This is a genomic window from Streptomyces sp. NPDC005761 (genome assembly GCF_040630635.1).
Classification (GTDB): domain Bacteria; phylum Actinomycetota; class Actinomycetes; order Streptomycetales; family Streptomycetaceae; genus Streptomyces.
The window spans coordinates 1-57,671 of sequence record NZ_JBEXXX010000025.1 but is presented as its reverse complement, the minus strand read 5'-3'; the positions used below and the strand labels follow the sequence as shown (position 1 = coordinate 57,671).

The following is a 57,671-nucleotide window of genomic DNA, read 5'->3' as shown; positions in this document are numbered from 1 at the left end:
GCGCGTCCCGAGGAACGAGCAGGGATCCGAGAGCGAGCAGCAGGCCCACGAGGCCGTTCGTCATGCCCGGTGAGAAGGGGAAGCGGAGCACCACGAAGGCCATCAGCCCCACCACGGAAGTGGTGGCAAGGGCCAGCGCAGCACCGCCCACCAGCCATCGGAGCCAGTCGAAACCGGGCGTCAGCCCCCACAGAAGGGCGAGCGGCAGCAACGTGCCGGGGAGGGACACGAGAGCCTGGACCGTCATGCCCGCCAGACGGCCGAGCACCACGGGAACAATGCCGTAAGGGGCTGCCAGGGCCGGGGTGAGGGTACGCCACTGTTTTTCGCCCAGCAGGCTCACCACCACCAGCACGATCAGGGCGTCGAGGTAGCCGATGCCGGCGATGCCCACGGCGAATGCCGGGTCGACGGCCGCGGAACGATAACTGTGAAGGATGACAGCGAAGACCAGGGGCATGATGAGCCCCGCCAGCAGGGCGACCGGGCTGCTCGCCTGCATGCGTATCTGGTCGCCCGCCGCGCGCCAGGTGGTCGCGGTCACCGTGAGTCCACCATGTCCAGGAAGACCTCCTCCAGACTCGGAGGCGTGACCGAGACGCTTGCGACCTGGGCGCCGAAGCGGGCCAGCACCCAGCCGGCCGCTGTTGCCCCGTCATGAACCCGCAGCCGGGTGGTACCGCGGTCCTGGCGGCTTTCCAGCAGTCCGGGGCAGGCGTCGCACGCCGGTACCGATTCCTCAGCCGCGGTCCAGATGATCTGGACCGAGTGTCCGAGGCGGGCGGCGGCGGCCACCCGCAATTGGCCGGGCGTTGCTTCACTGTGCACGGCGCCGTTCTTCATGAGTACGACACGGTCGCTGAGCTCCTCGGCCTCTCTCATGTCGTGCGTGGTCAGCAGGATGCTCCGGCCCTCCTGAGCCAGTCCGCCCACCAGCCGGCGCATCGCAGCGGCGGACTGCGGGTCCAGCCCGGCGGACGGCTCGTCGAGAATCAGCACCGAGGGCTCGTGCAGCAGTGCCCGGGCAAGGTGCAGGCGTTGCTTCATGCCCCGCGAGAAGGTGCCCACCGTGTCACCGGCGCGGTCGGCAAGTCCCATCTGCTCGAGAACCGTGACGGAGCGTTGCCGCAGGTGCGATCCCCGAAGGCCGTACATCAGGCCGAAGAAGGTCAGGTTCTGCAGGGCCGTCAGTCGCGGGTACAGGCCGAGATCGCCGCCCAGGCTGAAGCCGCAAGCCCTGGAAGCGGCACGGCGCTCACGCACGATGTCGTGGCCGCCGACGTCGGCGGAGCCGGAGGTTGGGGTCAGCAGTCCGGTCAGCAGTCGTACCGTGGTCGTCTTGCCCGCGCCGTTGGGGCCGAGTACGGACACCAGCTCGCCCGGCTCGACTGTCAGGTCGACACCACTGACGGCGGCCCGTACCCGTCCTGCCTTGTCCTTGAACTCGCGGCGCAGCGACCGCGTCACGATTCCCTGCTCAGCCAAGGCGGGGCTCCTCTTCCTCGTTCGTCGCGGGTCCGGCCGCGCTGATGGTCACGGGCCAGGAAGGAGCAAGAACTTCAAGTCGCTGCGCCACGCAGGGCACACACTCGGCGGCGAACCGCCGGATCACCTCGAAGGCGATGTCGACGGCCTTGATCCCCGGTCCCGGAAGCCCTCCCACGCTGGTGAGAACCGGGTCGCGGATCAGCCCGCGGCCGATCTCGGCCGACGTCAGCTTCAGCAGCAGATCCTGCTTGCCGCCGTGGACGGCCATGCGCCTGGCCGGCACCCCGGCAGCGGCCACCAGCAGAGCGCCGGTGCAGACGGAGAACAACGCAGCCCCCCGCGCAGCCGCCTCCGCAACCGCCTGCCGGAGCAGCGGGGAGGCCGCGGCCTCCTCCGCGCCCCGGCCACCCGGAAGTACCACCGCAGCGCACGACGACAGGGCGGCGAGCGTCCGGAGACCGCCGATCACCAGCCCGTTGGACCCGGTTACCTCCGGTGTCGGACCGGCTGTCAGCACCCGCAGGCCGCTGTTGTGCTGCGTGCACTGCGCCGCTTTGGTCAGGGGCGCGACGACTCCGGCCAGGTCGAGTTCCTCGACGCCCTCATAGGCCACCACACCCACCCAGGTCACCGCCGGCCTCCTCGGTGAGTGGGGAAGCCGCAGCGAAGCGGCGCCCGGTCGACGGCGCGGCCCGCCGGCCGGTCCGTCGCGTCGGCTGTCCCGGCGGATAGGACGGGAGGAGGACACTCCATGGCCCTCACAGCTCCGCGAGCCGGGCGAGCGTGCGGTCGCGGATCTGCGGGTCCAGCATGTCGGCGTTGACGTAGAGGCGTCGCGAGGTCTTGACGAGATCGTGCATGCGCCGCTTCATCGTCGAGAAGACGTCGCCGTAGTGCTGGAAGTCGTTGCCCAGATGGGTGAGCACGTCGTCCTTCAGGCCATAGGTGCCGATCGCGAAGGCGAAGAGGTCCAGGAACGCGTTGAACGTCTCCTCTTCCACGCTCTCGAAGCAGGGGGGCCGATCGGCGTTGTAGTCGATGACGCACAGGTTGCGGACCGTTGCCTCGGCCACCGGTTCGTGGCCGAAGATCATTCCGGGATCGAGCCGGTACTCGGACGCGTCCAGGTGCTTCTCCAGCCTGCCGGAGTCGATGAGCTCCTCGAAGCAGCGGTCCCGGCGGACCCGCATCGCGGAAGGGACTCCGTGCACGGTGCTACCGCTGGTGAGCACGTGCGTGTTGCTCACGAAGGCCGCGCCGGCCGCGCACGCCTGAGTGAGGAATACGGTCTTGCCTCCGCTCCCGCGGCCGAAGAGCAATGTGGCACCCGTCGGTTGTGCGAAGGCGGCGGCCTTGAGATGGACCATGTCGTGGTCCACAGCGAACAGGGTCAGCAGGTGCTTGGTGAAGTAGGGCCAGATGGTGCGTTCCAACTGGCGGCCGAAGACGTAGATGGTGCTGCCGCGGGTGACCAGGTAGGCGGGCGGGCCGTAGTGGTGAGTGAGGTAGAAACCACTCCGGAACCGGTCGGCGCGGAAACCCCGGTCCGCGAGGGGTTCGATCAGCGCGGGGTCGACCGGATCCCGGTCCAGGTCGACACAGACGATCTCGTAGGTGCAGTGATCAGCGGGCTGGGCGAACCTGCTGAAGTACGAGTACCCGCCGAAGTCGGCTGCGTTGCTGGAGATGCGAAGCCGGAAGAGGTTGAGGTCGACCACCCGGGAGGACCTGACGGAGTAGTGCGGAGCCAGAGTCTCCCGCACGTCGTGGTCACCGCGGTCGTCCTGGCCGACCGGCGCCGCGGTCTGCCGGCTGGTCACGGTGTCTCCTGACCGGCAAGGCGGGAGCGGTCGAGCGCCTGGGACACCGCGGCGGTGAATCCGTCGGGGTCGCTGCCGTAGAGGTCGCTCAGGTCGCTGATGCCGTCACCCAGTTTGAGCTCGTGCACCCGGCCGGTGAATCCGAGGATGCGGATACGGCGCACCACGGCGGCGACGTATCCCGCCACTCCGTCCGGATAGGTCTGCGCGTTGTCCGCCTCCACCTGGACGAAGACTTCGCCGACCGGCAGGTGCTCCGGGGCGAGCGCGTCCCAGTGGTCGGAGCCGGGTATGCCGACCGCGGGGAGTCCGTGGTGCCAGGCTGTCCAGCAGTCGGATTCACCCTCCACGACGATCTGGTATCCGGCGGACCGGGCGTGGTCCAGTCCGTCGGCGCTGCAGTAGGCCACGACGGGGTGCACGTCCCCGGGCACCCACGCGGATCCCCCTGCCCCCCGCATGCCGGTGCGCAGCCGGGTCCGGCCGGGCGCTCCACCCGGGGCCACGTAAGCGAACCGCACCCCTTCGTCCACGTCGCTCAGCCCGAAGCGACGCAGGGCCTCCACCGGAAGCCCTTTGGCCTCTGCGAGACGTGCGACGGTCACCCGTCCGTCAGTCATGATGTCTCCTGCTTGTCTCTCGTCGTGCCTGGTACGAATCCGGCTGGTCCGGCCGGACCAGCCGTGCCGTCAAGCCGGCAGGGCGGCTGCTCCCCGGTCCTCGGGACAGGCAGGCTCGTCGGCTGTCCACGCGGATCGGCCCACGTCGGGAATGACGGGTTCCACTTCCAGGTGCCGAGCACTCAGCTCTGCGGCCACCGCTACCCGGTCCCAGTGCCGCCACTTCAGCCCCAGCCGGTCCGCCTGGTCGAGGAGAGACCGCCAGTCCCTGCTTCGGCCCGATCGCACCCGCTCGAGCATCGAGTTCAGTTCCGTGCCGTCCGGCCGGTCGGCCAGTAGCCGGCTCAGCCGCTCGAGTGCTGACTTCCAGGACAGGTCGCAGGCCTCGGTACGTTGCTCGATCTCGGCGAGCACGGCCAACACCTGGTCGGTCACGTCCTGTCTGGCATCGAGAGCGCCGAGCAGTCGGGTGCGTTCCGGCCGGTCGAAGAAGATGCCGAGCTCTCGCACGATGTCCGCGGGTTCGTCGGAGACATGGACGTAGGTGAGCACCGAGGCCTGGGCAGCCCCCGCGATCCGTCTGAGATGATGTGTCTCGCGGTCCTCGGGCCGGCTCGGTCCCTTCAGCCCGCTCAGCCGGGTGGTGGCCGGGATCCCGGTCTTCCGGGTGTCCCTGAGCAGTACGTACAGTGACTCGCCCGCCGGCATGATCAGGTCCATCACGTCTATGCGCTCACGGGTGGCGATGTTCAGCTGGTACCGCCACACCTCACGCGTGGTGTGGCGGTCGAACCGGAACGTGCTCCAGGCCACGGGGACGAAGCCGGCGTCCCGCACCGCCGTCAGCAGCCCGGCTCCGCCTCGCGCGGCTACCGCGTCAGGACGCAGAACGAGGGGGGCGACGGCGTGGAGAGCGTCCGCGACGGCCGGACCCGTGCCCAGCACGGCCGAGACATCGTCCCAGGCATCCCGGTAGTACGGATCGCCGGCGTAGATCTCCCGTTTGCGGTCGACCCTCGAGAGCCACTCGGGTACGTGGCAGCTTGTTCCACCTTGCTGCACGTCAGGCCCTCTCGTACAGCATGCCGTCGGACCAGACCGCCGGGACCCGGCCCCACCGCATCGCGCTGCGCACGTCGGGGAAGAAACCGCTGCCGTTGAGGTTGGCGCTGGTGTTGCACAGCAGCGGAATGCCGCTGAGCCGCTCGTACTCGGTGAGGACCTCGAAGACGAAGGAATCGTCCCGGGGACCGACCGTCTGGACCCGGGCCGTTCCGTCCAGGTGGACCACGGCCGGCACCCGGTTCCGCCAGTCCGGCCGCACCTCGTGCTCGAAGAGCATGTACGGGTCGGGCACACCGGGCGTGAACACCTCCGGCGCCCGCGCCTCCAAGCAGATCGGAGCCACCGGGCGGTAGCGCTCACGCCCCTTGACGTCGTTCAGGCGGTCCTTCATGCCGGGGTCGGATGCGGGCGCGAGGATGCTGCGGTGGCCGAGCGCCCGCGGCCCCAGCTCGGCCCTGCCGTGCAGCACCACCACAGGGTCCCCCGATTCGTGGAGCCGGCCTGCCAGTTCGGCAGCCGAGCACGGCCGGACTGCCCACCCCGGCATCGGCTCCGAGGGGACGAGCGCGGGACCCGCGTAGGTATCCCATTCGAGGTGGACGGGGCCGGGGGAGCGAAGCAGCTCGCAACAGGCCGCGCCGAGGGCGCTGCCCGCGTCGTTCGGGAAGGGCGGCACCCATACCGTGTCCGCGATGTCCGAAGCGCGGATGTCACTGTTCCACTTGATGTTGAGGGCACAGCCACCGACCAGACAGAGGTTCCGGGTGCCCCGGCCGTCCGCGGCGATCTTCTCCTTCAGCCCGTCGACCAGTGCCCGGCCCAAGAAGGTGTGAATCGAGGCGAGGACATCGGCGGGGCGCGCCCCCGCGCAGTCCAGCTCTTCCTTCATCCGGGCCAGGATCCGTCGTCCGGCAGCCTCGGTCAGCCGGTCGTCGTCCGGCTGGTCCGTCCCGAAGACCTCCCGTTCCGCTTCCCGCAGGAGGACTTGCAGGGACTCGACAACTCCCTCGTCCGCGGTGCCGTGGGCGATGTACGCCATGATCTTGCCGGGCAGCGCGAGCGTGTGCGGCCACTGGAGTGGGGCGTCGAAGGGGGGACAGGCCATGGCCAGGGTGTGGTAGGTGTCGCCCAGCATGTGGTGAAGCGCTCCCAGGCTCTCCATGACCTGGGTTGACGGGTCGTAGTGGTACAGGAACGGAAACATCGCTCCGTCCCAGCAGAGGACGTACGACGGCTCCGCTGCCCTCGCGAAAGGGCTGGAGCAGTAGGCGCTGGCCACATGCCCCGCGTAGTGCGGGTAGCTGGTGTACTCCAGATCGAGCATTCGGGAGATGTAGGGCCGTAGCAGGTTGTCGTCGACCAGTCCCCGACGGTACGGAGCCAGATCGATCAGCGTCTCCTGACCGCCCCAGGGCTTCACCTTGTGGGTCTTGCGCCAGCCGTCCACCACGAAGCGGTCCACGTCCGCGAGCCGGTAGCCGTACTCGACGAGCAGCCGGCTCACGATCTCGAGGTCGTCAATGCGCTGATGGCGCGGATTGTTGGCGAGCTTCTCCATCTCGACGGAGAAGACCAGCCGTCCGTCGTCGATGAGGGCGACGCCGCCGTCATGGGTGAGTTTGACACCGCAGATGATCACACTGCGCCTCCGTCCGCTGCCGCGGGGACGGCCGAAACCTTCGCGAGGATCTCGTCGGCCCTCGGGGTCAGGCGCGTGGCGATGCCATCGCGGTCACCACCGGCCGGGAACGTGACGACCTCGCAGGAGTGGTCGTAACGGTCATGTCCCTCATAGCCCAGACCGACCCGGAAGCCGTCGATGCCTTCGGCGTGCTCGGCCAGCCAGACCGTCACTTCCCGTTCTCCGCCCTCGCCGTCGGCGTGCCAGGCAGTTCCCGCCCGGGCGACGGCCGTGCCGTCCTCCTCGGTGATCTGCTGGACGCTGTCCGCCAGCGCACTCAGCAGCACGGCATCCGCGGCGAGGCCGTCCAGCAGATGCTCCAGCTCCTGCCAGATCTGTTCCTCGGCCCCTTCCGGGAGGGTCTCGCTGTCCTCGAGGAAGTCGAAGAGCCGTTGGAAGACGTAGAAGTAGCAGTCGCGGTCGGACTGGTCGACCCGGCGCATCGCCTGGCTGAGACACTCGAACAGCCAGCGAGGCATGGGTGTGCGGGTCTTGTCCTCCAGGACTCGCTCCATGAACGCTTCCCGGGCGGCAAGCACGGCCATCGCCCGTGAGTCGGCCTCGTACCTGCGGTGGAACCTGCGGAAGGCAGGCTCGAAGGAGTTCACCCGCGGATCATCGAAGGTGTAGATCCACCGGTCGCCCAGGGCGGAGTCGTCGACCCGGCCCAGTTCGATCATCCGCCGGTACTGAGGGGTGCCCCAGTAGATGTTCATCTTGTTCTGAAGGTGCTGCACCTTGGCGTACCCGGAGTCCCGGATCCACCGGTACTGCTCCTTCAACTCGTCGAAGGTCATCTCCGGGTCGAACATGATGTAGCCGAAGTTGATCTGGTGCGGTGCCATACCGACCTCGCGCAGCTCACGCAGCGCGCGGTCGTTGTCCTCGACGGTGGTGCCCTTGTCCCACCGCAGGAGGACGGAGTCCACACCGGACTCAGCCCCGATGAAGAGACGGTGCATGCCCACGTCCATGAGCCTGCGGACCAGTGACTTCTCAATGGTGTCCGCGCGCATCTCCGCGTAGAAGTTGACCTCCAGCTTGCGCTCGGTGAGCAGGTCGCAGAAGTCGTGGACCCAGCGGATTCCGGTGGGGGAGGGCATGATGAACAGATCGTCCACGAAGGAGAAACGGCTGACGCCGTAACGGTCCTTGACGGACTGCATCTCGTTGGCGATGCTCTCCGGCGACCTGCGCACCACGTTGTGGTCGCCGTAGATCTGGTGGATGGAGCAGAAGGTGCAGGAGGCGTAACAGCCCCGCGACGCCACCAGGTAGGCGGAGTTCGAGCCGCGTGAGTTCTGGGCGAGCATCTCCTGCAGGTCGTGCCGGGCAGGGAACGCCAGACTGTCGAGGTCCCTGATACGCGGCCGGTCCGGTGTCCGGACGAACTCGCCGTCCACCCGCAGGGACAGGCCGCGCATGTCCCGCAGAGGCAGTCCCTGCTGGATGCGTGCGGCCAGCTCCACGATCGCGTACTCGCCCTCGCCACGGACGATGGAGTCGATCTCTGCACAGTCGGCGAGGATCTGTCCGTCCGCCGCGCTCGGGAAGACGCCGCCCAGCGTGATGTGTACGTCCCGCCGCACGGCCTTCACGAGCCGGGCGATCTGCCGGGCGGCACGGTAGGTGCGCTGGGACTTGGCGGAGATACCGATCAGCCTTATCCGCGGGTCCGCCAAAAGGCGCTCGGCCACCTCCTCGGGATTGATACCGAGAAGCTCCGCGTTGATGCTGGTCGAGGTGTAGCCGTGCTTGTCCAGAGAGCCGGCCAGGTATCCGAGGGCAAGGCTCTCCCGGTACTTCAGCCGGTTCTTCTGCCATGCCTCGACGAGGTGGGGGTGCACCAGGCCCACGACGAAATCGGGGTCCTCGTTGCGATGATCGGCGAAGGGATGAAGCACCGTCAGCGGCAGGGGTGATCTCTTCACGACGTCCTCAATCAGTTCGGGTGGTGGGGCGGGGGAGAGAGGGAGGGTCGGAACAGGCTTGTCAGGCCAGCAGGCCCAGCTCTGCCAACTTGAGTCGTACGATGCCCAGTTCGGCGCGCCCGATTTTGCGCTCCCCGGGCTCCTGCGCCTCCTTGGCGTTCGAGCCGCCCACCCGCGTGCGGGTCGTACCCTCGAGGAAGTCGTAGATGCGGAAGCTGCTGCGGTCACGTGGCCCCTGGATGACCAGGCTGATGGTGCCGGGGTTGGCGTAGACGGCGTGGACGAACGCGTTGTCGAGCGTGTAGCTGGAGCCGGGCAGCTGCTCCTGAATGAACCTGGGGTCGGGTGCCTGGGCGGGGCGGTTCTCGTCACCCCAGATGTCCTCGACGTTCCCGTACAGAACGTGGCGGTAACTGCCGCGAAGAATCAGCGAGCTGAAGCTCGCGCGATGGTTGTGCGCTTCCTCGACCATGTGGTCTCCGAAGATGTGCAGCCGCAGCCGCACACCGGTCTCCGGATCGTCCTGCAGCACGAACTTCTGGAACGTGTTGAATGCCTCGGCACTTGCGGCGAGCTGGTCGTCGTCCTCCATGCGGTCCCACAACCGGCCAAGTTCGGCCGGCTCCGCCAGCACAGGGAGGGCCGCTGCGGCAGCCTCGTGGACCTGCTCCAGACGGTGCCAGTCGACCTGGTGGAACGCCTTCGTCAGAATGTCGATGCTCATGGTGTTGTCCGCTCCTCGCTTTCAGGCATGAACGATCCGGCGCGGACGGCAGCTGCGGCGGCCGGGAGCCGGTCCAGGGACAGTGACGTGTCGCGCGCACCGGGCACGGTGACTGCGTGGGCACCCGCCGCGGCACCCCAGGCAAGAGAGAGGGGCCAGCCGTGACCGAGGAGCTCGGCGGCCACTGCTCCGGCGGTGAAGGCGTCACCCGCCCCCGTGGAGTCGGTGGCGGTCACCTCCGCGGCGTCGGTGAACCAGACGTTCCTGCCGTCCGAGGCCAGGGCGCCCCGACTGCCCAGAGTGACGACCAGCCCGGAGAGCCCGTGCTGACGGCACGCCCGGAGAATGTGATCGGCTTCGGGGGGAGCGTCGAACATGTCGGTGAACTCGGCACGATTGACGTACACGCGGTGGCAGCGCGCCGCCAGCCGCACAGCCCAGGGGGCACCCGCGTGGAGCCCTCCCGGTGTCCAGTGCACAGGCGTACCGGCAGCGCCGGCCGCAGCCACCAGCTCCTGCGCCACGTCCTTCGGCGGGTCGAAGAGGACGACTGTTCGAAAACGAGACAGCGGCAGGGAGGCGCAGGTCTCTCTCCTCCATTCCTCGGTGGCTCCGCGATACATGAGCATGCTGCGGTGGCCGGGATAGCTGGGGATGAACACCCGTCCGGTCGTGGCACCCGCCACCTCCACGACGTGGTCGTGGCGTACTCCTTGCTGCTCCAGTTCGGTGCGGAGCGAGGCGCCTTCCGCGTCGTCGCCGACCGCGCTGAACAACGACACCCGGCAGCCGAGGGCCGACAGGGCGACGGCGCAGTTCCCGGCGTGTCCGCCGCCGGTCACCAACAGGCCCGTGACCCGCACCGATCCGTCGTCGACGGGTTCCTTCTCGACGGTCAGGTGGTAGTCCATATTGAGGCTGCCGGCTACCACTACCTCCTGGTCCCGGAGGGTGTTCCGGCCTGCCGGGCCGGAACTCACCGCCTCTCCTCCACCACCGCGACACCCGAGATCTCCACCAAGTGCTCAGCGATGGCGAGCCGGGAGACCTCAACCAGAGTGCTCGACGGGGCGGGGTCGCTGAGTACCCGGTTGCGGACGGCGGAGACCGCGGCGAAGTCCGCCATGTCGGACAGGTAGATGACGACGCTGACGAGGTCGGCCAGTTCGCCGCCGGCCTTCTTCAGTACCTCCGAGAGGAGACGGAAGACCGTCTCGGTCTGGACGGTCGCGTCGCTCGGGCCGATGACCGTGCCTTCCGCGTCACTGGAGACCTGCCCGCTGACGAACACCATGCGTCGCCCGTTGCCGAGCGGCACGGAGACCGCCGGCGAGTACTTGCCGATGGGGAGGGTGTGGCCCGGAGGCTGTATCACCTGGGTACCGGACGTGTCAGACACTCGTCGGCTCCGTCGCGTAGACCTCCGGAAACATGCCGAAGGATGAGGTGATGGAGGAGAACTGGATCTCGCGGACCTCGAGTCTCCCGGGCAGGGCGAACACCGAGGCGATCATTTCGCCGACCTCCGCCATAGTCAGCGCCTCCGGCCTGGAGCCGGGCTGCTTGCCCCGGAAGTAGGTGTCGACCCGACTGGGCACCAGCGCGGTCACCCGGACCCCGCTCTCACGGGACTCGCGGCGTGCCGTCTCCAACAGCGAGAGGAATCCGGCCTTGGAGGCGCAGTAGGCGCCCCTTCCGCTGAAGGAGTTGTAGGAGGAGTCCGACGCCAGACCGACGATCTGCGAACCGGGCCGGCGGCGCAGGTACGGCAGGGCGGTACGCAGGGTGTGAAACGCACCGTCCAGGTTGGGGCCCAGTACCTGGCGCCAGTCATCGGTGTTCATCTCTTCGAGAGAACTCCAGATCCCGCCACCCGCGTTGACCACGACGCCGCGTAGGGACTCGATGCCCTTCAGGGACTCGGCCGCCGCCTCATCGACGCGGTCGGAATCGGCCACGTCGACGACGGCTGTGCGGACGGGAGTTCCCCAGCGCTCCTCGATCGTGCGGGAAACGTCCGCGAGATCGGCAGCGGTGCGCGCCCAGAGGATCACGGGATACCCGGCCGCGGCCAGGGAGAGGGCCGCAGCCCGTCCGATGCCCCGGCTCGCCCCGGTGATCAACACCCAGTTCGGGGCGGCGGCCTCCGCCGCAGCACCGCTCATGAGGCGGAGGGACTGAGTGCGGCGAAGCTGGCCTCGACATCGTGCGCGCTGTACGAGGGATGGCCCTTCGGAGGGGACTTCAGGAGCTTTGCGGCAGCGGCCACGAAGCCCTTCTCCTCCGCGCGCAGGGCGGCAGCCGCGATACGGATGAGGTCGATGATGACGCCGGCCGCGTTGCTCGAGTCCTGCACACGCAGCTTGAGGTCCACCTCGACCGGGGTGTTCGCCCACCCGACGCCTTCGATGTTGAGGTAGGCAACCTTGTGGTCCATCAGGTGGGGAACGTAGCCCGCTGAGGGGATGACGTCCACGCGGTCCAGCGGCACACCGTCCTGGGCCAGTGCGTTCAGCTTGGACTGTCGCTTGGAGGCTCCCTGCTCACGCAGGTTGCGGAAGTCCTCGTTCCCGCCCAGGTTCAGCTGGTAGGAACTGGCCAGCGTGATGCCGCGTTCCGCGAAGAGTGCCAGCAGCGAACGGTGCACCACGGAGGTACCGATGTGGCTGGCCAGGTCGTCGCCCACGAGCGGTACCCCGGCGGAGACGTACCGTGCATGGAGTTGCTCGTCCCGGCCGACGATCTCGGGGGTGCAGTTGACGAAGGCCACGCCGGCCGTCAGAGCCGCCTCCGCGTAGGCGGTGGCGGCCCACTGCAGACCCGTCGGGAGCGAGTAGAGCAGCACTTCCGCACCGCTGTCGCGCAGGGACCGGGCAAGACGACGGATCTCGTCGTCCACGGTCGCGTCCGGGGAGATTCCCGTTTCCACGACGACCCCGGTGGGTGCCATCTCAACGCCGAGCCGAGGATAGTTGTTGGGCGCCTGGAAAACAGCCTCGTTCAGCTCGGAACCGACCTTTTCGGCATCGATGTCATAGGCCGCTACTATTTCGACGTCGTACACGGAGAGCCCGCCGATCTCGGGCCTCTTGATGCCTGGGAACTCCTCGGCAGGAACTCCCTGTGCCGCGAGGTTCGCGTAGTACCGAATCCCTTGGGTCAGTGCGGATATGTTGTTGCCGACGCCTGCCACAGCAACCTTGGCCGAATGTGTCATGTTGATCCTTCTGCTCACTCGCTCAGAACTGCCGGGGAATGTGCGGCAGCCGATTCAAGAAGGCGTTGGGCCGCCAGACCGGCGGAGAAATCTGGGATCCGGGCGTCTGTACCCCCGGTGTTCGATGCCAGGAATGCAGGGTAGGGGTTCTCGAGTGATCCGGCGGGCCAAGTGGCGGATTCCCCGGCCACAGAGGAATCCAGGCGGCCCTCGGAGGTGTCCGGGCACACCTCCACCGAGACGACCGCGTCGGTTCCGGAGACCGTGACCCGCAGTCGGCGGTGTCCGCCGGTGACACGCAGCACGGAAATCGTGGCGATCGTGCCGCCCGGCGACTGCGCGAGTACCGAACCGGCATCTTCGGTCCGCCCCGGAACCGGACTTCCTTCCGGCGTGGTCCTGATCGGCCAGACAATGCTGGAGGCGGCGCCGAGAATCGCGTATTCCTCGCCGGTCGTCCAGCTCAACAGGTCGAACAGGTGGACACCTTGGTCGGCGAGGGCGCCTGCCGCTGCCCGGCTCTTCGTGTGACGCCATGCGAAGGCCGTCGATGGGCCGGCCAGGAAGTCGTGGTGGAACTGCAGATCCATATGAACCACCCGACCGAGCCTGCCGTCGGTGATCATGTCGCGCAGAGTGCCGAAGGCGGGGTGAAATCGCCACTGGAACATGGTCATGTGCGGAACGCCGGCTGCTTCGGCCGCTCGGACGACGGACTCTGCGGATTCGATGGTGAGGGCGAGTGGCTTTTCGCAGACGACCCACTTGCCACGCCCGAGCGCCTCCTCTGCGATTTCCGCGTGGAGGTCGACCGGAGCGGCGATCACCACCAGGTCGTATGCGTCGTCGAAGGCGTCCCTCACGTCGTCGCTCACTCGGGGAACGCCGTATTCGGTGGCGACTTTCTCAGCCTTCTCGCGATTCTGTCCGTAGACGAGAAGGCCGCATTCCGCCTCGGGGCAGTTCCGGAGCCACGCGAGATGCTGCTCCCCGAACCCGGCGCCAATTACCGCGGCACGCATCATTGCGCCCCAACTCCTCACCGATCAAGGGACCGGAGACTCAACTAGGAGTTACGGCACCGAGACTGAGACCTGCCTGGCTTGGCCGGGATCTTTCCAGCGTGATCGACACAGCGTCAAGAGTTGACTTCACGGCTCCACTTGGGGATCCTCCAGCTCCAAGGGCGCGCATCCCGTTGCGTTACCCTCTGGACGCAATTGTCTTTCCGTAGTCGATGGGCGGCGTTTCCACTGGTCAGGCGGAGAGGTGGGTGGTTCGGCGGGATTTGTGGTGTGCCGGGTTGTCGCTCACTTCGGTCGGCACAGCGGAAGCAGGTCGTCACACGCGTGGGATGGCTTCGCCGTTCGGGCAAACGGTTCGAGCAGTGGTAAATCGTATCGCCGCCGGACTTGTCGCCACTGTTCCTGCTCGAGGTCGTTTCCGGCATCCTGTTCAGGCTGGTCACTGCGGGGTACAAAGTGTCGGGGATGTTCCGGGAGTAATCTCGTACCAACCTCGATGGAACGCCTCCTATTGCCATCTCGCAGCACTGAAGGCTCTTGTGCGGGTGGTCTGGCTGGAGTAGCTTCACCTGAAATCGGGGAAGTTCTGGTGCCGGCCGTTGTCTGACGGTGGAGATCCCATCTGAGAATTATCGCAACCATTGAGAACGATGAGGGGAAACTGTGCCGGTTTTCGGGCGCGACGGAGATATTCTGGCAAAGTGTGCCGAAATCCTGGGCGTGGAATCGATCGCTGTACACGATGACTTCTTCGGAGTCGGCGGGGATTCCCTCGATGCTGCCGAGGTGAGTGAAATGCTCACCGCGGAGACGGGTCAGGATGTCGCGATGGAGCTCGTACTGGGCAGCCCGACCTTCGGTGACATGCTGAAATCACTGCGCGGCTGATTCCTGCAGATGGAGAACGGCAAGAACATGCACGGCCTGCTGGATCTACTGGATCGCAGGGCGGCCGACGGCCGTGTCCGCTATGTACGGCTGGACTCCTCCGCGAACCTTGTCGGAGAGCTGTCCGCCTACGATCTCAGGCGCAGTTCCCGGGGGTTCGGCCATCAGCTGTCCTTGAGCTGCCCGGGCACCGGCAGCCCCTATGTGCTGATCGTGGCAGGTGACCCTCTGCGCTTCCTGGAGGCATTCTTCGGCATCCTCCAGGCGGGGATGGTCCCCGTGCCCGCTCCCGGTATGCCCCACGCGCATCGAGGGCACGCCCAGCGGCTCAGCGGCATCATCAGGGCCTCCGCCCCCCGGGCCGTCGTCGTCGACACCCCGGAAGCAGCCGCCGCGCCGGCGATGCCCGAGGATTGTCCGGTCCTGCTCATCGATGAACTGCGGGCGTCGGTCGCTGAGAACGCGCCCCGGGCCGGCGGCGCGCCGGATGACGTCGCCTACGTCCAATATACTTCCGGGTCCCTCGGCGCACCCAAGCCGATCCTGTTGCGGCACCGCCAGGTTCTGGCCCAACTCGCCCAAGCGGCCGAGGCGTTCGAGGAGACCACGGAGAGCGTCTCCGTGAGCTGGGTGCCCCTCTACCACGACATGGGGCTGGTGACGGCCGTGCTCCGCCCCCTGTGGACCGGGTACACCTCGGTCCTCCTCGACCCCTTCGACTTCGTCCGGCACCCCACGCTCTGGCCGCGGGCCATGAGTGACTGGCGCGCGACCCATACCTCCGCCCCCGATTTCGGCTATGCGTTGTGCAACCGCAAGGTCCCCGACGACACGGGGGAGTACGACCTGACCCGGCTGCGTGTTGCGCGCTCCGCGGGCGAGCCGGTGCGGTCGGCGACGATGCGCGCCTTCGCCGAGAAGTTCCGCAAGGCGGGCTTCGACCATGCGGCGTTCACGCCCTCCTACGGGCTGGCGGAAGCAACTCTCACGGTGACCACATGCCCGCCGCGGCAGGCACCCAGGATCCGCGCCGTGTCGGCCGCGGCGCTGCGCCGGGGGCACGTCGAGGCGCCGGCCTGCGCGACGGACGCGCAGGAGGTCGTCTCCTGCGGCCCGCCGCTGCGCGGCACCGGCGTGGAGATCCTGGACCCCGACACACGGGCCGTTCTCGGACCGGACCAGGTCGGCGAGGTGTGGATCAGCGGCCCGCAGGTTGCCACCGCGCCCGACGGCGCGCACCGGGTCGGCGGAACCCTCGGCTGCGGGACCGGCGACCTGGGGTTCCGGGAAGGCGGAGAGCTCTTCCTGGTCGGCCGGGCAAAGGAGCGCTTCCAGCTCGCGGGGGAGAACTTCTACAGCGTCGAGTTGGAGGCCGTCGTGGCTGCCGTGGACGACCGTATCCGGCCGGGCCGCACGGCGGTCTTCGTCGCCCAGCTGCCGGGCGCCCCCGCGCCCGTTCCGGTCGTCCTGGCCGAATGCCGGGCGGAGGCCCAGGAAGCGACCGACGCCGACACTGCGCGGTCCCTGGCCCGCCGCATCGTCTCCGCGCTGGGCCGGGGCCCGGGCCTGCCGGTGTCCGTGGTCTGGCTGGTGCCGGCCGGCACGCTGCCCGTCACCACCAGCGGGAAGATCCAGCGCGGCCGCTGCCGGGACGCTTTCGAGGAGAACTCCATGCCGACCATTCACCGCTACGGACAGGGACTGTGATGCGCGCAGGGCCGCAGCCGCAGGGCGCCCCGCGGACAGAACTCCTGCCGGAGAATCTGGCCCAGGACGTCGTCGACGAGATAGACGCCTACCTGGAGCGTGTCCCGCACGACACCTCCTGCCTGGCCACGGGTTCCCTGATAGAGGGCTTCGGCAACAGCAACTCGGACATCGATCTCTATGTGATCCAGCCGTCGGGCAGCACTGCCACCAAACCCATAGCCATCGGCATCCGCGATTCGCGCTACGTCGACGTCGAGTACCTGAATCTCGCGGCGCTCCACAAGCTGGCCGACGTCTTTCGGGACACCACCCCGGACGAGGCCCCGCAGGTCCTCACCCTCCGCGACTTCGACCGCTACTACCGGCTGTCGGTCGCTGCCCGGCTGAAGGTCACCGGTGAGGCGGAGGCCGTCCTTGACCGGTGCTCCGCCGAGCGGTCCGCAGTCCTCTTCGCCCGGTGGTCCCTGGCACAGGCGGCCGCGTACCTGGCACGAGCGACGGTCGCCGGGGCGCTGCGAGAAGTCCCGCGGGCCGTCATCCTGGCCCGCCAAGCGGCGGTGTGGCGGGCGACCTCGCAGCTGGCGGACGAGGGGGAGGCCTATCCCAGGCTGAAGTGGGTCACGGTGAAGGCCGCCCGCCGTTTCGGAGCGGACACGCCCGGCTACCGGTCCTGCCTCCAGGGGCACGACGTGACACCCGCCGATCTCGAGCCGGCCCTTGTCGCTCTGCGGGAGCGCATTTCGCCGGACATGGCCACCGGCGGGGCCGATGACGCCGTCAGCTGGACACTCGCCGAGGATGTGGAGACGGTGACCGACGGGACCGGTTTGCACCTGATCCGGGGCAGCAGGTCCATCACACGGATCGAGGGACTCGCCCGGATGCTCATGGGTCACCTCGCCGAGGGCGCCTCCTGGATGTCCGCCGTGGAGCGGACCGCCCGACAACTCGCGGTATCCCCCGGCGACATCCGTACGACCGCAACCCCGCTGATGCGGGAGCTCGCCGACGCCGGCTACGTGGTGTCCAGTGTTCAGGGGGTTCAGCGATGACCGTGCACAGTCTCCCACTCAAGGGCTGGGTGCGGACCAAGCGCCGGGTCAACGCCATCGAGCTGGACGTCATGGCCCTGCGCTACGACCTGGACGGTGCGCTGGACGCCGGTCAGTACGGACTCGCCTGGTGGGCCGGACAGGCCATGCTCACCGCGGCGGTGGAGCTTTCCCTGGTCGAGTCCGGCGTGGAACTGCGCGGCCAGGAGGATCCCGTGGAACGCGCGTGCTCCGCCCTCGACGCCCTGCACCGGGTGAACCCCGTTCTGGCGCAGGCCACATGGGAGCTCTGGCTGCGCCCGCAGCCGTCGGAGGGTGAGGTCCAACGGGCGCTCGACGAGATACTCGCCTTCATCGAGCAGCGGCTGGGACTGCCCTGGGTGCTGTCGCGTCAGCAGGTGGTGATGCGCTGGGCCGCGAGCACCAGCGTGCTGCGTGCCGTGGCGAAGCAGCTCGGCATGGCCGGGGCCGAGGACTGGTACCTCGGTGGCTCGGACTCCCCGGACCTCGACTGGTACAGCGACATCGTCGCAACGCTGGAGCAGGAACGCCGACGGTAACCGCCCGCCCGCCCATCGCCGGTCACACGAACCTCGGGAGACTCTGTGAGCGACCGTACGACCGCGCCCGCACGGCTGTCTTCGGGGCAGGAACGCCTGCTGTGGCTCCACGAGCTGGACCCTGGACACGGCGGATACCACCTGCCGCTGATCCTCCGCTTCGCCCGGGGAATCGGCACGCAGGTCCTCTCCGGCGCCCTGGACCAGCTGGCGGCCAGGCACGCGGTGCTGAGTTCCCGTTGTGTGCGAGACGAGGCGGGCAACACCTTCCAGGTGCCCGAGCCGGACTTCCGCGTGCCGCTCGTGCGGACCCGGGAGTCCGCCCCCGGGGAGTGGCAGGAGATCGCCGGCCGCGTCCTCACGGAGCCCTTCGCGCTGTTCGCAGCCCCGCCTGTGCGGGCGCTGATCGTCGACTGCGCCGACGGCTCCTCCGTCGTCATGCTGGCCATGCACCATCTGGCGTGCGACGGAAGGTCTCTGTGGATCCTGACCGAGGACCTCGTCGCCCTCTGCCGGACAGCACGGCGCGGCGAATCCCTGCAGCTTCCGCCGGTCACCCGGACGTACGCCGACTTCGCCGACGCGGAGCGGGCCGAGCTGGGCGAGACGGTGCTGGAGCAGCGGCTCGCCCACTGGCGTCAGGAACTCGCCGGCATGCAGGCAGCCTCGCTGCCCGGTGATCTTCCGGCCCCGCGGCCCGGCACCACGGCACACGAGATCCCGTTCAGTCTGTCCGCCGCGCACACTCAGGCGCTGGAGCGGCTGGCCGGCCAGCATCGCTCCCCGCTCACCGCTGTGGTCGGTGCCGCCTTCCAGGCATGGCTCGCCCGGCACACCGGCCAGTGCGACATCACGGTCGGCCTGGCACTGGACGCCCGGCGCGGGCGGCACGACGACGGCGTTGTCGGATTCTTCGTCAAGAACCTCCTGCTGCGTGGCGTCCTGGAGCCCGGTACGTCCTTCGTGGACCTGATGAAACAGCTCACGGGGAGGCTACGGACCTCCCGCAAGCAGCACCTGCCGTATGAGCGGATCCTCGCCGAGGCGGGTGCGGCCACCGGCCGCGGCACCGAGCCCGTCAACGCCTTCCTGATCCATCACGGCGTACGGCCCGCCGTCACCGCCCTCACCGATGACACCGGACACGACGTCACCCGGCTGTGGCTGCCCAACGAGGCCGCGCGCTTCGATATCGAGCTGAACAGCAGCGTCGTCGATGGGCAGTTGTCCGGGGACCTTCGCTTCCGATCCGGTCTCTTCAGTCGGCACTTCCTCGATGGCGCGGTGGCGCGCTTCGTCCGTCTCCTGGAGAAGGCCGCCACCGAACCGGACACACCCCTCAACCTTGTCGCACTGCTGTCCCCGAGCGAACTGGGGAATGCCGCCGCCATCGGCCGGAGCGGGCGAGCCCCGGCAGAGCCTCCACCGCTGGTCCCGGAGCTGCTCCGGCAGCAGATCCGCAGGACACCCGACCGGACCGCGCTGGTCCACGGCGACACCCGACTTTCCTACGCTGAGCTCGGCCGACGCGCGGGGCGCCTGGCGCGGCTGCTCACGAACCGCGGTATCGGCCCCGAACAACGCGTAGCGCTCCTGGTGCCGCGCTCGGACACTCAGGTCGTCGGGCTCCTCGCGGTGCTGACAGCCGGTGGTGTCTGCGTCCCGCTCGACCCGGACCAGCCGCCGGCGCGCACGCACGGCATGCTTCGGGACGCGAACGTGACGCTGCTGCTCGACACGGCGGAGACCGCGGCACACCTCGGAGACCTCGTAGACCTTCCCCGGTCGGCCCGCCTCACCCTGGACGACCCCGCTGTCGCGGGCGCCTGGCAGGAGGAGTCCGGCGGTGGCAGCTCGCAGGAGCCGGGCCCCACCGCGGTGCGCCCCGAGAACGCCGCGTACGTCATCCACACCTCGGGCTCGACCGGACGCCCCAAGGGCGTCGTGGTGGAACACCGCCAGCTGGCACACCTCCATGCGCAGATGGTGCGGGAGGTCTTCATCCCCGGCACGCGTCGCCTCGGGCACGACCGGCTGCGCGTCGCCCTGACCGCGGCGCTCACCTTCGACGCGTCCTGGCAGGGGCTGCTGGCACTGGTGCACGGACACGAACTGCACCTCGTCCCCGACCACGTACGGCGGGACGCCGAGTCCCACGTCCGCTACCTGCGCGAACACGCGGTGGACCTGGTGGACGCGACACCGACGCACACCGGGCAGCTTGTCGAGGCCGGTCTCCTGGACCGGCCCGGCTGCCCCGGCATGGTGCTGGTGGGCGGGGAACCGGTGAGCCAGGCGCTCTGGGACCGGCTCCGACAGGCCAGTGGGGTGGAGGTCCGCAACTGCTACGGGCCGACCGAGTTCACCGTCAACGCCACGACGTGTCTGATCGGCGACGTTCCCGCACCCAGGATCGGCCGCCCGCTCGACGGTCTCGGCGTCCTCGTGCTCGATCAGGCCCTTCGCCCGGTCCCGCCCGGCGCGCGAGGCGAGATCTACCTGCACGGCCCGCAGATCGCACGGGGCTACAGCGGGCAGCCGGGGCTCACCTCGTCCCGCTTCGTAGCGGACCCCCACGGGCGGCCGGGAAGCCGCATGTACCGGACCGGCGACGTCGGCCGCTGGGACGCGGACGGGCAATTGGTCTTCGACGGGCGCGCCGATGACCAGCTCAAGGTGAGGGGCTTTCGCGTCGAGCCCGGCGAGATCGAATCGGTACTGGCCTCGCATGCCTCGGTGCGGCAGGCCGCCGTAGTGGCACGCGAGGACACCGACGGCATCACCCGGCTCCGCGCCTACGTGGTGCCCTGCGACGGCGCCACGACCCGGGGCGGAGAGCTGCGCGCACATCTGACCGCGCGGCTGCCGCGCCCGATGGTGCCCGACAGCATCGTGCTCATCGACGCGCTGCCCCTCACCGCGAGCGGCAAAGTGGACGCACGGGCACTCCCCGACCCCACACCCATGGTGTACGACGACCGGCCGGACACGACGGACGCTCCGCGCTCGCCGCGCGAGGACATCCTGTGCCGTCTGTTCGCACAGACGCTCAACGTCGAGAGTGTCACCCGCGACGACGACTACTTCGTGCTCGGCGGGCACTCGCTGCTGGTGACGCGCCTGCTCGCGCGCATTCGTTCCGTGTTCGGATCCGACCTCCGGATCCGTGACGTCTTCGACCACCCCACCCCAGCCGCTCTGGCCCCCCTGCTCACACGGACGGATTCCAGGCCCCCGCTGGCTGCGCGGACGCATCAAGGCGACGTACCGCTGTCGGCGGCGCAGCAGCGGCTGTGGTTCATCGCGCGCGCCGAAGGCGCCACGGACACCTACAACATCCCCCTGGCCCTGCGGATCTCCGGCCCGCTCGACGCCGAAGTCCTGCAGCTCGCCCTGCTGGACGTGGTGGCACGGCATGAGCCTCTGCGCACCGTCTTCCCCGAGCGGGACGGCGTGCCGCGCCAGCGCGTCCTGCCCCACCACCCCGGGCCCCTGCTCGTTCGCGCCGACACCTCCGAGCACGGTCTGCCGGCAGCCCTGGACGACGCGCTGCGCCATGCCTTCGAGCTGACCCGGGAGCCGCCCTTGCGATGCGTGCTCTTCCACATCGCACCCGAGCAGAACGTACTGCTGCTCCTGCTGCATCACATCGCCGGTGACGCCAGGTCGAGCGAGCTGCTGCGACAGGACCTCGTTGTGGCCTACGAGGCCAGACTGCGCGGAGCGACGCCGCAGTACCCGCCGCTGCCGGTGAGCTACGCCGACTACGCGGTGTGGCACCGCGAGGCCTTGGGGGAGGAGGACGATCCGGCGAGCCTGGTGAGCCGTCAGACACGCTACTGGCGCGAGACGCTCGCCGACCTGCCGCCGGAGCTCGACCTCCGGGCCGACCGCCCGCGCCCGGCCGTCCCCGAACCCCGGGCGCACGTACGTGACTTCGTCCTGGACCAGGAGACCCACCGAGCCCTTTCCGCGCTTGCCCGCGAGGAGAACGTCAGCCTCACCATGGCCCTCCAGGCCGCCGTGGCGATGCTGCTCCACCGAATCGGCGGCGGCAGCGACATACCTCTCGGCGGAGTCGTCTCCACTCGTGCGGACGAGCAGGTCGGCGACATGGTCGGTTTCTTCGTCAACACCCAGGTGCTGCGCTTCGACCTCTCCCGCGGACCGGACTTCCGGACGCTGCTGCGCCGGGTCCGCGAAACCGTACTTGCCGCGTACGACCACCACGAACTGCCCTTCGAGCGCGTCGTGGAGATTGTCAACCCGCCCCGCTCGGTGTCGCGTCACCCGCTCTTCCAGGTGATGGCCGTCGTGCAGGAACGCGGCGGCGAGGGCAGTTTCACCATGGCAGGCACCACCTGCCGCCCCGAGCCGACCACCCTTGCTGCGGCGAAGTTCGACCTGTGCCTCACCTTCGCGGAGCGGACCGGGCAAGACGGTGGCCTCGCCGGAATCGGTGTGCGCATCGAGGCCCGAGCGGATATGTACGAACCCTCCACCGTCGAACGGCTGTCCGGCTGGCTGAGACGGCTGACGGCTGCCGCCTGCGTCGGGCCAGACACGGCTGTCGCACGGCTGGACATGCTCGCCGAACGCGAGACCGGACACCTCACCCGCGCCGGAACCGGCACGGCCGCCCCCGTGCCGGAGGTGACCGTGCCGGAGCTGTTCCGTATCCGGGTGGCGAGTCATCCGGACTCCACGGCGGTGACGTGGGAGACGGGGCGGCTCAGTTACGCGGACCTGGACGCCTGGGCCGACCGGATCGCCGGAGAACTGCGTGCGCGCGGTCTGAGACGTGAGGACCGGGTGGCGTTGCTGCTCGACCGTGGCGCCGCCGCCGTCGCTGCCCCGCTCGCGGTGCTGAAGGCCTCCGGGTGCTACGTTCCGCTCCACGCCCGCGACCCGGAGCAGCGGCTGCGGCAGGTGCTCACCGAGTCCGGTGCCCGGCTGCTGATCACAGACAGCGGGCACGCGGAGCGGGCGGCAGCTCTGGGCGTGCCCACCCTCGTGCTCACCGGGACCGGAACACCCGGCCCGGCGACGGGCGGAGCGGGTCCCGTCGTGCAGCCGGACCTGCTCCCCGACCATCTCGCCTACGTGATCTACACATCCGGCTCCACCGGAGTGCCGAAGGGAGTGGCGGTCACCCACCGGTGCGTCGTCGAACTCGTCGAGGACGGGAGCTGGCACGGGGGCGGGCACGAGCGGGTCCTGATGCATTCACCCCTTGCCTTCGACGCCTCCACCTACGAGCTGTGGGTGCCCCTGCTCAACGGCGGGGAAGTGGTCGTGGCCCCCGCCGGCGATCTCGACCTGGACACCCTCGGACGGGTGGTGCGCGAGTGCCGGGTCACGGGGCTCTGGCTGACTTCCGGGCTCTTCCAGGTCGTGGCGGACGTGGCCCCCGAGACGCTGCGCGGGCTGCGGGAGGTCTGGGCGGGAGGTGACGTCGTGCCACCCGCCTCAGCGGCGCGCGTCGCCGTGCACTGCCCGGAAATCTCGATCGTCAACGGATACGGCCCGACCGAGACGACTACCTTCGCGGCGTCGTACCGGCTGGAGCGCGCCACGGTCCCGGAGCGTGCCCTGCCGATCGGCACGCCGTTCGACAACACACGTCTCCACGTGCTCAACGAGGCGTTGACCCCCGTACCACCCGGCGTTCCGGGCGAGCTCTACATAGCCGGTGCCGGTCTCGCCCGTGGCTACCTCGGACGTCCGGGCATGACGGGGGTGCGCTTCGTCGCCTGTCCGTTCGGGCCCCCCGGCAGCCGCATGTACCGCACGGGCGACCTCGTCCGCTGGGACGAGGGCGTGCTGGTGTTCCTGGGCCGCGGCGACCAGCAGGTCAAGCTGCGTGGTTTCCGTATCGAGCCGGGAGAGGTGGAAGCCGCGCTCACCCGTCATCCCGCCGTGCGGCAGGCCACTGTTGTCGTCCGGCAGGACGAGGGCGGCGACGGCCGACTGACCGGATACGTGACCACCGGCCACCGCGCGCCGGACCCCGCGGAACTGCGTGAGTTCCTTCGGGGGCACCTACCGCCCTACATGATCCCCTCCGACATCGTGCCGATCGCCGAACTGCCTCTCACCGCCAGCGGAAAGATCGACCGACGGGCGCTCCCCGTCCCAGGGGGACCGAGTGCCTCGGCCGAGCCCGGGAGACCGGGCGACTCCGCGACGGAGGCGATGTGCGCGATCTTCGCCGAAGTGCTCGGCAACGGCGCGCCGTTCTCGGCCCGGCAGGACTTCTTCGCAGCCGGCGGCAGCTCCTTGTCCGTCATCCGGCTGATCAGCCGCGCCCGGAGCGTGCTCGCCGCCGAACTGACCGTGCGTGACGTCTTCGAGGAGCCGACTCCGGCCGGACTCGCGGCCCGGCTGTCCGCGGCCGGGGACAGCGCGCATCACCGGCCCGCCCTGCGTCCCGGGACGGCCACGGGGGAACCGGTGCTGGCCCCCGCGCAGCACGGTCTGTGGTTCCTGCAGCAGCTCTCCGGGTACCGCGCGGCATACAACGTCCCCTGCGTTCTCCGGTTGACCGGCCCGCTCGATGTGGTGGCGCTCCGCCGTGCCCTGCACGATCTCGCCGGGCGCCACGACGCGTTGCGTACCCGCTCTCCGGAGCGGGACGGCAGCCCGTTTCCGCAGGTGGTCTCTCCGGGCGAGCTGCCCGAGCTGTTGGCGGTGGAGTCTGTCACCCCCGAGGAGCTGGCCGGTCGGCTGAGGGCGGAGGGCGACCGCGAGTTCGATCTGGCGAAGGAGTTGCCGATACGAGCCCTGCTCTGCACGACCGGACATGGAGAGCACGTGCTCTCCCTGGTGTTCCACCACATCGCGGTGGACGGCTGGTCGCTCGGACCGCTGCGGCGCGACCTGGGCGACGCATACCGGAGCCGGGCCGCGGGCCATGCGCCGGACTGGGCTCCACTGCCGGTGCGTTACGCCGACTACGCCGTCTGGCAGCACCAGCTCCTGGGCGGCGCCGAACAGCCCTCCGACTTCGCACGGCGCCAACTGGACTTCTGGCGGAACACTCTGGCGGAGCTGCCCGAAGAGCTGCCGCTGCCCTACGACCACCCGCGTCCGGACGAAGCCCGGATCACCGCGGGGCGGGTCACCATCGACTGGGGGCCCGCAGTGCACCGGCGCCTCTCCGCCGTGGCCCAGGGGTCGGGTACCTCGATGCTGGTCGTCGCTCACGCGGCGGTCGCCGCACTGCTGGCCCGTATAGGTGCCGGACATGACATCCCGTTGGGCACGCCCGTCGCGGGGCGGACGGACGAGGCTCTCAACGACATGGTGGGCTACTTCGTCAACACGGTCGTACTGCGTCTCGACGTCTCGGGAGACCCGGACTTCCGCGAGCTCGTGCGTCGCGCGCGGGACACCGCGCTGTCCGCGTTCGCGCAGCAGGAACTACCGTTCGACCGCCTGGTCGGAAGCCTCGGCCCGCATCGGGTGTCCTGGCGGAACCCGCTGTTCCAGACGATGGTCACCTGCCTGGAGGCAGAATCCGGCACGCTGGACTTCGGCGAGGTATCGGCAACCGCGGGGGAGACCCGGCTGAGTACGGCCAAGTTCGACCTCGCCCTCGAATTCCGTGAGCGCCCTGACGGCCGGGGGCTGGACTGCCAACTGCTCTACTGCGCAGAGCTCTTCGAACCCGAGACAGCCCAGTGGCTGGCAGATGAGCTTCGTTCCCTGGTCGATCAGGTGAGCGAGCGACCGGACCTCCCGGTGACCGCGCCGGGACGTTCGAACGCCGCCCCCGCGAGGAGACAGGAGCCGACGCCTGACGCGGTACCGGCCCCCCTCGTCCTGGACGTGCTCCGGCAGCGGATCGCGGAGGTCCCCGACTCGCCGGCCCTGGTCGCCGAGGACGGAGAGCTCACATTCGGGGAGCTAGGGGTACGCCTCGGCCGCCTGGCCCACGCACTCCGAGCGAGGGGCATCGGACCGGAGCAACGCGTGGCGGTGCTGATGCCCCGGTCGGGCCGCCAGATCACGACCCTCCTCGCCGTGCTCGCGGCGGGCGGCGCGGCCGTACCGCTCGACGTCTCCCATCCGGTGCGACGCAGTGCGAGCATTCTCCGGGACGCCCGTGTCTCACTCGTTCTCGCCGACGGCGAGTCGGCCGCGCGGCTCTCGGCGGAGTCAGGGGTTCCCTGCCTGGACCTGGACTCCCCCCAGACACTCGCCGAACTGGCCGCCGCGCCTGCCCGGCTTCCCGGCCAGGAGCAGCCCCGACCGCCGATACGCGGGGAACACGCCGCATACGTGATTCACACCTCGGGGTCGACAGGCCGCCCCAAGGGCGTGCTGGTCGAACACCGCCAACTGGCCGGTCTGCTCGCCGAGATGTCCCAGCAGATCTTCCGGGCCGCGACGGAGGAACCGGGCCGCGAACAGTTGCGGGTGAGCCTCACCGCCTCCGTAGCCTTCGATGCTTCCTGGCAGGGAATCCTCGCGCTCGTCGCGGGACACGAGCTGCACGTCGTCCCGGAGACCACCCGGAGCGACCCCCAAAAATACACCCGGTATCTCCTGGACCGGCACATCGATGTCGTGGACGCTACGCCGACGTATCTCGCCCAACTGGTGGAGGCGGGGCTGCTCGACGAACCCGGGTGCGCCCCGGGCCTGCTGCTGATGGGCGGCGAGCGGGCCGACCGGAACCTGTGGACGCGGCTGCGCGCAGCCGCAGGGACTCGGACCTACAACGTCTACGGGCCCACCGAGTTCACGGTCAACGCCACGGCCTGCCTTCTGGACGGACGACCGACCCCGCGCATCGGCCGTCCGCTGGGCGGAAACACGGTGTACGTCCTGGACGATGCCCTTCGCCCCGTGCCGCCCATGGGGCGTGGCGAGATCTACCTGGCCGGGGCACAACTCTCCCGTGGCTACGTCGAACAACCGGCCAGGACGGCGGAGAGGTTCGTCGCTGATCCATACGGTCCGCCCGGCTCCCGTATGTACCGGACCGGCGATCTGGCCCACTGGGACGCTGCCGGGCAACTGGCCTTCGACGGACGAGCGGATGACCAGGTGAAGCTCAGAGGCTTCCGGGTGGAGCCGGGAGAGATCGAGGCCGCGCTTGCCCGGCATCCGGACGTGGGGCAGGCGGCGGTGATGCTGCGGGAGGACGAACCGGGCAAGGCACAGCTGGTCGCCTACCTCGTTCCGGAAGGCGAGGAGTGTGAGGCGCGTGCCCTTCGAGGCCACCTCGCCGAGCAACTCCCCGCTCACCTCATCCCGTCGGCCTTCGTCCGCGTCGACGCCCTTCCCATGACCACGGCCGGCAAACTCGACCGGCGCGCCCTGCCGGCTCCGCTGGCCGGGGACGCAGCGCACGGCTCCGGGGACGTCGCGCGGGGCCCGGAGGAGGAACTGCTCTGCCAGGAGTTCTCCGAGGTGCTCGGGATTCCCCATGTGGGGCCGGAGGACGATTTCTTCGAACTCGGCGGACACTCGCTGCTCGCGGTCCGGCTGGTCAGCCGGCTGCGCGGCTTGCTGGGGCTGGAGCCGACGGTCCAGGACGTGATGCGGGGGCGCTCGGTCGCAGGACTGCTCCGGGTGCTGCGGGGCGGCTCGGGCCGCAACCCCATGGCCGCAGTACTGCCGCTGCGCAAGGGGGCGGGCACACCCCTCTTCTGCGTCCATCCGGTGACCGGACTCAGCTGGTGCTACGCCGGCCTGGTGCGTCACCTTCCGGCACACGTTCCGGTTGTTGGCCTGCAGCCCCCGGGGTTGAGCGGCGCCGGGCGCCAGGCCGCAAGTGTGCGGGAACTCGCCTCGGAGTACGTGCGACTGGTGCGCGAGTACCAGCCGCAAGGGCCCTACCAGATCCTGGGGTGGTCCTTCGGGGGGAACGTCGCCCATGCCATGGCGGCCCAGCTTCAGAATGCCGGGGAAGAGGTGTCGCTGCTGGCGCTGCTCGACAGCTACCCCCTCAACGAGGTTGCTGCCCGCGGCGCCGGGCGGGAGCCGGATCCTGCGAGCGTGCTTCGCGAGCACCTCACGGCCGAGGTGCTGCGAGGACTGTCGCCGGAGCACCTCGGCCGGCTGGAGATGGTGACCGGCCACCACCTGCGCCTCGGGTCCCGCGATGTCCCGGGAGTCTTCCGCGGCGATGTACTCCTCGTGACAGCCGAGGAGCCAGGACGCCCCGCTTGGCTCGGCTCCGAGCTGTGGGAGCCCTATGTGGAAGGGAAGCTGGGCGTCGTGAGTGTCGACTACGCGCACGTCGAACTGATGAGTCCCGGCGCACAGGAACGGATCGCGGGGATTCTCACCCTCGGCCTCAGCTAGGGCCTTTCGTCTGGATCAGGCCGGACCCCGCGAGCCCGGCCTGATCCAAACGAGGCGCCCTAGGCCCGATCGGCCCCGACTGACAGGAGCAGGTGGATGTCCAACCCGTTCGACGACGCCGAAGGGCGTTTTCTGGTTCTCGTCAACGACGAGAACCAGCACTCTCTATGGCCGGCCCCGCTGGAGGTGCCCCGCGGCTGGCGGCAGGTCCACGGACCCGGCGAGCGCCGGGAATGCCTGGACGTGATCGAGGGGGCGTGGACCGATATGCGGCCTGCCTCCCTGGTCAGGGCCGAGGCCGAGGCGACCGGAGGCGAGCGATGACGGCTGCCATCGACATACGAGGGGTCACCCGCTCCTACGTGGTCAAGGGGAAGCCCGACTTCATGGCGCTCAAGGGCATTGACCTCACCATCCCCCGGGGCGAGGTGCACGCACTGCTGGGCCCGAACGGTGCCGGCAAGACCACCCTGTGCCGCATCCTCTCCACGGTCCTCCTCCCTTCCTCGGGCACGGTCACGGTGCTCGGCCACGAGGTGGTGAGGGACGCAGAGAAGGTGAAGCAGTGCCTGGGCGTGGTCTTCGGGGGTGACCGTGGACTCTACAACCGACTGAGCGCGCGGCAGAACCTGAACTTCTGGGCATCTCTCTACGGCCTGCGCCGCGGTGAACGGCGACGGCGGGTGGACGAACTGCTCGACCGGATGGGCCTGGCGCACCGCGCCGACGAACGGGTGCAGGGGTTCTCCCGCGGCATGAAGCAGCGACTCCACCTGGCCCGTGGCCTGGTTTCCGACCCGGGGGTGCTGATCCTCGACGAGCCCACGGTCGGCATGGATCCGGTGGCGGCCCGGGACTTTCGCGACCTTGTCCGGGAACTCCGGGCCGACGGCCGCACCATACTGATGACGACCCATGACATGGCCGAGGCCGCGGAGCTCAGCGACCAGGTGTCGTTCATCGACGGCGGCAGCCTGGCCCTGACGGAAAGCCCCACCACGGTCGGGAACATCGTCTCTACCCGGGAACGCGTCGACGCCCGAGGCGTGCCCCAGGAGGTGCGTGACCGCCTCACCGGTCTTGCGGGCGTGGCAGCCGTGTCGGAGACGGAGGCCGGTTTCCTTCGCATCGAGACCGAGCATTCCGACGCCACACGACAGGTGCTGATGACGATCGTGGCAGCGGGCGTGACCGACGTCTCCAGAAGCCGGCCCTCGCTGGAAGAGGTCTATCTGCATCTCATCGGCCGCCGCGGAATGGCTGTGGATGGATGACAGCCCTCGAGCGAGCCCCGCGACGGCGCCTGATGCCCGGCTTCGGCGCCGGATTCGAATTCCAGATCGTCGCCATGCGAGGTCAGGCGGACACGTACTTCTCACTCATCACAGCGCCGTTCTTCGCCCTGGTGTTCATGTCGATCATGGAGTACTCGGGGCGCACCGACCTCAACTCGCATGCCGTCATCGCCCCCATGCTCATCACCATGTGGACGGCCGCCCTGTCCTTCTCGGGGGAGATGATCAGCGAGGACCGGGAGAACGGGCGACTGGAGTCGCTGATCGCCGCACCCATGTCTTTCGCCATGCTGCTCTTCGGGCGGCTCTGCGCCTGCATGCTGCTCGCACTGCCTTCGTTCCTGATGTCCTGTCTCGCGGCGGGCTCGGTCTTCGGCTATTGGCTCTCCTTCGAGCAGCCTCTGCTCTTCGCCTCTGCCCTGGTCCTCACCGCGGCGGCGACGGCGGCGACGGCGACGGCACTGTCCGCGGTCTTCGTGATCGCTCCGGGTGCCCGGATCGTGCAGAACACCCTGTCCTTCCCGGTCTATCTGCTGGGCGGTGTGCTGGTGCCCGTTTCCCAGTACCCGGACTGGCTCGAGGGCCTGACGCGGATCGTGTATCTGTCCTGGGGTGCCGATCTGCTGAGAGCTGCGACGACACCGGGAGCGGAGCTGGAGAACACCATCTACTACCTGGTGATGCTCGGCCTCCTCGGGGCAATCGCCTTCGCACTCGGAAGGCTGTTCATCGGCTGCTTCCTGCAACGCGCACGCGCGCTCGGCGCCCTGGCCAAGGAATGAGGGGCAAGCGATGGGAACCCATGCCATGCGGGTCATGACGGCGGTACGCCAAGGCTTCATCGTTGCGCGCACCGACTTCGCGTGGTTCTACACGTGGAAGACGTGGCTGGGCGGCTGGCTCGTCCGAGTTCTCTGCCAGGTGGCGTTCTACAGCATCATCGGTGTGACGGTCGGAGACCCCGACTACGTGGTTCACGTGGTGCTCGGCGCCGCGCTGATGATCTGTGTCGCGGAGTCCCTGATGACCGTGGCGTCCACGACCTGGGACCTGAACCTGGGTACCTTCCCACTGCTGGCAGCCTCACCGGTCGTTCCCGGTGGCTACTACTTCGGCAGAAGCATGATGTGGCCCCTGTCCGCTACCGCTACCACCTCCATCGCGATTTTCACGATGTCGCTGTTCTTCGATCTCCACTGGACACCGGCCGACGTCCCGCTCGTCGTCGTGCTGGTGCTGCTGACGAGCTTCGCCACGTACTGCATGGCTCTGGTGATCGGTGCGGTGGCCTTGGTGGCGCCGGGGGCGCGCAATGTCATGAGCGCCGTCGTGACCATGGCCATCACAGCCTTCTGCGGTGCGGTCGTCCCGGTCGACTTCTGGCCGTCCGGCGTGGGCTGGGCAGCCCAGGCAGTGCCGGTGACGCATGGCCTCAACGCGATCCGGCACCTCGAGTCCGGAGCGGATCTCGGCGTGGTCGCACGATCAGCGGGCCTTGTCGCTCTCGTCGGCGTGGTCTGGCTCACCGTCGCGATGATCGCGTTCCGCGGGCTTTTCAACCACTCTCGAAGGGGAAGCGCCTCCCTCTCGTAGCACCCTGGCACGAACACTTCTGCAGGCCCGAGCGGTCGGCCGCCGTCACTCCTCGGTGTCGGACGGCCGGCCCAGCCGGCCAGGCTGACAGCCTGCCGCCACCACGACCTTCCCGCTGTTCTCGCCGCGTCCGAGGGGTGGGACTACGCGGGACGACTATGAGTGGGTCGGCCGGTCAAAGGCTCGGGCGCCGCGACGACGAGAGACGCTGACCTGCGGCGATGCCTATCGGTAGCGCAGTCTTCCGGGTCGTCGGGGCACCAACCTGCCTCCAGTGCGCTGACCGTCGCGCGCAATACCGCGCGATCGAGAGCGCTGCGTTCCAAGAGGCAGCATTGACCCGAACGGCTGAACTCCGCTCGCGCGGGGAGCACTCGGCGCACTTGCGACCGAACATGTGGGGCTCCGGCTCACCTCCGCTCGAGCGGAGGTGAACTGGTCCGCGAACTGAGCGCTGCCTAGGGCAAGTTGGTTGCAATCAACAGTCGTAGCTCTGGCGCAACTTCTGTGGAGTGCTCGCAGGCAGTCGCCGTGGACACCCATCGTTTCCCTAAACAGTCGGCTGGCACCACGCCGGTTTCCTGCCTCCGAGGGAGGGCTCACGAAGACGCCCTTCTCGTACGAGAGTTGTTCCACCGCCAACCGGGCCAGAGCTGGACCCCGAATCTCGCCACCAGTAACCCGGCGTCTACTCCGTCTTGTGCCTCGGCTGTATGCAGAGCGGCAGGCCGCCTCACCCGCCGTCCGACGGGGTGGGCCACGGCCCGGCCGAGCCCCTGCCCCAGATGGGAACGGTCAGCGACCTGCAGAGCGTCGGGGGCACCGCGTCGGGCACCCTGGGCGTAGGCGCCCGCCCGGTCCCGGCAGATGACCTCCGCGCCAGGTGGCGTCTCAGCCAGGCGGCCAACGGCCCGGCTTCCCGGGTTGGGAGCACGTCGACCACCCGGTGGTCTTCAACGCTGGTCAAGACGGTGGAGTAGCTCTGGCCGCGGCGGATCGCAAAGTCGTCCACGCCTGGCACCCGCGGCGTACTGAACCGCGGATCGGGCAGCGCCATGACCCTGCGCAGTAAGGTCATCCGTTCCGCGCCGAAGGCCAGCTGGGCCGCGAGTCGAGCGCCGGCCCGCCCTGCCAGGGCGAGCCCCACCCTGCCCAAGTGCGTGGTTGAGCCGCGTGGTGCATCGCGCGTGCGGGGACGGTCAGCCGGGAGAACGGCTCGGCGAAGGTCCGGCGCGGGCAGTCCGCGAACCCGCAGATGAAGCGTCGAACTGTCAGCTGGATCAAGAAGCCCTGGTCAGCGAGTGGAAGGTCCCTCAGTCTGCGCTGGTAACGGTCGTGGACTCGGCCCGAGAAGCGGTCGCAGTCCGGACACGCGGCGCCGCCCGCACGGCCTCCCGCCACCACCTCGACCGTGCCGAACGCGGCCGTAACCGCCTCGACCTCCACCTCGCTGATCCCCGCGAAAACCAGTGAGTCCAGAACCATGCGTCGGTCTGCAAGGCCAGCTCCATCACCGTCCACAGCCGACCACGGCGGGGAATGGAAGCAACCTGAGGGAGCGTCACTTCCAGCTGTCAGGTGCCCTGCCGCCGTCAACCTCCGGCACCCCCTTACGCGCCGCGCCGTGAGACCGCCCGAGCCGACCGGCCGCTGGGAGCATCCCGCCATGTCCTGCACTTGCGCCGAAGGCTTCACTGTCCAGCTGCACGACGGCGGCACCTGGTATCCGGTGGCCCTGGTCGAACAGCACACCGAGATCTCGTACTACTTCGACGCGCGGTGCACCAGGTGCCGCTCGAAGTACGGAGCGCCGTTCGCGCGAGGGTCAGACTCTCCCCGACTTCTTTACCTGTGGCTGCGAGCAGGAGGCTCTCGCGGGCGATCCTGCGTGATCCATTTCAGATACGAGCCGGAAACGGTCAAAGGCGGCCTCGCCCTCGGTGGGCAGGGCCGCCTTCGGCTGTTGTGAGGGACGGACCGCTCTACGAGGCGGGGAGCTCCCTGATCAGGCGCGAGGTCCAATCGCACCAGTACAGGCCAGGCAGGAAGGCCCCCCCGGCCTCGTCGAGGTGGTCCTCTACGTACGGGATGGTCGCGTCGCAGACCTCGATGGCCACGTCGAAGAACTCGGTCCGCTCGGGGTCGTTCTGGTAGCTCCAGCCCGGGTTGTGGTAGGCCTCACGCTTGAGGACCCGTGTGAGTACGTGAGGCTTCTCGGACGTCTTCCCGCTGAGCAAGTCCCGGGCGTGCTCGATGTCGTCCGCCTCCGTGAGCTTGAGGACGAATTCCTTCTGCGTGACATCGGTCATCACGAAGTACGCGGGGGCATCCGCTGCAACGCGGGAGGTCCCTTCGCTGAGGATTACGGCCTGTGAAGGCGGTGCGGCGGCGAAGGCCAGCGCGCAGGCAGCGGCGATGCTGCCGAGCTTAGCGAGCACGTGTCGCATGGGGGGTCTCTCCCTGTTCCGGAGCGCCGCGTGAACCACGGCGACTACTCCAAGTATTGAATCATATACAGAGAGTGAGGAGAGGTAGGTTTCTGCTCAAATGGAGTCGCGAGCGCGGCCCTCTGGGCGTCCAATCCAGCCCTGGGGGCGAAACGGTCGAGGGTGGCCCCGATGGCCGGGACCGCCCTCGACCGTTTGCGCCCCGTCGGTCAGCAGGTGGGTGGCGCGTCTGTGTGTTACTTATCGCGTTCCAGAGGGCGACGGCCCTCACTGACCAGGTGTGGAAGCTCGCAACCCATGCGTTGGGCTGTGTGGCGGAGGGACCGTTGGCGTCGACAAAGTCGGCCGGGGAACCGCCGTTGGTGAACGCCGGGGTGCCCTGGTAGCCGCCACCGATCAGGTGCGAGCCGCTGGGGCACTTGGCTACTGACGCGCCGCCGTCCTCGGATTGGGGACCAACGACGGAGAAGGCGCTGTCATCTGCCATTGCGGTTCCTGCGATGAAGAGGCAAGCCCCTGCCGTGATGCCCGCGACGGCGAGAGTGCTCAATGTGCCCCGCATTGATTCCTCCAGGTGTCTGTGGAGGGGGAGAGGGCGTGACTCCGATTCCTCTGGTGCTGGCACTGGATTGCAGCCACCACGGCACGAGCCATGCCGTACCGCCACCCTTTCGGATGATCTTGGAAAACATGTCGGCCGGTTCGCGGCCATGCCGCATCCGACTCCATGGCACGCCCCGCTGTTCATGTCATCCAGGGGGGCGGAATTGGTCGTCTTCGCCCCCAGCACCTACAGGCCGATGCCCTCGGTGGCGGTGTCCTCCCAGCGTTCGCCCTCGTCGACGTACTCCCAGAAGACGGGGCTGTTGGCGGCCCAGCCGCCCTGCTTGCGGCCGGTGTTGACCAGGCCGCGGGGTGCGGAGTGCACGGTGAGCTTCACGTCCAGGCCCGCGCGCTCGGCGGCCCGGGTGATGGCAAGACGGCAGCCGTCGGGTCCGAGCCGCTGGGAGGCCCGTCGCCGTCGCGCAACCGGACCACTGCCCCGTACAACCTCCGCATGACTTCGTATGTCTGATCGTTCGGCGCGTACTGGGTCCGTGCCGCTCGACCCTTCGGAGGATTCCTTGATGTCGCACACCCCACAGCAGCGCCTCGCTGCCGCTGTGATCGCAGTCCTCGCGATCACCGCAGGCGCTGGCCTGACCACCCCTGTGGCTGCCGCGGCGCCGGGCGGCAGCGCGGTCATCGCTCGGGCGGAGCAGGACGGCGTCATCCCCATTCCGGCGGGCTCCGCGCTTTACGGCGTCGGATCGACCGGCTTCCTCACCGGATCCAACGATGCGAACGGTACGTACCGTTACCGTTGGACGCGCCTCGCGGACGGCGCCACGACAGAGCTGGCGGGCCGAGCATACGGATCTGCCTCGGACACCGTTCTCGTTGCGGAAGGGGACGCCTACGTCCTGTACGACATGGCGGGCGGCGGCAAACCCGTGCGCATCGCACGGACCTCTCTGGACACCAGCGAGAAATTCTACCGAATCCTCGGCTCCACCCTCCTCATGACTGCCGAACACGGCGGGCGGCACCGATCTGCACCTGGTCTCCGTGAGGAACGGCGAGCTGACGGACCGGAAGGTGGCCGGCCTGCCCCCTTCCGTCACGGAAGTCCTCGCGGACACCGACTCCCCTTCCGGCACCGCTCTTCTTCGATACAAGACGCCGACCGGTCCGGGGATCGCCCTGGTGAGCATCGCCACGGGCACCTTGCTGGAATCTCGTGAGTTTCCCGCGTCCACGCAGCTGAGCGACATCGCCGCTTCGGAGACATACATCGCCTGGGCCGACGTCACTCGCGGAACGGGCGCGGCGCTGTCCCTCGCCGCGCGCGGGTCCGACGACGTGCAGCGCACCGAAGCGGGCGAGGACGATCTCTCCGTCGACCTCCTCAACGACTGGATGTTGTCCGCTCGCCGGGACGGCGCCACGGCCACCTCCCCGGGCCCCCGTATCGCGCTCAGCGCGCGATCCACGAAGACCGGCTCGACCGTCCACCTGATGGACTACGCCAAGACGTTGCTTCCCTCGCCCGACGGGACTCTTCTGGCACAGGGCGGGACCCTGGAGCACGGCGAGGGGTTGTACCGGATCGCGCTCAACGACGACGGCGCACCCGTAGCCACACTCGTCGCCAGTACCGGCGAGCCGACCGCGCTCACCCTCCGGAGCGTCACCGTCCCCAAGGTGATCGACAGCGACCAGGCGTTCGGTCTCGGTGTCGCCCTGGGTGCGAACGTCAGCCGGGACAGCGTGAGTCTCGACGTCGAGCTGACCCATGTGGCCTCCCAGCAGCAGTGGGCCGCGCGGGGACGGTCGGTCGGATCGGGCGGGATGGTGGCCCCCGCGACCGTCGTTGTCCACTGGAACGGCGAGGTCGAGCCTCAAGCGGACGAGCGGACCAGCTATGTGGCCGCACCCAACGGCACCTACACGTATCGGATGAAGGTCGCCCCCCTGAACGGCGTCGGCCCGGCCGTGGAAACCACCGGTACATTCACCGTGGCCCGCAACCCCAAGCCCCACGACTTCAACGACGACGGCACGCCGGACCTGCTGGGCGTCGACTCCGCGGGGCGGCTGAACCGGTACGGCACCGTCCTCGACCCGTTTCCCGGGGTGCTCTGGACGGGGCGTTCGGTGATCGGAACCGGCTGGAACATCTATGACTGGCTGGGGGCTCCAGGCAACCTCGGCGGTACGGCCCACGGGGACGTGCTGGCACGCGACAGGAGCGGAGCCCTCTGGTTGTACGAGGGGACCGGCGCACCCGACAAGCCGCTCGGGCCGCGCAGGCAGGTCGGCCACGGCTGGGGCATCTACAACAAGCTCGCCGCGGGCAGCGATGTCAATGGCGACGGTCGGCCCGACCTCCTCGCCACCGACAAGTCCGGTGTCCTGTGGCTGTACATGGGCACCGGGAACGCCAAGGCGCCCCTGTCGCCCCGGGTGAAGGCCGGCACGGGAGGCTGGGGAATCTACAACCAGATCACCGCTCCCGGTGACCTGGGCGGCGCCAAGGCGGGCGATCTGCTCGCCCGCGACTCGGCGGGCGTGCTGTGGCTGTATCTCGGCAAGGGAGACGGAACCTTCGCCGCCCGAACCAGGGTCGGCGGTGGCTGGAACGTGTACACCCGCCTCATCGGTATCGGCGACTTCATGAACGACGGACATCCCGACCTCATCGCCTACCAGCCGGGCCACACCCCGTTCCTCTACGGAAGCCGTGGTGACTGGCGCGTCCCCTTCTGGAAGCGCGTGGACACATTCAACTCACTGAGCCCCGCCCCCGGCGAGTTCACTCAGCTCTTCTGACACGGCACTTGCCCGAGACGTTGGGAGCCGCGCGGCGCCAGTGTTCCCTGGAAGAGTCGGAGCACGCGCTGAAGGACGCTGTGCGAAGCCAGGCGCGCACGGAGGACCAACAGCGAGAGCTGCGACGCGCTCTGCGACGGCAGGTGGGGGCCAGACTCGCGACGAAGGATGTGGATCAGCCACTCGACTCGGTGCTTCCTGTCCCAGTGAAGTGGCCGCGCTGCTCGAACTGTCCGTCCCGCACGTCGCGCAGCTCGCCAAGGGAATGCAGGTGAAGGTCGTGGCCCGTCGGCATACCTCGACCTGCCCGTCGGGCAAGGTGCGCTACGGCGACAAGATCACCGCCAAGCTAGTGCCGGATCAGGCAACGTTTGCCCTGTCGACGACGGCGCGTAGGCGCCGGTCGTCGGCATGGCGGTTTCGCCAGATGATGTAGCGGCGGATCATGCTGCACTGTTCCTTGTGGGTGGCGTGATCGGTGCCGTCGAGGGTGAAGCAGCGCAGGGCGGTGAACTGGGCCTCGATGCGGTTCAGCCAGGAGAAGTTCGTCGGGGTGTAGGCGATCTCAACGTTGTTCGCGGCGGCCCAGTCACCGACTCGCTGGCACTTCTTCGTGGTCAGGTGCGGGGAGAAGTTGTCACAGACGATCGCGATGCGGACGTGGGCCGAGTAGAGCGTGCGTAGCGGCAAAATTGCAGAAACGGCGTTCGCCTCTTGATCGGCTCTATATGGCCGTAGAGCTCGTCCCTGGCCAGGTCGTGGGCGGCGAACAGGTGACGCACTCGGCCGTAGCGTTTGTGGGTCGCCCGTCCACGACGGCGTGGCTCACGGTCCGTGTCCTTGTGCTTGCCGCCGCGTTCGGCCCACTGCTTCCCGGGGTGGGGCATCAGGTTGAGTGGTCCGAACTCGTCCAGGCAGAAGACGACTTCGGGCTCGCCGTCTTCCGGTATGACCTCGCCCTCGGCGATGCCGTAGAGGTGCTCGACCCTCGCCTTCTTGGCCGCGTAGTCCAAGTCTTGCTCATCAATCGGTCGATACATCAGCAGCCACGGAATGACCTCAGTCGGCGGCCTTGGTGGTGTCCGGGATGCTGTGTCGCGTGAGCGCCCAGAGCGCAAACGCGAGGCAGCTGATTGCGGCGCCGAGTGCACATACGGCGCCCCAGCCGGCCGCCGTGTAGAGGGAGGTCGCGGCGATGGCGCCGGTGGCGCTGCCGATCGAGTAGAAGACCATGTATCCGCCGATCAACCGGCTGCCCGCGTCCGGGTGCAGCGTATAGATCAGGGTCTGGTTGGTGACATGGACCGCCTGCACGGCGAGATCGAGGAGGATCACGCCGACGACCAGGGCCCAGAGCGAGCTGCGGGTGAAGGCCAAGGGCAGCCACGAGGCAGCGAGCAGTGCCAGGGCGGTGCCGGTGGTCCGTTGGGAGAGTCCGCGGTCGTTCAGGCGGCCCGCCATGGTCGCTGCTAGGGCGCCTACGGCTCCGACCAGCCCCAATGCCCCGATCGCGGTGTGGGAAAGAGAAAACGGGGGCTCGCTGAGCGGAAGCGCGATGCTGCTCCACAGGGTGCTGAAGGCAGCGAAGATCAGCAGGCCGAGCAGGGCCCGGAGCCGCAGAAGCCGTTCCCGTGCGAACAGGGTGATCGTGGAGCGCAGGAGCTGTCCGTAACGCAGGGATCTCGGCGGGACATCGTTGTGGCGCGGCAGCACTCGGTGCAGGACCAGGGCGAGCAGAGCGGCGAGCGCCGCTGAAGCCAGGTAGACGGAGCGCCAGCCCGCGAGGTCGGCCATGAGGCCGGATGCGGTGCGGGCGAGCAGAATTCCGACGACCACGCCGCTGGTCACCACGCCGACGACGCGTCCGCGCCGGGCGGGAGGGGCCAGTGACGCCGCGAAGGCCACCAGCGTCTGCGTGACTACCGCGAGAAGCCCCATCCCGGCCATACCCGCGAGCAGGATCGCTGCGGTGTGGGCGGTGGCGACCGCTGCCAGTGCCACCACCAGGAGAAGCAGTTGGGCCACGATGAGCCGTCTGCGGTCGGCCACGTCGCCCAGCGGAACGAGGAAGAAGAGTCCCAGCCCGTATCCGACATGCGTGAGGGTGACGACGCTGCCGACAAGTGCCGGGCTCATAGCGAGGTCGTGGCCCACAGTCACCAGTAGCGGCTGGGCGAAGTAGACGTTGGCCACCGTGGTTCCACAGGCGACGGCGAACAGTATGACGACGCCGCGGGGCAGGACGAACCCGGAACCTCCGCCGCTCCGGGCCGCGGCCCGTGGTGTCGCAGCCTCACAGTTGTTGAGCATTCAGCACCCCTCCGCACACTTGGTTGCATCTTGCCACCAATAGGGACCGTAGCTTTTTTTGGTAGCATCTTGCAACTAGTGTGAGAGTGGAGGATGGCATGGTGGCAAGGACGCGCTTCGACGACAGCGACTGTCCCGTCGCGCGGTCAGTGGACGCGATCGGCGACTGGTGGTCTCTCCTGATCGTGCGAGATGCCTTCGACGGGAGCCGTCGCTTCGGGGAGTTCCAGCGCAGCCTCGGCGTGGCGAAGAACATCCTCACCGCGCGCCTGCGCGCCCTGGTCGCTGGCGGTGTCCTCGAATCCGTCCCTGTTTCGGACGGCAGCGCCTACAGCGAGTACGTACTGACCCCGAAGGGCAAAGCCCTCTTCCCCGTCATCGTGGCGCTGCGGCAGTGGGGTGAGCAGAATGCCTTCGCTCCCGGCGAACCGCACTCGCAGATGGTCGACAGCCGGCAGGGACATCCTCTTCGCACACTGGAAGTCCGGTCGGCGGACGGGCGACTGCTGAACCCCGACGACACCACCGTCCACAAGGTCTCCACCCAGTGATCTGAGCCGGAGAGACGGTGCCGACTCACCGCTCCGCCGATGATTCCGCGGCCGGGTGAGGGAACTTGGCAGCCCCGTTGCTCCGACTCCTGCATTCCGACCGGAGAAACGGCGCGAAGGCTTTCGCCGTTTTCCGCGGAAGGCCTCCGAGGTTCGGCAGTCTGCGGGGTGTCGGCGAGTGCCCAGCAGGCCCACCCGGCCCAGCTGACGCTGTGGCCCGGACCGGATACCTGAGCCAGGCCGACGGCGAGGCGGAACACCGATCGCGTCGGACTGTGTCTGGCGTTCTCGTACAGGTGCTTCGACGTCACCGTGGAGGGTGCGGTGGCGGAGACGTTGTACGTGAAGGGCCCAGCCCACCGCCGTCACCGTCACCAACGTCAAGATTGCGGTTCGCATTAGAGAAGCAATCTGGGGGGGGCAGAACGGAGCACGCGCAGGTGCCCGCAGGCGACTGCGACGCGGGGCGCCGGAGGCCAGGTTGCTGTACGAGGTCCGGGTTGCTCCGGTGATGGGCGGCACCGGCCTGTGCCGTAGTACATGGCCATGGCCTCGGTCGCATCACGAAGGCATGGAGCGCAGGTCGCGCCCCCAGCAGCGACCCGAATGCCACCCTGTCCGATGCCCAGCCTGGTCCGTTCAGTCCACCCCGGGCGTGACGGCGACAAGGTCGGAGGGCAGATGACGCAGGGCCATCGACACGGCCTTCTTTGCTGTCGTGGCCTCGGCGAGGACCTCTCCCATGTAGTGGGTGCTGAGGGTGTAGGGCTTCTGCCGATGCGCATCCAGGCACAGCGGGACGACAGTGAGGCGTGGGCGAGTGCTAGTGGAAAAGCGCAGCGTCCAGTGGCTGGTGAACGGGTAGAGCCCCCGCAGCGCCGGTTCGGAGTATGCGGCCTCGATGAGCGCGCGGTATTCGGGCCAGTCCATCTCGTCGGCCTCTGTGCGCAGATGCTGCCACTCGGACTCGGTCAGTCGCTCCGGATCGTGGTCGGGTACCTCGAAGCGCCCGGTGAGGTGCACGAACGGTGCGGCGCGGCGGATCGCGGCCAGCTCTACCCCGTCGTGCCAGGCCTGCGCAACCCGAGCAACCTGGGCGAGTTCCTGCGTGTCGCCTTCTACGAGCGCCATGTCCTGAAACGGCTCGCAGCCGCGGATCGACCAACGACGTTCGGCCGCCCAGGCATGGATCGCCAGCGCCGTCCGATGCGGAACCAAACTCGTGACCGAAGCATGGAGCAGCGGATTGGATTCGGAGGCCTCGAACGAGACGGCGAGGCAGTCCCTGTCCGCTGCGGCCTGGAGTGCGGCAGCCAGGCTGCCTTCAGTTGCGATGTCGGAATACAGGACGGCTGGATCACGGGAGGCGGCCATGAAGGAAGATTGTGCCGCAGTCTCATACCGGGACTCAGTTTGGGTCCGAGTGCCGCTGTGGCACCAGTACGCGCCACCCGGCCACCCAGATTCCCTGCGATGACAAGGGCAACCGCCCCGAGGTCTGACCCGCTGCGCTGGGGGAGGAGGCCGTGGGCGCGTCACGGCCGCCGTCAGCCGGTACATCCGCTGCGCCGATGCGGCGGGGATGGGCCAAGGCCCGGTAGCTCCGGAACGCGTGTCGGCTGGCCAGGCGCTGGGCCGGTCCCGCGGCGGGCTGACCACGAAAATCCATCTCGCCTGCGACGGCCGGGGCCTGCCCTTGGCCGTCGTAGTCACGCCGGGCAACGTTAACGATTCCACCGTCTTCGACACGGTCATGGACGAGCTGAGGGTGCCCCGGACCGGTGCCGGGCGGCCCCGCCGCAGGCCCGACGCGGTCATCGCGGACAAGGCATATTCGTCCCGCGCGATCCGCCAGGTCCTGCGCAGGCGAGGCATTCAGGCCGTGCCGGAACGGGCCGACCAGAAGGCCAACCGCCTGCGGCGAGGGACGAGGGGCGGTAGACCGCCGACCTTCGACCGTGAGCTTTACAAGACCCGCAACGTGGTCGAACGCTGCTTCGCCCGTCTCAAGCAGTTCCGGGCGATCGCGACTCGCTTCGACAAGCTCGCCGCTCGCTACCACGCCGGGCTTCACCTCGCCTCACTCATCCTCTGGCTTCGCGAGCCGGTAACGCAGCCATGGAGGGTCTCGGCGGCTGGTTGAATGCTCACCAGTGCCACTGCGAAACTGGGGGAGCTTTGAGGGTGCAGGACACGATCGCTTGCGACGGCGTCGCAATTTTTCTACTGCTGGTCGTGGTTTGGCAGATGCGGCGACGGCTGAGGCTTCGTTCCCGAGGCGTCGAGGTCGTCGCTCGGTGCTTCGATCGTGATTGGCGTGGGAAAGGCGGCCCGCAGTTCCTTCTGAGCTACACGACGCCAGACGGTGTCAAGCGCACACACAGCGCAGATGAAGACCACGTCCCCGCCGGCACCCGCGAAGGGGACAGCGTTGCAGTCCTCTATGACCCTGTGTCCCCTGGGCGCGCGGAGACGGCACTCGCTTCCCGCAAACCATTCTGGAAGCACTACGACATGGCGGGCCTGGTGGGAGTTGCCCTCAGTATCGTGCTGATGGTGCACGTCCTCTAGATCGGCCGCCACGCGTCAAAAGCGGCCCAAGCCCGCCCTCACACGACGGGACCAGCGCACATCCGATACATCAGTGCCCTCCCACTCACGCAGTACTTGTCAGACACGGCCTAAAGGTTGTTGCAGAAGGGTGGGTGTGGGCAGGCCGGGTTGGCGTTTGACCTGCTGGTTCAGCCTGTCATGGCGAGGTTGTGCATGGTGGCGACGGCTTGGACGGCGTGGTGGAGTCCGTCTCCTTTCTGGCGGCAGTCGCGGAGGATTTTCCAGTTCTTCATGCGGGCGAAGGTGTGCTCGACGCGAGCGCGGACGCGTCGGTGTTCGGCGTTGTCCTCCTCCTGGCCGCGCAGAAGTGGGCGTCCGGCTCTTCTGCGGTGCGGGACGATCAAGCCGGTGCCCAGATAGGCGCCGTCCGCGATGACCGTTGTCCCGGCCGCGATGGCGGGCAGGTCCGATTCTCGCCAGGCGTGGGCATCGGCCTTGTTCCCGGGGACGGGGCGTGCTGAGGCGATCACCAGGCGGCTGTCCGCGTCGATGATGACCTGCACGTTCGCCGAGAACCGATAGTTGCGGGAGGAAGCGGCGACTTTGCGGTCGCGGACCGGGACGAGGGTTCCGTCCACGATCCATAACCGTTCGACGTCTGCGACGGACCTCGGCGCCGGCTCGATCGCGAGGAGCGGCCGCAGGCCATGAACGACCCGGCAGACGGTGGCCGGGGAGATCCCGAAGAGCGGGGCGAGCTGGCGCATCGTGAGGTTGGTCCGGTAGTAGACGGCCACCAGGAGGACCCGGTCCGCCAGTGGCAGGCACCATGGGCGCCCTCCACCGGGACCACTTCCGCCCCGCTCCCGTACTACTTTCACCAACTTCTCGAACCGGCCCATACGCAAGCCGGTGAACGTCTCCACCCACAACGGCTCAGCCCGCAACACCCCGCCCCTACAAGAGGAATGCCCTATCCCAGACGTTCTGCAACAACTTTTAGTTGTTGCGGGTCATAGCGTTGTTGACGCTCACGCGATGGGTGCGGGGGCGTGCGTTCCGGTAGCGCCGTGGACGAGTGCCTGTTCTGCCTGTGCGAGTCTGCGGATTGCCTGGATCAGTTGACTCGGAGGGAGCGTGTACGGCAGTCGGATGTTGCGTTCGAACGCACCTCCGACCCCGAATCGTGGTCCGGCCGCGATGGTCACTCCGTGGTCAGGCGCCATGGCTGCCAGCCGTGAGCTGACGGGCCCGGAGAAGGTTGTCCATAGAGTCACACCGCCGGCTGGTTGCAGGGCGTGGACGTCCGGCAGGTGCTCGGTGAGTGCTTGCCTCAGGGCGTCACGTTGCGATCTGAGCTGCTGGAGTGTGTCCGGCCGCTGGGTTTTTCGCTCGTTCAGGAGGACGGCTGTGGCGAGCTGTTCGACGACGGGGGTGCCGAGGTCTGTGGTGGGACGGGCTTGTTCGACGCGTTCCAGGAGGGAGGGCAGCGCGCGAATCCAGCCTATGCGTAGGCCGCCCCAGACGCTCTTGGACACAGAGCCGATGCTGATGGCTGCCGGCATGTACAGCGCGAGGGGTTCGGGACTCGGAACGTCCAGAGCCAGATCGGCCATGGTCTCGTCGATGACTGTGGGACACGCGAGCCGGAGCTGTTGGCGCACGCTGGTGGGCATGCACATCCCGGTCGGGTTGTGAAAGTCAGGTATCAGGTAGGCCAGGTTCGCCGACCGCCCTGCTGCTTGGATTTGCTCGGTGTCCCAGCCGCAAGACGTCACACCGACGGGCAGAAGACGGGCGCGCGCTTCAGTAAAGGTCGTGATCGCGTGCGGGTAGGTCGGGTGGTCGATGACGACTTTGTTGTGCGGCGACAGGAGTACGCGTGTCAGAAGAGCAAGCGCGTGCTGTGCGCCGTTGGTGATCAGGATGTGATCGGGCCGGGTAGGCAATCCTCGCCGCTGATACCAGTGGGCGACTGCTTGGCGTAGCTCCGCGGTGCCGTATCGGTCGTAGCCGTGCCGCTCGAAATGGCGTGGCAGGTGTTCGAGAGCGGTCGCGAACGCAGCGTGGAGGATTTCGACGGGCGCAGCCGGCGCGGCAAAGGACAGGTCGATGGTCTCTGTGTCCGTGCCGACCGGGTGCGCGGGCGTGGTGTCATCGGGCAGCCGTACCGTCGCCCTGGTACGCGCCTGTGTGGCGAGGTATCCATGCTCGACCAGCGTGCGGAATGCGGTACCGACTGTGGTTCTGCTGGTGCCGAGCGCGACAGCCAGGTCGCGCTCGCTCGGCAGGGCCGCACCAAGGGAGAGGCGTCCATCGAGGATGAGCAGACGCAGCCTGTCGGAGAGACGTTGATGCGCTGGCCCTGGCCCCTCCTGCCAGGCCCCCAACATCCGCGCTACTGCGTGCGAGCTGATTTTCACCAAACCAGCATAGTCAATCTGGCTATGGAATCCAGGTCCAGAACACCGAGAGAATCGCCATATGGCACCTCTTGCTTACACGACACGCACCTCTGTCTCGGCTCGTCGCAGCCCACCCGTACTACCGCGCATGAACGCATTTGCCCAGGTCCGGGCGGTCCGTAGGGCACGTCGGATCTCCCAGCTCCTGCTCGGCTTGATGGGATACGGGGCCGCCGTCATGCTCCTCGTCCAGTCCGGGCTTGGGGCGGCCAGCTGGAGCGTGCTCACGGAGGGCACTGCCAACTCTCTTGGCATTTCGTTCGGTTGGGCGACAAACCTGATCTCGTTGCTTGTGCTCATTGCATGGATCCCCCTGCGAGAACTGCCTGGGCTTGGCACGCTCCTCAACGTCGCGATCGTCGGCTTCGCCGCAGATGCCACCGCGACGGTGCTCCCCAACCCGCAGGGGCCACTCGCCGAGATCGGATACCTCGCCCTCGGACTCGTAGCTCTGGCATTCTTCGACGCGCTCTATCTCGGCGCGCAGTTTGGGTCGGGACCACGCGACGGCATCATGACCGGACTTGTTCGGCTCACTCACCTCCCCGTCGCCCTTGTGCGCACCGGCATCGAAGTCGCCGTCGCCGGCGTCGGCTGGCTCTTGGGTGGAACCGTCGGGGTCGGCACCGTACTGATCGCCCTGTGCATCGGGCCCCTCGTCGGCTGCTTCCTACCGCTGGTAGCAGTTCGTCTTCCTGTCGTTTCTACACCCACACGGCACACCCGATGACCTTGAAGAAACCGTCGCTTCACCGCAACGCCCCGCTGTCCGTTGAAGGTCGACGCCGCCTCATCGAACGCTGTAAGTCCCGCCCGATCGCCCATGTGGCCGCGGAGATGGGGATGGCAAGAGCGTGCGCGTCAAAGTGGGTAAACTGGTTCCGCCGCTACGGTGAACTCGGTCTGCACGACCGGTCCTCCGCGCCTCGCCACCAACCGACAGCCATGCCGGGCGAGGTAGTGGAGCAAATTGAGCGGCTACGCCGGGAACACAAGTGGTCCGCAAAGCGCATCTCCTTCGAGCTCTCAACCCAGGGCATCCAGATCAGTCGCCGGACTATCACGCGACATCTGGAACACCTCGAACTGAGTCGCCGTCGGTTCACAGCGCGGCAAATCATCGCCCATCGCCCGGGTCACATGGTGCACATCGATATCAAGAAGGCCGGCCGCATCCCCGATGGCGGCGGCTGGCGAGTCCACGGCCGCGGAAGTACGCAGGCCAAATCTGCAGAACGGCAGAAACGCCGAACCGGCCGTCGAGGCTAGATCTACCTGCACTCCGCCATCGACGGCTTCTCGCGCCTGGCCTACACCGAGGCACTGCCAAACGAGAAGGCCACCACCGCCATTGCGTTCATGCACCGCGCTCGCGTCTGGTTGCTGAGGTTGAACGGCCCGACAGTGCCTCGCCGGTGTTGGCCAGGAAGCACAGCAGCGAGTGGAAGCCGAAGCCGCTCTTATAGGTGGGTGCGGCCAGCTCCTTCTCGGAGTGGCGGGTGATCAGCGTGGCGTCGAGGTCCAGGACCTGCCCGGGATTTTGGGACGCAACCCGATAGCCTGCACGTAGAAAGTGCCCTCCGCCTGGACCGACAGAACCCCTCAGCACATCGTCCCAGGTCAGGAAGGCACGTTCGCGTTCCCGCCCCAACAGCTCCCGTAATCAAACGAAACGGCGAGGCTAACACCTCGGTGTAGTTAATCTCCGCGCCCAACGGCCGGAGCCCATACAAGAGTTCCTCGGCCCCGGCGGGTTTATGTCCGACACCGCCGTCCGCGACGGGCACCGGGAACTCACCGACGGCAGCGCCCCGCCTCTTCCGCCAGGCCGAGTGCGCCCACTGCGCCAGCCTCTGCAACGTCGCAAACTTATCCGGATGAGCGCTCGTTCTGGTTATCTGCGAGGCACAACCGGGACAAGTCGCGCGCGAGCCGGGTCACTTGTCGAATCGTCAAGGCGTCTGGCTCGCCGGTGTACGTTGTGCCTCCACGAACTTCCGCTCTCAAATCCACATCGGTGACCGTGATCCTCAATGCACCAGTCGTTCTTTCCTGAGAGTCGGGAGAGATGCGGACAAGAGTCACACCCATCCTTCCCTCATCAAGAAGCCAACTCGCCTCAGATGGTATAGCCGCAGTATCACACAGAACGAGAAAATGCGGGCGCACTATTGCACCCGAGGCGTCGTATGGGGCCTGTTCACGAATCCCCGAAATAAGTTGCGCAAACTCAGAAGCATCCTCGGCCAATCCACTTATGACGTCAGATATTCCCTCATCGAAGATCGGACCGGCGTGCGGCAGATGGTCAATCCATTCCCATTCATGGGATTGATCGGGTTGGGCGTATACCAGCACCCGCACGTCGTCCGGGCCGTGGAAGGTAACAAGCTGGGCGATAATAGTTCGTGCCAGATTGCGGATGCGCTCCCCATCGTTGCCATGAAGATGAATATGAGAGAACGCACTCAGAGCAACAGCCATCGGAAGTTCTTGTAGAGTTCCATATTCCTGAACAAGCGAGGTCAGGGCATCAGCGGACACCGGGTCTGCCCCTGCAGGAATCGCAGGAGTAACCAACGGAGTGACAAGGGGCTGCGGCCCGGTACTGAATCGCACCGCCAAAAAATCGGAATCTCCCAAGGTCCTTTCCCAAAGTTGTCTGCGACGATTGACGGTGGTGCGCAGATCTGATGGCTCCGGGTGCGATCTAAGTTGCATCTCGCGCTGGAGCGAAGCTGTGCGATGCAACTGTCGTCGCACATCGGCGAGGTAGCGGAGATAAGCTCGCCGCTGCTGCCCGGTGTGTGAGGCAGCACTGGCCGAGCTACGCTTCAGCGCACCGAGAAGCGCAATGGCGGCGCCGACTACAAGTGTGACCATGCCAACGATCCGGCCAGCCGCATCCCGTGAGTCGAGGATGAGCATTGCGGAGGCGAGGACGCAGGGTGTGGCTAGCGCTACGGTGATCCACCATCTGCGTGCCCATCCATTGTCCACTGCGGAAGAAGGGGGAGGCCGCAGCGTGACGGATTCCGTAGGAATGGGTATGAGAATAGGTCGAGACTGACGGACGAAATTCCGAGCGGTCGCCCATTCGCCCGTGCGGGGTTCCTCGGAGGGATCCGAAGCAGACGATGAATGCCGTGCCGAAGTGCTCAAGTAACCCTCCGTCAAGTGATTACGATGCCGATTCTAGGTTCGCCGAGCGTGCCTCGATTGCTGAGAAGATGCGCCAAATTGGCCGGCAGGCGCGTTAATTCGCTCAGTACAGCTGAATTCAATTGTTCGTGGGTGAGGGATTGTGTGGAACTTAGGTTCGCTGATACAAGCACGGCGCCGGAGAAATTGGCACCAGACACGTCAGCCCCTGATAGGTCGGCTCCGGTAAGATCCGCCCGCGAGAGGCTGGCGCTTATCAACGTAGCCTCGCGTAGGTCTGCCCCATCCAGTCGCGCTCCGTCAAGATTTGCGGAGAATAAATCAGTCCGGCGCAGAGAAACTGACGACCCCCATGCGCCGCCCAAACGAGCGGAAGAGAGTACGCAGTCTGTAAACACGGCTTCCTTGATCTCGGCAGAACGCAGGTCCACCTCCGCGAGATGCGCTCCCGTGAGGTCAGTGCCGTCCAGACGAGCACCCCTCAGATCTGTGCCGCCAAGTTCCGCGCCTCGTAGATTTGCCTCGCTCAAGTTGCTTCCCCGTAGTAGGCAGCGACGCATGTCCGCGCGTTCAAAGGATTTTCTTTGCATTTCTGCGCTACTGAGATCCGAATCGGCCAGTTCAACTCGGATCGCCTTACGCAACGAGCCAATAACATCGAGGGCTGCTTGAACATCAGGTTCCAGCCGGGAATTCTGTGACGGCTGGCTCGATCCGCCAGGCGTGGAGGCGTGCCAACTCAAAGATGCCTCTACGAACGGGCGGCGACGAACGACGAAGGACGAAAGCACCTGAGCGATCGATGTCTCGTCTTGCGAGGAATCGCTTGCCAGCCTTTGCAGGGCAAACACGCCACCCAGGCGGGCGTCTAGGTGCTCGCTACTTAGTTGACTGACGGCACTGGCATAGCGCTCCGTGATATGACCCTGTCGGGAAAGCGCGTACCCGCGCGCCGTGTATACGAGCCCTCCGAGAACAGCTAGTCCGCCCGCCGTCTGCAAGACCATGCCACGCACACTGTTCAAGTGAGCGAGGCGTTCGGTCGGCATCAGCTGCCTCGCTTCCGTATCGGCGATCTGATGCGGAATCCATTGGAGGAGGAGAAACGCAATGCCTACAGTGGCGACGAGGGTCACGATCGTGACGACCGCTTTGCCTACCTGTGCCGACCACCTGCCGCTGTGTATCACACAAGCCTCCCTCAGCCCGGTGAAGAGTAAGGTACCGATGCACGGTGCTACCAACAACTCTGATGGGCATAGGGGCCTTGACCCCTGATGTTGGACACACGAGACACTGAGCTCTTTCCAACCTCCCATGCCAGCTGTGGAGATGGGATGACAGACAGAAGAAGCCCCTGGTAGATGGGTTTTCGACCAAGAGAACCGTCTCCACCAGAGGCTTCGCATGCTTGTCTATCCGTCCGGCGTCGACGTGTCCAGCTCCACCCTGCGCTTCCTCGTCGACCGTCTGAGGGAACACCGCCGCGCTCGCGGAACCCGATGGCGGCGCCTGAACGCAGGCCGACAGGCCCTGCTCACCCTCGCCCACCTGCGCAACGGCCAGCCCTACGCCCAGCTCGCGGCCGGTTTCGGGGTCGGCACCACCACCGCCTACCGATACATCACGGAGGCCGTTAGCCTCTTGGCCGCCCTCGCCCCCACCCTCACCGAAGCCGTGCGAGTGGCGTCGACGAAGGCGTACGTGATCCTGGACGGGACGCTCCTGCCCATCGACCGGATCGCCGCCGATCGCCCGTTCTACTCGGGCAAACACAAGAAGCACGGCATGAACGTGCAGGTCATAGCCGATCCGAAGGGGCGTCTGATGTGGGCTTCACCAGCCTTGGGCGGCGCCGTCTACGACGTCCGGGCCGCGCGCGAGCACGGCATCATCGACGCACTCGCCGAGGCCGACATCACTTGCTGGGCAGACAGGGGCTACCAGTGTGCAGGCGGCACGATCCGGCTCCCTTACCGCCGCCGATGGGACAGCCTCTCCACCGGCCAGCAGGCCGTCAACCGGTCCCACGCGAAGATCCGTGCACTGGTCGAGCAGGCCATCGCCACTCTCAAGTCCTGGCGCCTCCTCCGCAAACTCCGCTGCTCGACGACCCGGATCACGAGCCTCGTCCAAGCCGTCCTGGTCCTCCAGCTCACAGCGACGGACGGAGATCAACCCGCAGCATTCACCAGTTCCGTCAATTCGGCCTCGGTCGTACCCGCCCGCAGACGAACGTCGAAGGTGTAACCCTCATCGCAGAACACCAGGTCAAGGTCCATGGGTGTCAGCCCGCGGAAGACGATCGACAACCAGATCGCGTCTTCCTCCCAGACGTCCATGTACAGGCAGGTACCGTCCTCGTGCAGTTAGGCCTCACCTGGGCCGTTTTGCGTCATGAACTGCCATATGAGGATGCGCACTTCGCTACGGTGCATCGAGTCGATCTCGACCTCAGACCACCGGGCACGGAACGCGTCGGTCAGCGCATCCCGATCGATACGCCATCCGCCCGCATCACCGTCGACCACCGCCAAGAACGTCATAGCCAGGGTCTACCAGATGTCCGTGACATGGCGCTGATTGGCTGTCGCCTGAAGTTGGAATGGGCTCACTGTCTATGAGTGAAGTGTTCGGTCCAACGGTCAGGCCGCATGGAGCCAGTCGCGGTAGGCGTGAGCGAGGTCGTCATTTCGGCGGACTCCGCGTTCGAGGGTGGAGATGGTGGCGGGCCAGACACCGAAGGGACGGGCGACGGCGGTGAGGGTGATGTTCTTGGACTGCCGCAGCGGCATCGCACCAGGGCCGCCGGAGCCGGACATTGCTCTCAGCCTGCATCGCCTGCCGGCTGTTCATGGGCGTGCTGCAGCGCCATCCGGGCCGCGACCACGTTCTCGCTCAGCTCTGTCCAGTAGGGGTGCGTCACCACAGTTGTGCTCAGCTCCAGCAGCTCAGCCCGGTACGACGCGAGCTGATCGCGCTGCTCGCCGGTGTAGCCGGGGCTGTCCGGTGCGGCGGAGCGGCAACCGGGGTGCAGCCGCTTGTCCGCCTCCCACCCAGGCAGTGGCTCAGCTGACCACAGCAGCAGTGTCTTGGCGTACTGTTCCATGGTGGCGCAGGTGTGGTGGAGGGGGCGGTGGGCGTCGCGGTCACGGATACGCGCGGAGAATCAAGAATGAGGCGTCCTGGACCAGGGGGGGACGATTCGCGGTTGACCGCGTGTCCTGATGTCGTCCGTCCGAGCCGCAGGACAGCATCGACCGGATGAACCCTCCTGCGGACCCGGAACGGACTCCGGACGGCAGATACGTGGTCGTCGACCACCGCCGATGGCGTGCGACGGATCCGGAGATCCCCGAGGACGTCGCCTCCCGCCTACGGCATCATCTGATGGCGGCGCGCCGCGGGGTGGCTGCCGCACGCCGCGCCGCTGACGCGAAGGCTGAGGGCCGGGCGCGGAAACGCGTGAACAGCGCGAAGGTGGCGCTCGGTGAGCGGGGTGATCCCTGGTGGGAGCAGTCTGCCGAGGTTCGCCGTCTGCGCTGGGAGAGGGGGCTCCACGAGCTCGACCAGGCTGAGCGGGAGGAGGGCGGGCGCGCACCGTGAGGCGGGTGTCTCCTTGGGCGTGGTACGAGGCTCCGCTCGTGGTGCACGGAGCGATCAAGGCCCTGGACCCCAGCCAATTCGAAGCGGACCGCTGTGCCCTCCGGTACGGCACCGCTGAGGGGCGAGGTCCGACATACCACGTGCGGGAGCGCCGAGAAGGCGCCGGCCGACGCGCGCAGAGATGGGCCCCAGCGGGTCGGTTCGTCCCGGGGGAGCCGGGGCGACCGGCCGGCGATGCGCCCTGATCGGTGTGACCTCAGCCCCCGAGGAAAGGAGACCTACGTTCCCCACCCCGGGCGAGACGAGTCCACGCGTGGTGGCGGTCCGCGGCTCCTCCGACACCACCACGGCGGAGTGGGCTCTGATCGAGCCCCTCCTGCCGACCCCGGCCTGGCAGACCAAGACCGGCGGGCACCCCGAGAAGTGGCCCCGCCGACAGATAGTGGACGCCATCCGCTGCATCGTCGACATCGGCGCGAAGTGGCGTGCCCTCCCGGCTGACTTCCCGCCTTGGGAGACGGTCTACGGGTTCTCCGCCCGCTGGAACCGGGCGGCCCACGTCACTTTCATCCGTGACCAGCTCCGGCGCCGCATAAGTACTGACCTGGGGCGATGCCCGCATCCCGTCACGCTGATCGTGGACTCCCAGTCGGTGAAAGCAGCCCACACCACACCGTCAGCCAGGACACCCGCGGGTATGACGCCGCGAAGAAGATCAACGGTCGCAAACGGCACATCGTGGTCGACACCAAAGGCATGCCCGTCATGATCATGGTGACCCCAGCCGACATGACCGACCGTGACGCGGCCCGCGAACTCTTCTGGTGCCTTCGGCTCACCCAGCCGCAGATCACCCAGGTCTGGGCGGACTCCGCCTACGCCGGCCAGCTCGTCGGCTGGGCCCGGGACTTCCTGAAGATCACCCTGCGGACCGTCTCCCGACCCAAGGGCGCGAGGGGCTTCATCGTCCTTCCGCGACGCTGGCGCGTTGAGCGGACCATCGGCTGGATCATGAACGCCCGCCGCAACGCGAGAAACTACGAACGCCTGCCCCAGCACAGCGAAGCCCACCTGAACTGGTCACTCATCACCCTCATGACCAGGCACATCGCCCGCAAGGGGCCCCGCGCTGACAGCTGGGCGAGGAAGCCGGACGCCCTCTCCTCCGGGCCTGCGACTCAGCCTGCTGCCGACTGACGTTCCGCTTCCTCAAGCCACGTCAGATACCAGTGCGCGAAGGTCATCGGCGCACCATTGCCGTCGAGCAGCGGTTCCAGGTCCTCGTCGTCTGCCCGGTTGTCGGACCAGATTCGCCCCCGCTCCGGGCCGCTGATGATGAGCCACTCTCGAGCAGCGCAACCCAGCGTCGAGATGAGGGTTGCCCCCACAGTGCGGTCCGGTGAGAACATCAGCGGTTCCCAGCGCTCGTCCCAGGCCTCGATAGCATCATCGAAGTCCTCAATCTCCTCGAAGTTCTCCTCCTCGGGACGCTCGGACAGAAGCGCCTGAACGGCTTCGGGGTCTGCGCCTGCACGCGGGAACGGTTCGGCCAGTCGGGACAGGTCGGCGAGCTCGGCGCCGTCTCCCTCCCACCGCCAGCGCCCCTGGATCAGTCGTGCCGGATACACCCCGTGTGCCGGGCCGGCGCCTCCGGCACCGACGTGGAGGAGGAAGGTGCGGTACTCCTCGGGCAGCGACACACCCATCTGGCCTTCGAGATCGGCCAGATCCGCCGGGCTCAGAGGATCCTCAAGGAAGAACTTGTGCCCAACCGCTCCGAAAACGCGGTTACTACCCGGAGCGGCCACGAGTGCCTGCACACGCTGTCGCACACCCACCCACATCGAATCGTTCATGCGGCGAGCCTAGGCGCGGCCACAACGGCAGAGCGCAGTGGGCTGCCGTCCTTCCACGATGCGCGACGCTCAGCCTTCAAGAACAACCACTGAAAGAGCGTTTTGTCGCAACAGGGGTGCTTCGTAGCCGTTCAGATGGCGGGCCGCTTCGGGCCGGCTGAGGCGATAGACGCTTGTTGTGGCAGATGGGGCGGGTGACGGCCTCTGAGAATCCGTTTCGGTCCCTTCGCTCCTGTGTGATCCCAACACGCCCCCGGCCGCGCCTGTTTGCGCCCTGTGGCGGGGCGGCAGCCATCGGTACTACGGAAACATGCCTCGCCGACAAAGGCCGTACCCGAGTGACCTGTCCGATGCTCGTTGGGGACTGCTCGAACCAACCCTGACGGCCTGGCGAGTAGAACGCAGAGGGAAGGGTGGCTTTGTCCACGAGTACGGACAGCGAATGTTCACCACTTTGGGAGGCACCCGCTTTCAGCCCTGTTCGATGTCCATGGCCTGGGCAGCGCAGCAAGTGGGGCAGTCGGGATGGGCTGTCAGCCCCTTCTGCCAGCATGCTGCCGTGACAGACGCACGTGATCAGCGTCCCGCCGAAGCCACTCTCGACTTCCTGCGCTCCGCGTTCCCGCCTGAGTGGCGAGAGCCGGCGCTCGGGCATGAAGCCGTCGCGGCGTGGGAACAGGAGAACCGGGTGGTTCTCCCGGAGCCGTACAGAACGTTCATCGCGGAGGTCGCCAACGGGTCCAGCCTCGGCCCCGCCGGCGACGGCGGTCTCCAGCCGCTCGGCTGGCTGCCGGACACGTGGCCTTACCTCGGCCCGCGACAGCCGGGAGAACCGTTCCCTCTGGAAGCAACCTGGTCCTGGGAGGACGAGCAGGGTGTCGACCCCGAGGACCCGCGGATCAACGCCGCATTCACCAAGCCGCATTCACCAAGGGGTCCATCGTTCTCGGAGCCGAGGACGGACCGTCCTTCTGGCTCCTGCTGACCACCGGCCCCCACCGCGGCAAGGTGTGGATGATCGCCGAAGTCGGCGCCAGCCCGGCGCCCGGCGAACCGGCATGGGGCTTCAAGGAGTGGGTGCAGCGCTGGCACGCCGGCGACGACTGGTGGGACTGAACGCTTCGCATTGACCGGTCGCAGGTCACAGGCTGTTCGAATCCCGGGCGCCTCCCGAAGTGGTGAACATTCGCTGTCCGTACTCGTGAACAAAGCCAGAAGGGCCTGGACATCGGGCGGACACCCGAACACGACCTGCGCCGGATCATGGACCCCATCCTCTATGTCGACCGGACCGGGATTCCATGGCGATACCTGCCACACGACTTCGCCCCGTGGGAAACCGTCTATGGATACTTCGCGGCCTGGCAGAAGGACGGCGTCTTCGACCAGTTCAACGGACTCCTGCGGCGGCTGGTCCGGAAGGCCGAGGGCCGAGACGCTGAGCCCAGCGCCTGCATCCTCGACGCCCAGAGCATCAAGACCTCGGCCAACGTGCCCGCGGCCGGCCAGGGCATCGACGCCGGCAAGAAGATCTCGGGCCGCAAACGGCACATCGGCGTCGACACCGTCGGCCTCCTTCTGGCCGTGCTGGTCACCGCCGCCAGCGTCTCCGACAACGTCGGCGGAATCCGCCTGCTCTCGAACATTGCCGAAGGCCACCCTCGCATCACGAAGGCGTGGGCCGACAGCGGCTACCGCACCAAGGCCATCGACCACGGCGCCCGCTTGGGCATCGACGTCGAAGTCACCCGCCGCGACCCCGCCCAGAAGGGCTTCAAGGTGATTCCGCGGCGCTGGGTCGTCGAGTGGACCTTCGGCTGGCTCATGCACCACCGCCGCCTCGCCCGCGACTACGAAACCCACCCACACTGCTCCGAAGCCATGATCAACATAGCGATGATCGACCTGATGAGCCGCAGACTCACCCGCGAGTCGACCCGCAACTGGCGCGACAGCTGAACGGCGGCAGTGTCGGGCTCCTGTGAATCACAGCAGGTAGGGCCACAGGCTGACGCTGTTCCGCTCCACACTGATCTCGGCCCACGTTCCATCGACAGCAGTCGATGGCGGCGGGGCGGCGAGGTCGAACAGGATGCAGGTTCCAGCTACTTCCAATATGGCTCCGCCATCGCCCGTCAGGCCCAGCCGCCCCCGAAAGACGATCCGACCGCCTTCCTCCTCATCCACCCCGGATGAAAATGAAGTGGCCGGTCGAGTGTTGCCGCCCCAGGCCACGTCCTCTTCAACGGTCCACTCCACATGATGTTCGCGGCCCACTCCCGTCGGATCGCCGCACCAGAACGCCGCAGCGGCACCCACCTCCGAGCGCACCCGAACCGTCGCGCGCCCGTCGGCGACCTGCCCCACCGCTTCCACTTGGACCAACACCCCGCAATCATCCACGGCAGCACTGCGTTGCCAAACACTCCTGCCAGGACAAAACGCTCTTTCAGACATTCCTGCGCTGGTGCATGAAGACCGGCCGGATGCCCCACCTCACGCTGCCGCCCCAGGTCATCAATCAGGATCAGGCACCCCTGCACCAGCACCGCCGACTGGTCATGCTCCGGCGGGCCCTCAACGACGACTCCTTGCCCTGGCGAATTCGCTTCGCCGCAGCTTTCGTTCTCCTCTATGCACAATCCGTCACCCGCATCGTCGGCCTCACCCTCGAGGACGTCACCGACGACGGGACCACCGTCACCGTCCGCCTCGGAGACCCGCCCGCCCCACTCCCGGAGCCCGTCGCCGACTTGATGCGCTCCTACCTCGCTTCTCACCAACACCTGACCTACGCCAGCAGCAGGAGCTGCCGGTGGCTCTTCCCCGGCCGTCAACCAGGGCGACCTATGAACCTGCCAACCTGCAAGACCACCTCCGCAAAGTGGGCGTCCCACCGCAGCGCGGAAGGACCTCTGCGATCCGGCACCTTGTCCTCCGGGCCCCGGCACCCGTCATCGCAAAGGCCCTCGGCTACCACGACAAGACCGCCACCCGCCTGGTCACTGAAGCTGGCGGAACCTGGAGCCGATACGCCCCGGTGACCAAAGCCGATAGTGCCTACAGGTAGCCGGGCTCACCCGTTTCCACGAATCGGGCTACGGACCTGCGGAGGAGATCAAGGAACTCCGGCAGGTCATCGGCGACCCTGTCGAACTCCGCCTCGTCCAGGGAAGCCGTCCGGGACCGGTGGATCGCGCCACCCCAGTCGGCGACGAACAGGATGCCCCCTCCGTCCGAGCCGATCACCATGCCGTGAAAATCATCAGCCTGCGGGATGAAGACATAGCCTTCCTCTGCGAGCCGGTGCAGAACATCGCGCGCCGAGTGGATGAAGTAGCCATTGCCCACATCTGACAGGATGACCTCCCCGATGGACTCGTAGAACGTCAGCAGATCATGGAATCCCAGAGACTCCCGGGCGTAGTCACGGGCGGCACAACGATCGTCCTCATCGGCAACGTGAACTTCATTGCAGCCGGGCGCGAAGCCGTGCGTCTCCTCGAAGGTCGAAACCATCGGGCTCACCGCATCCGTGATCTCCTCACGCCATCGCGACAACCAAGCAGCTGAGTACGGGAGCCGATCCATGGTCCGGATCATTCCACTCCCCACCACAGGGTCACTTCCCAGGTCTTGGGAAGCCTTCATACCTGCCCGGGAAGATACCCAGCGTGACAAGTCGCATCTCTATCACTGGCATACGTGATTTTGTGACATGGGGGCCTACCAGTCCCGAGGCCGGGACACTTCACAGGCTCAGGGCACCGGGCTGGACCGAAGCACCGGATACCCCGAACCTCAAGTGGCTGGGGTATCCGGGCATGGCGCTGGAAGCGGCCAGGGGCTGTCGGAGGCGGCCAGTGGGATCGTCACCGGCCTTGCCCATTCCAAGCCCAGCTCAGCAAGTGCGGCAAGCTGTTCCACCGTGAGCCTGTTGCGCCTGGAACGGGTAGTCGATACCCACACCCCGAGCTTGACGGGTGTCGGTTCCGGCTGGCCATTGATGACGATCTCTTCAAGGTGGGCGCAGGGGACTGGCCTGTGCGGGCCTTCTCGTTCGATCCACTGGGCGAGAGCGTGCAGGCCCCGGCCGAAGGCCGTGGTGGTGCCTCCAACGGCCGGTGCAGTGTCCGATCCGGCGGTGGGATGGGGGTGGACGCCGATGTGGTGGAGGCGTTCGCGTTGTTCGGGCATGAGTGACTGCCACGCGGCGGGGTCGCGTTGGCGGCTGATCCAGGTGCCGACATCGACGCCGTGAACGGTGAGGCCGGGCAGCAGTGACTAGGGTGCATGAGACGTCAGAGGGCGCCTGGCCGCTCGGCGGTTCGTGCTCAGCGGAACCAACCTTGCCTGTATACCG

The 57,671-nt window shown here is 67.6% G+C and carries 46 protein-coding genes and 6 pseudogenes (1 of these 52 running past the window's edge); 21 read left to right on the top strand and 31 right to left on the bottom strand.

Going from position 1 to position 57,671, the window contains the following annotated elements; all coding sequences use genetic code 11:
- The 14 genes from ABZ434_RS22490 to ABZ434_RS22425 all read right to left on the bottom strand — a co-directional run.
- Nucleotides 1-544 carry the 5' portion of a hypothetical protein gene (locus ABZ434_RS22490; RefSeq protein WP_359139605.1) on the bottom strand. 191 nt of this gene lie to the left of the window's left edge, so 544 of the gene's 735 nt are visible here — the first part of the coding sequence; it begins with the start codon at nucleotides 542-544; the stop codon falls past the left edge of the window.
- Nucleotides 541-1,485 (bottom strand): ABC transporter ATP-binding protein, encoded by a 945-nt coding sequence (locus ABZ434_RS22485; RefSeq protein ID WP_359139602.1) that lies wholly within the window; start codon nucleotides 1,483-1,485, stop codon nucleotides 541-543. The genes ABZ434_RS22490 and ABZ434_RS22485 overlap by 4 nt, the downstream gene beginning before the upstream one ends.
- Nucleotides 1,478-2,119: a DJ-1/PfpI family protein gene (locus ABZ434_RS22480; RefSeq protein WP_359139596.1), complete on the bottom strand. Its 642-nt coding sequence runs from the start codon at nucleotides 2,117-2,119 to the stop codon at nucleotides 1,478-1,480. Before ABZ434_RS22480 ends, ABZ434_RS22485 begins: the two co-directional genes overlap by 8 nt.
- 127 nt (nucleotides 2,120-2,246) lie before the next feature.
- Complete coding sequence (locus ABZ434_RS22475; protein ID WP_359139704.1) at nucleotides 2,247-3,239, bottom strand: FomB family phosphonate monophosphate kinase; 993 nt, start codon at nucleotides 3,237-3,239, stop codon at nucleotides 2,247-2,249.
- A gap of 65 nt (nucleotides 3,240-3,304) precedes the next feature.
- Nucleotides 3,305-3,928, bottom strand: coding sequence for a hypothetical protein (locus ABZ434_RS22470; protein ID WP_359139593.1), 624 nt, complete (start codon nucleotides 3,926-3,928; stop codon nucleotides 3,305-3,307).
- Nucleotides 3,929-3,997: 69 nt separating this feature from the next.
- Nucleotides 3,998-4,990, bottom strand: coding sequence for a hypothetical protein (locus ABZ434_RS22465; protein WP_359139590.1), 993 nt, complete (start codon nucleotides 4,988-4,990; stop codon nucleotides 3,998-4,000).
- Nucleotide 4,991: 1 nt separating this feature from the next.
- Nucleotides 4,992-6,632: a carbamoyltransferase N-terminal domain-containing protein gene (locus ABZ434_RS22460; protein WP_359139586.1), complete on the bottom strand. Its 1,641-nt coding sequence runs from the start codon at nucleotides 6,630-6,632 to the stop codon at nucleotides 4,992-4,994.
- Nucleotides 6,629-8,605, bottom strand: coding sequence for a radical SAM protein (locus ABZ434_RS22455; RefSeq protein WP_359139583.1), 1,977 nt, complete (start codon nucleotides 8,603-8,605; stop codon nucleotides 6,629-6,631). The genes ABZ434_RS22460 and ABZ434_RS22455 overlap by 4 nt, the downstream gene beginning before the upstream one ends.
- Before the next feature lie 61 nt (nucleotides 8,606-8,666).
- Nucleotides 8,667-9,329, bottom strand: coding sequence for a hypothetical protein (locus ABZ434_RS22450; RefSeq protein ID WP_359139580.1), 663 nt, complete (start codon nucleotides 9,327-9,329; stop codon nucleotides 8,667-8,669).
- Nucleotides 9,326-10,309 carry a carbohydrate kinase family protein gene (locus tag ABZ434_RS22445; protein ID WP_359139577.1) on the bottom strand — a complete coding sequence of 328 codons (984 nt, stop codon included), beginning with the start codon at nucleotides 10,307-10,309 and terminating at the stop codon, nucleotides 9,326-9,328. The genes ABZ434_RS22450 and ABZ434_RS22445 overlap by 4 nt, the downstream gene beginning before the upstream one ends.
- Nucleotides 10,306-10,728 (bottom strand): RidA family protein, encoded by a 423-nt coding sequence (locus tag ABZ434_RS22440; protein ID WP_359139574.1) that lies wholly within the window; start codon nucleotides 10,726-10,728, stop codon nucleotides 10,306-10,308. The genes ABZ434_RS22445 and ABZ434_RS22440 overlap by 4 nt, the downstream gene beginning before the upstream one ends.
- A complete protein-coding gene (locus ABZ434_RS22435; RefSeq protein ID WP_359139571.1) occupies nucleotides 10,721-11,494 on the bottom strand; it encodes an SDR family NAD(P)-dependent oxidoreductase in 774 nt (257 codons plus the stop codon). Before ABZ434_RS22435 ends, ABZ434_RS22440 begins: the two co-directional genes overlap by 8 nt.
- The gene (locus tag ABZ434_RS22430) at nucleotides 11,491-12,546 is read right to left on the bottom strand and encodes a hypothetical protein (RefSeq protein WP_219567182.1); all 1,056 of its coding nucleotides are present in this window, start codon (nucleotides 12,544-12,546) and stop codon (nucleotides 11,491-11,493) included. Before ABZ434_RS22430 ends, ABZ434_RS22435 begins: the two co-directional genes overlap by 4 nt.
- A 14-nt stretch (nucleotides 12,547-12,560) precedes the next feature.
- Nucleotides 12,561-13,571, bottom strand: coding sequence for a Gfo/Idh/MocA family oxidoreductase (locus ABZ434_RS22425; RefSeq protein ID WP_359139567.1), 1,011 nt, complete (start codon nucleotides 13,569-13,571; stop codon nucleotides 12,561-12,563).
- A 663-nt stretch (nucleotides 13,572-14,234) separates the two neighbouring features.
- Here ABZ434_RS22425 and ABZ434_RS22420 point away from each other — a divergent pair.
- The 9 genes from ABZ434_RS22420 (at nucleotide 14,235) to ABZ434_RS22380 (ending at nucleotide 30,986) form a co-directional block, all read left to right on the top strand.
- Nucleotides 14,235-14,459 carry an acyl carrier protein gene (locus tag ABZ434_RS22420; RefSeq protein WP_359139564.1) on the top strand — a complete coding sequence of 75 codons (225 nt, stop codon included), beginning with the start codon at nucleotides 14,235-14,237 and terminating at the stop codon, nucleotides 14,457-14,459.
- A 9-nt stretch (nucleotides 14,460-14,468) separates the two neighbouring features.
- Entirely contained in the window at nucleotides 14,469-16,166 is a 1,698-nt protein-coding gene (locus ABZ434_RS22415) for an AMP-binding protein (RefSeq protein WP_359139561.1), read from the top strand.
- Nucleotides 16,166-17,221, top strand: coding sequence for a hypothetical protein (locus tag ABZ434_RS22410; RefSeq protein ID WP_359139558.1), 1,056 nt, complete (start codon nucleotides 16,166-16,168; stop codon nucleotides 17,219-17,221). Before ABZ434_RS22415 ends, ABZ434_RS22410 begins: the two co-directional genes overlap by 1 nt.
- Nucleotides 17,218-17,781 carry a hypothetical protein gene (locus ABZ434_RS22405; RefSeq protein ID WP_359139555.1) on the top strand — a complete coding sequence of 188 codons (564 nt, stop codon included), beginning with the start codon at nucleotides 17,218-17,220 and terminating at the stop codon, nucleotides 17,779-17,781. The genes ABZ434_RS22410 and ABZ434_RS22405 overlap by 4 nt, the downstream gene beginning before the upstream one ends.
- Nucleotides 17,782-17,826: 45 nt before the next feature.
- Nucleotides 17,827-28,098 (top strand): amino acid adenylation domain-containing protein, encoded by a 10,272-nt coding sequence (locus ABZ434_RS22400; RefSeq protein WP_359139554.1) that lies wholly within the window; start codon nucleotides 17,827-17,829, stop codon nucleotides 28,096-28,098.
- Between the two features lie 96 nt (nucleotides 28,099-28,194).
- Nucleotides 28,195-28,422, top strand: a complete 228-nt coding sequence (locus tag ABZ434_RS22395) for an MbtH family protein (RefSeq protein ID WP_359139551.1) — start codon at nucleotides 28,195-28,197, stop codon at nucleotides 28,420-28,422.
- Complete coding sequence (locus ABZ434_RS22390; RefSeq protein ID WP_359139548.1) at nucleotides 28,419-29,372, top strand: ABC transporter ATP-binding protein; 954 nt, start codon at nucleotides 28,419-28,421, stop codon at nucleotides 29,370-29,372. The genes ABZ434_RS22395 and ABZ434_RS22390 overlap by 4 nt, the downstream gene beginning before the upstream one ends.
- Entirely contained in the window at nucleotides 29,369-30,175 is an 807-nt protein-coding gene (locus ABZ434_RS22385; RefSeq protein WP_359139545.1) for an ABC transporter permease, read from the top strand. Before ABZ434_RS22390 ends, ABZ434_RS22385 begins: the two co-directional genes overlap by 4 nt.
- A 10-nt stretch (nucleotides 30,176-30,185) precedes the next feature.
- On the top strand, nucleotides 30,186-30,986 hold the full coding sequence (locus ABZ434_RS22380) for an ABC transporter permease (RefSeq protein WP_359139542.1): 801 nt from the start codon (nucleotides 30,186-30,188) through the stop codon (nucleotides 30,984-30,986).
- 1,074 nt (nucleotides 30,987-32,060) lie between these two features.
- Here ABZ434_RS22380 and ABZ434_RS22375 read toward each other — a convergent pair.
- The 3 genes from ABZ434_RS22375 to ABZ434_RS22365 form a co-directional block, all read right to left on the bottom strand.
- A complete protein-coding gene (locus ABZ434_RS22375; RefSeq protein WP_359139539.1) occupies nucleotides 32,061-32,471 on the bottom strand; it encodes a transposase family protein in 411 nt (136 codons plus the stop codon).
- A gap of 497 nt (nucleotides 32,472-32,968) precedes the next feature.
- On the bottom strand, nucleotides 32,969-33,433 hold the full coding sequence (locus ABZ434_RS22370; RefSeq protein WP_359139536.1) for a calmodulin-binding protein: 465 nt from the start codon (nucleotides 33,431-33,433) through the stop codon (nucleotides 32,969-32,971).
- A 790-nt stretch (nucleotides 33,434-34,223) separates the two neighbouring features.
- Complete coding sequence (locus ABZ434_RS22365; RefSeq protein WP_359139533.1) at nucleotides 34,224-34,361, bottom strand: hypothetical protein; 138 nt, start codon at nucleotides 34,359-34,361, stop codon at nucleotides 34,224-34,226.
- A gap of 680 nt (nucleotides 34,362-35,041) precedes the next feature.
- Between ABZ434_RS22365 and ABZ434_RS22360 the strand changes: the two genes are divergently transcribed.
- Nucleotides 35,042-36,805: a VCBS repeat-containing protein gene (locus ABZ434_RS22360; RefSeq protein ID WP_359139530.1), complete on the top strand. Its 1,764-nt coding sequence runs from the start codon at nucleotides 35,042-35,044 to the stop codon at nucleotides 36,803-36,805.
- Between the two features lie 360 nt (nucleotides 36,806-37,165).
- Here ABZ434_RS22360 and ABZ434_RS22355 read toward each other — a convergent pair.
- Both ABZ434_RS22355 and ABZ434_RS22350 read right to left on the bottom strand, forming a co-directional pair.
- Nucleotides 37,166-37,815: pseudogene (locus ABZ434_RS22355) on the bottom strand (transposase); the annotation flags it as partial.
- Nucleotides 37,816-37,864: 49 nt separating this feature from the next.
- Nucleotides 37,865-39,115, bottom strand: a complete 1,251-nt coding sequence (locus tag ABZ434_RS22350) for an MFS transporter (RefSeq protein WP_359139527.1) — start codon at nucleotides 39,113-39,115, stop codon at nucleotides 37,865-37,867.
- Nucleotides 39,116-39,213: 98 nt separating this feature from the next.
- On the opposite strand from ABZ434_RS22350, the gene ABZ434_RS22345 reads away from it, so the two are divergent.
- The gene (locus tag ABZ434_RS22345) at nucleotides 39,214-39,666 is read left to right on the top strand and encodes a helix-turn-helix domain-containing protein (protein WP_359139524.1); all 453 of its coding nucleotides are present in this window, start codon (nucleotides 39,214-39,216) and stop codon (nucleotides 39,664-39,666) included.
- Between the two features lie 639 nt (nucleotides 39,667-40,305).
- Here the strand turns inward: ABZ434_RS22345 and ABZ434_RS22340 are convergent.
- Nucleotides 40,306-41,040 (bottom strand): DUF6193 family natural product biosynthesis protein, encoded by a 735-nt coding sequence (locus tag ABZ434_RS22340; protein WP_359139521.1) that lies wholly within the window; start codon nucleotides 41,038-41,040, stop codon nucleotides 40,306-40,308.
- A gap of 208 nt (nucleotides 41,041-41,248) precedes the next feature.
- Between ABZ434_RS22340 and ABZ434_RS22335 the strand changes: the two genes are divergently transcribed.
- Nucleotides 41,249-41,809 (top strand): IS5 family transposase, encoded by a 561-nt coding sequence (locus tag ABZ434_RS22335; protein WP_359139518.1) that lies wholly within the window; start codon nucleotides 41,249-41,251, stop codon nucleotides 41,807-41,809.
- Nucleotides 41,810-41,850: 41 nt separating this feature from the next.
- On the top strand, nucleotides 41,851-42,237 hold the full coding sequence (locus ABZ434_RS22330) for a DUF3592 domain-containing protein (RefSeq protein ID WP_359139515.1): 387 nt from the start codon (nucleotides 41,851-41,853) through the stop codon (nucleotides 42,235-42,237).
- A gap of 170 nt (nucleotides 42,238-42,407) precedes the next feature.
- On the opposite strand, the gene ABZ434_RS22325 is transcribed toward ABZ434_RS22330, so the two are convergent.
- Nucleotides 42,408-43,121 (bottom strand): transposase, encoded by a 714-nt coding sequence (locus ABZ434_RS22325; RefSeq protein WP_359139701.1) that lies wholly within the window; start codon nucleotides 43,119-43,121, stop codon nucleotides 42,408-42,410.
- 129 nt (nucleotides 43,122-43,250) lie between these two features.
- Nucleotides 43,251-44,642: a PLP-dependent aminotransferase family protein gene (locus tag ABZ434_RS22320; protein ID WP_359139512.1), complete on the bottom strand. Its 1,392-nt coding sequence runs from the start codon at nucleotides 44,640-44,642 to the stop codon at nucleotides 43,251-43,253.
- A gap of 130 nt (nucleotides 44,643-44,772) precedes the next feature.
- On the opposite strand from ABZ434_RS22320, the gene ABZ434_RS22315 reads away from it, so the two are divergent.
- Together ABZ434_RS22315 and ABZ434_RS22310 are read left to right on the top strand one after the other, a co-directional pair.
- Complete coding sequence (locus ABZ434_RS22315; protein ID WP_359139509.1) at nucleotides 44,773-45,414, top strand: hypothetical protein; 642 nt, start codon at nucleotides 44,773-44,775, stop codon at nucleotides 45,412-45,414.
- Nucleotides 45,411-46,064, top strand: a pseudogene (locus ABZ434_RS22310) (leucine zipper domain-containing protein); the annotation flags it as partial. The gene ABZ434_RS22315 and the pseudogene ABZ434_RS22310, both read left to right, overlap by 4 nt.
- A gap of 489 nt (nucleotides 46,065-46,553) precedes the next feature.
- On the opposite strand, the gene ABZ434_RS22305 reads toward ABZ434_RS22310, so the two are convergent.
- Together ABZ434_RS22305 and ABZ434_RS22300 are read right to left on the bottom strand one after the other, a co-directional pair.
- Nucleotides 46,554-47,612 carry a hypothetical protein gene (locus tag ABZ434_RS22305; protein WP_359139506.1) on the bottom strand — a complete coding sequence of 353 codons (1,059 nt, stop codon included), beginning with the start codon at nucleotides 47,610-47,612 and terminating at the stop codon, nucleotides 46,554-46,556.
- A 245-nt stretch (nucleotides 47,613-47,857) separates the two neighbouring features.
- Nucleotides 47,858-49,036, bottom strand: a complete 1,179-nt coding sequence (locus ABZ434_RS22300; protein ID WP_359139503.1) for a pentapeptide repeat-containing protein — start codon at nucleotides 49,034-49,036, stop codon at nucleotides 47,858-47,860.
- Nucleotides 49,037-49,253: 217 nt separating this feature from the next.
- Between ABZ434_RS22300 and ABZ434_RS22295 the strand changes: the two are divergent.
- Nucleotides 49,254-50,015 (top strand): annotated as a pseudogene (locus ABZ434_RS22295) (IS5 family transposase); the annotation flags it as partial.
- A gap of 200 nt (nucleotides 50,016-50,215) precedes the next feature.
- Here the strand turns inward: ABZ434_RS22295 and ABZ434_RS22290 are convergent.
- The 3 genes from ABZ434_RS22290 to ABZ434_RS22280 form a co-directional block, all read right to left on the bottom strand.
- Nucleotides 50,216-50,392 (bottom strand): hypothetical protein, encoded by a 177-nt coding sequence (locus tag ABZ434_RS22290; protein ID WP_359139500.1) that lies wholly within the window; start codon nucleotides 50,390-50,392, stop codon nucleotides 50,216-50,218.
- Between the two features lie 99 nt (nucleotides 50,393-50,491).
- On the bottom strand, nucleotides 50,492-50,668 hold the full coding sequence (locus ABZ434_RS22285) for a helix-turn-helix domain-containing protein (protein WP_359139497.1): 177 nt from the start codon (nucleotides 50,666-50,668) through the stop codon (nucleotides 50,492-50,494).
- 5 nt (nucleotides 50,669-50,673) lie between these two features.
- Nucleotides 50,674-50,955 carry a hypothetical protein gene (locus tag ABZ434_RS22280; protein ID WP_359139494.1) on the bottom strand — a complete coding sequence of 94 codons (282 nt, stop codon included), beginning with the start codon at nucleotides 50,953-50,955 and terminating at the stop codon, nucleotides 50,674-50,676.
- Nucleotides 50,956-51,110: 155 nt separating this feature from the next.
- On the opposite strand from ABZ434_RS22280, the gene ABZ434_RS22275 reads away from it, so the two are divergent.
- Nucleotides 51,111-51,452 (top strand): hypothetical protein, encoded by a 342-nt coding sequence (locus tag ABZ434_RS22275; protein WP_359139491.1) that lies wholly within the window; start codon nucleotides 51,111-51,113, stop codon nucleotides 51,450-51,452.
- Between the two features lie 313 nt (nucleotides 51,453-51,765).
- Nucleotides 51,766-52,625, top strand: a pseudogene (locus tag ABZ434_RS22270) (IS5 family transposase); the annotation flags it as partial.
- 5 nt (nucleotides 52,626-52,630) lie between these two features.
- Here the strand turns inward: ABZ434_RS22270 and ABZ434_RS22265 are convergent.
- Complete coding sequence (locus ABZ434_RS22265) at nucleotides 52,631-53,308, bottom strand: SMI1/KNR4 family protein (protein ID WP_359139488.1); 678 nt, start codon at nucleotides 53,306-53,308, stop codon at nucleotides 52,631-52,633.
- 310 nt (nucleotides 53,309-53,618) lie between these two features.
- Between ABZ434_RS22265 and ABZ434_RS22260 the strand changes: the two are divergent.
- The 3 genes and pseudogenes from ABZ434_RS22260 to ABZ434_RS22250 all read left to right on the top strand — a co-directional run.
- Nucleotides 53,619-53,714: pseudogene (locus ABZ434_RS22260) on the top strand (IS5/IS1182 family transposase); the annotation flags it as partial.
- A gap of 153 nt (nucleotides 53,715-53,867) precedes the next feature.
- Entirely contained in the window at nucleotides 53,868-54,293 is a 426-nt protein-coding gene (locus tag ABZ434_RS22255; protein WP_359139734.1) for a hypothetical protein, read from the top strand.
- Nucleotides 54,294-54,523: 230 nt separating this feature from the next.
- Nucleotides 54,524-55,267, top strand: a pseudogene (locus ABZ434_RS22250) (IS5 family transposase); the annotation flags it as partial.
- Nucleotides 55,268-55,294: 27 nt separating this feature from the next.
- Here the strand turns inward: ABZ434_RS22250 and ABZ434_RS22245 are convergent.
- The 3 genes from ABZ434_RS22245 to ABZ434_RS22235 all read right to left on the bottom strand — a co-directional run bounded on the left by ABZ434_RS22245 (nucleotide 55,295) and on the right by ABZ434_RS22235 (nucleotide 57,505).
- Complete coding sequence (locus tag ABZ434_RS22245; protein WP_359139486.1) at nucleotides 55,295-55,696, bottom strand: hypothetical protein; 402 nt, start codon at nucleotides 55,694-55,696, stop codon at nucleotides 55,295-55,297.
- Between the two features lie 672 nt (nucleotides 55,697-56,368).
- Entirely contained in the window at nucleotides 56,369-56,827 is a 459-nt protein-coding gene (locus tag ABZ434_RS22240) for an SMI1/KNR4 family protein (RefSeq protein WP_359139484.1), read from the bottom strand.
- A 282-nt stretch (nucleotides 56,828-57,109) separates the two neighbouring features.
- Nucleotides 57,110-57,505 carry a helicase associated domain-containing protein gene (locus ABZ434_RS22235; protein WP_359139482.1) on the bottom strand — a complete coding sequence of 132 codons (396 nt, stop codon included), beginning with the start codon at nucleotides 57,503-57,505 and terminating at the stop codon, nucleotides 57,110-57,112.
- Nucleotides 57,506-57,671 lie beyond the last annotated feature (166 nt).

What these genes read in the sequence shown, in the direction of transcription:
- ABZ434_RS22390 (WP_359139548.1), top strand. Translation starts at nt 28,419, where the DNA reads ATGACGGCTGCCATCGACATACGAGGGGTCACCCGCTCCTACGTGGTC.
- ABZ434_RS22435 (WP_359139571.1), bottom strand. Translation starts at nt 11,494, where the DNA reads ATGAGCGGTGCTGCGGCGGAGGCCGCCGCCCCGAACTGGGTGTTGATC.
- ABZ434_RS22325 (WP_359139701.1), bottom strand. Translation starts at nt 43,121, where the DNA reads ATGGGCCGGTTCGAGAAGTTGGTGAAAGTAGTACGGGAGCGGGGCGGA.
- ABZ434_RS22285 (WP_359139497.1), bottom strand. Translation starts at nt 50,668, where the DNA reads ATGTCCGGCTCCGGCGGCCCTGGTGCGATGCCGCTGCGGCAGTCCAAG.
- ABZ434_RS22425 (WP_359139567.1), bottom strand. Translation starts at nt 13,571, where the DNA reads ATGATGCGTGCCGCGGTAATTGGCGCCGGGTTCGGGGAGCAGCATCTC.
- ABZ434_RS22395 (WP_359139551.1), top strand. Translation starts at nt 28,195, where the DNA reads ATGTCCAACCCGTTCGACGACGCCGAAGGGCGTTTTCTGGTTCTCGTC.
- ABZ434_RS22240 (WP_359139484.1), bottom strand. Translation starts at nt 56,827, where the DNA reads ATGGTTTCGACCTTCGAGGAGACGCACGGCTTCGCGCCCGGCTGCAAT.
- ABZ434_RS22305 (WP_359139506.1), bottom strand. Translation starts at nt 47,612, where the DNA reads ATGCTCATCCTCGACTCACGGGATGCGGCTGGCCGGATCGTTGGCATG.
- ABZ434_RS22290 (WP_359139500.1), bottom strand. Translation starts at nt 50,392, where the DNA reads ATGACGTTCTTGGCGGTGGTCGACGGTGATGCGGGCGGATGGCGTATC.
- ABZ434_RS22345 (WP_359139524.1), top strand. Translation starts at nt 39,214, where the DNA reads ATGGTGGCAAGGACGCGCTTCGACGACAGCGACTGTCCCGTCGCGCGG.
- ABZ434_RS22405 (WP_359139555.1), top strand. Translation starts at nt 17,218, where the DNA reads ATGACCGTGCACAGTCTCCCACTCAAGGGCTGGGTGCGGACCAAGCGC.
- ABZ434_RS22280 (WP_359139494.1), bottom strand. Translation starts at nt 50,955, where the DNA reads ATGGAACAGTACGCCAAGACACTGCTGCTGTGGTCAGCTGAGCCACTG.
- ABZ434_RS22350 (WP_359139527.1), bottom strand. Translation starts at nt 39,115, where the DNA reads ATGCTCAACAACTGTGAGGCTGCGACACCACGGGCCGCGGCCCGGAGC.
- ABZ434_RS22430 (WP_219567182.1), bottom strand. Translation starts at nt 12,546, where the DNA reads ATGACACATTCGGCCAAGGTTGCTGTGGCAGGCGTCGGCAACAACATA.
- ABZ434_RS22340 (WP_359139521.1), bottom strand. Translation starts at nt 41,040, where the DNA reads ATGGCCGCCTCCCGTGATCCAGCCGTCCTGTATTCCGACATCGCAACT.
- ABZ434_RS22410 (WP_359139558.1), top strand. Translation starts at nt 16,166, where the DNA reads ATGCGCGCAGGGCCGCAGCCGCAGGGCGCCCCGCGGACAGAACTCCTG.
- ABZ434_RS22265 (WP_359139488.1), bottom strand. Translation starts at nt 53,308, where the DNA reads ATGAACGATTCGATGTGGGTGGGTGTGCGACAGCGTGTGCAGGCACTC.
- ABZ434_RS22275 (WP_359139491.1), top strand. Translation starts at nt 51,111, where the DNA reads ATGAACCCTCCTGCGGACCCGGAACGGACTCCGGACGGCAGATACGTG.
- ABZ434_RS22470 (WP_359139593.1), bottom strand. Translation starts at nt 3,928, where the DNA reads ATGACTGACGGACGGGTGACCGTCGCACGTCTCGCAGAGGCCAAAGGG.
- ABZ434_RS22370 (WP_359139536.1), bottom strand. Translation starts at nt 33,433, where the DNA reads ATGCGACACGTGCTCGCTAAGCTCGGCAGCATCGCCGCTGCCTGCGCG.
- ABZ434_RS22235 (WP_359139482.1), bottom strand. Translation starts at nt 57,505, where the DNA reads ATGCCCGAACAACGCGAACGCCTCCACCACATCGGCGTCCACCCCCAT.
- ABZ434_RS22415 (WP_359139561.1), top strand. Translation starts at nt 14,469, where the DNA reads ATGGAGAACGGCAAGAACATGCACGGCCTGCTGGATCTACTGGATCGC.
- ABZ434_RS22315 (WP_359139509.1), top strand. Translation starts at nt 44,773, where the DNA reads ATGAACGCATTTGCCCAGGTCCGGGCGGTCCGTAGGGCACGTCGGATC.
- ABZ434_RS22335 (WP_359139518.1), top strand. Translation starts at nt 41,249, where the DNA reads ATGGGCCAAGGCCCGGTAGCTCCGGAACGCGTGTCGGCTGGCCAGGCG.
- ABZ434_RS22375 (WP_359139539.1), bottom strand. Translation starts at nt 32,471, where the DNA reads ATGGTTCTGGACTCACTGGTTTTCGCGGGGATCAGCGAGGTGGAGGTC.
- ABZ434_RS22385 (WP_359139545.1), top strand. Translation starts at nt 29,369, where the DNA reads ATGACAGCCCTCGAGCGAGCCCCGCGACGGCGCCTGATGCCCGGCTTC.
- ABZ434_RS22450 (WP_359139580.1), bottom strand. Translation starts at nt 9,329, where the DNA reads ATGAGCATCGACATTCTGACGAAGGCGTTCCACCAGGTCGACTGGCAC.
- ABZ434_RS22380 (WP_359139542.1), top strand. Translation starts at nt 30,186, where the DNA reads ATGGGAACCCATGCCATGCGGGTCATGACGGCGGTACGCCAAGGCTTC.